Here is a 57,671-nt window from a genome sequence, read left to right on the forward strand (position 1 = left end):
AAACGAGTATCTTTCATCAGTCTTTCAAAAAAGGCATTGCCTATGTATCCTTGACCAATGCTGTCGTGGCGGTCCACTCGGCTTCCTACTTCTTTCTTAGAATCATTCAGATGGATTCCCCGTAAGAAAGAAAAACCGACTTCTTGCTCAAAAGCATTGAACACCTGATCGTAATCTTGCAAGAAATTGTATCCGGCAGTAAAGGTGTGACAGGTATCCAGGCAAACACCAACCCGGCTTTTATCTTCTACTTTGTCGATAATGTACCTTAGGTGCCAAAATTCATTGCCCAGGTTACTACCCTGACCGGCTGTATTCTCAATAACAGCAGTCACGCCTTTTGTTTTATCGAGCGCTATGTTGATACTCTCCGCAATGCGACTGAGGCAGGCTTCGGTATCTATCTTATTAAGATGGCTGCCGGGGTGGAAGTTCAACAGTTTAAGTCCAAGTTGTTCGCAACGTTGCATCTCATCTAAGAAAGCTGCCCGGCTTTTGGTTAAGCCTTCCTCTTCCGGATGGCCTAGGTTGATAAGGTAACTGTCATGCGGTAAGATGTATTCCGGAAGAAAACCGTATTTCTCACAGTTTTGCTGAAACAAATCAATACTTTCTGCGGTAAGCGGCTTGCTGACCCACTGACGTTGATTCTTTGTGAAAAGGGCAAAGGCATTGGCCCCTATTTCGTGTGCATTAACCGGTGCGTATTCAACGCCTCCTGATGCACTGACATGTGCTCCTATGTACTTCATCTGATTATTTTTTCTATTCAACGCCCGCTATGAGGCTTTTGTTTTCTAAATTTTCAGTGAAGATAAAAAAAAGCGGAATAAAGCGTAGGGTTTTTCTTTGCTAACCTATCATATTAGTGAACCGGTTATTCAAGTTATGTTTAATGTCTAAAATCATACAATTATGAAAACCTTGCATTTTATTACAGTAGCAATCATCCTTACCCTTTTACTTCTGGGCGGAACAGCTGTTACAGCCTCTGCAAAAGACGGATCGGGATACACTGAAATCAGCGGTGTGGTGAAGGATAGACAAACAAAGAAAAAGCTGGGCTATGTGAATGTATCTGTTCCCGGGACGAGTATAGGTACCATTACTAATGCAGACGGCGGCTTTTCTATTAAAGTAACGGACAGTATCCAGGCAGAAGCATTGGAGCTTTCTCATGTAGGCTATTTCAATCAACGTTTACCAATAAAGAGACATGACATGCACGATGTAACTGTATTCTTGATGCCCAATGCGGTAAATCTTCAGGAAGTGGTTATTCGCGGGGCCAATCCCATTAAACTGGTAACCGAAGCCATTCAAAAAATAAAGGTGAATAATAGTGCCAACCCCAATATGTTGACCGGATTTTATCGTGAAACAATTAAGAAAAGAAGGAGTTATATTAATATATCAGAAGCAGTCATCAACATCTATAAAACCCCCTATACAGAAAATATTAATCTGGATCGGATACAGATTCATAAAGGCAGACAACTATTAAGTCCCAAAGCGGGTGATACACTGGTTGTGAAGCTGGCCGGCGGTCCCAACCTGTCTATCTTTCTCGATTTTGTGAAGAACCGTGACATAATGCTGGATATAGAAACGCTTCATTATTACCGTTTTTGGATGGACAAATCGGTCATGATCAATGAACGCCCTCACTTTGTAGTAGGCTTTGAACCACAGGTAACTATGCCGTACCCTTTATTTAACGGTAAGCTCTATATTGATCAGGAAAGTCTGGCCTTTTCACAAGCTGAATTCAGCTTTAGCATGGAAGACCGAAACAAAGTAACACAGGCTGTGTTAAAGAAAAAACCGTTTAACCTGCGCTTTAAACCCGAGGAGATAACCTACTTGGTAACGTATAAACAACATAACGGACGAAGTTACCTGAATTACATCCGGTCGGAATTTAATTTCAAGTGTGATTGGAAGCGCCGTTTATTCTCTACCAACTATTCGGTTTTGTCAGAGATGGTTGTTACCAATATAAAAGAGAAGGGTGTTGCTGTTATTCCTTACAAATTGGCGTTCCACGAAAGAAATTCACTTTCCGATAAAGTCTCTAACTTCTACGATGAGAATTTCTGGGAAGACTATAACATTATAGAACCCACCGAATCATTAGAAAATGCGGTCAATAAATTGAAAAAGAAATGGTAGCAGATAATTTAATCCTTTTCGAACATACATTGAAAAGTTTTATATATATTTGATATTCAATTGGTTAACTCATAATGGTTATGCTGGAAGATTTACTTATTCTACGAAAAATAAAAGAGGGGGATATCAAGACATTCGAATCTGTCTTTCGACTCTATTATTCCCCTCTTTGTCTGTATGCATTCAGCATAACCGGTCGTAAAGATATTGCAGAAGAAATTGTTCAGGAACTGTTTTATGTTCTTTGGAAAGATCGTGATAAATTGCAGATTCTTCATTCGGTTAAATCTTATCTGTATGGTGCCATCAGGAACCAATCACTTCAGTACTGCGAACACGTCAATGTGCGCGAACGATATAAAGAACACCAGCTGAATGCAGAAGAACAGGTGCCGGACTCAACCCCCGAAGAAATGTTGGAATACAAAGAACTGGAGGAAGTGATAAACCGCACGTTAAAGAAGTTACCCCAAAGAAGGCAGGCCATATTCAGGATGCATCGCTTGGAAGGGTTGAAATATAAAGAAATAGCCGACACGCTATCTTTGTCAGTGAAAACCATTGAGGCAGAAATGACAAAGACCTATCAGGAATTACGACGTGAAATTGAAAAATATACCTATGTTTTATGAAAAGCAGAGAAGAAAAACAGCAGAAAACAGACAAAGCATGGAATGAGCTCTATGCACGTTTGGAACAAGACGGTTTGTTGCCACAAGCAGATGCTCCTGTAAAGCAGCATTTTATGCAGTCTGTTCCGTTGCGGTGGGCGGCTTGTATCGCTTTGCTTTTAGCAGGCACAGTGGCGGCATGGTTTATTAAAACGAATTTCTATGCGGGAGAAGATAAGCTTTTGTTGGCTAACGAGAAAGGAAAACCTACGTTGGTTACCACTTTCGAGGACGGATCCATTGCTTATTTAAGTGAGCAGGCCTCTGTGGAATACCCCCGGCATTTTGCTGAAGACAGCAGGGAGATCTATCTCAAAGGAGATGCTTTCTTTGAAGTGAGCAGTAATAAGCAAAGGCCGTTTGTTATAGAAACTCAACAAGCACGGATTGAAGTTGTAGGTACTACTTTCAATGTGCGAAGCAAAGATAATGAGTCATTTTCTCTGTCTGTGCGTACCGGCAAGGTGAAGGTTACGTCTAAAAAAAGCGGGGAAAGCGTTTTTGTTACGGCCGGACAAACTGCTTTATTAAGAGATGATCAGCTACGCGCATTGCAAACAAGAGATTTTGACCAGTTCAACCGTTACTTGAAATTCATTCATTTTAAAGATCAGCGTTTGTCGAATGTGGTACGTATAATCAATGAGAATACAGATTCTATACAGCTAAAAATATCTCCCGAATTGGGCGACCGGTTGTTAACAGTGACATTCCACAATGATTCACCGCAAACCATGGCTCAGCTTATCTGCTTGGCTTTAAATTTGGAACTGACTGTACAACAGAATATTATTAACATCAACCAACCGAAGTAAACATCGTGACAAAAGAAAGACGACATATTGTTCATTTGTTCTCCGCGCTGCTTGTGCTACTCTTTGTTTCAGTAGCCATTCAAGCCGGAGGTACAGAGGATGTACTTAGTCGTCTGGTGAAGATAACGACGACGAAAGGCAGCCGTTATCAGTTGCTTAGGCAGGTGTCAGATCAAACAGGTTATTATTTTATTTACGATAGTCAGGTAATCAATAATGATGAAGAGGTCAAAATCCGCAAAGGAGAATATACAGTCAGAAACGCCATACATCTTATAACGGGAAACGAACAAATCAAAATAGGTATTTTAGGTAATCATATATTATTAAGCCTTCCCGTGCCCGAAAAGGCGCCTGTAACACCACTCACTTCCCCTGAAAAAACACCTTATGTTATCAAAGGCATGGCGTATGATCGGGTATCCAAAGAAGTCATATCCTATGCTTCGGTGGGGGTGAGTGGTACTTCTATCGGAACGGTAACAAACCAAAACGGTCAATTTCAATTGATAGTGCCCGATTCACTGAGTCATTTATCAGTCAAGTTATCACATGTAGGTTATGAAAGTTCCGAATATAAGATTTCCGCTTTGAATGGTAAACACATTGATTTTTACCTGGAGCCCAAGGTGATACCGCTTCAGGAAGTCATTGTGCGGGCTGTAAATCCCGTGCAGGTACTTAACCGCATGATTGAAAACCGCAAGCTGAACTATTCATCCCGTCCGGTTTACCTGACCACTTTTTACCGTGAAGCAATTGAACACAAAAATAAGAAGTTGGATATTACGGAATCTGTCTTGAAAATCTATAAACAGTCTTACCGGACTACAGTCATGACTGATCAGGTCAAGCTGATTAAAATGCGTAGGGTTTTTAAAAAAGAAGCCACAGATACCATTTTTACCAAGATGAAATCGGGTATCAATACCTGTCTCGTTCTGGATGTTATGCGAAGTATGCCCGATTTCCTTGAGACTCGCGGAGTAGAGTCAAACTTCACCTACACCTATACGGATATAACCGAGATAGATGGTAGAAGGGTGTATGTCATCTCTTTCGAGCAGAAAAAAGAGATTAAAGAGCCTCTTTATAAAGGGCAACTTTATATTGATACCGACAATTATGCGTTGGTGGAGATTCGTTTTGAAATCAATCCCTTGTATGCCGAGAAAGCAACCAATATGTTTCTGGAAAAGCGAAGCCGTGATTATAAGTTAACCCTTCGTTCGGCCACCTATAAAATTTCGTATAAACCCTCCAGCGATCATATCTATTATTTAAATCACATCAGGGGGGATTTGGAATTCAAAGTAAAACGCAATAGACATTTCTTCAGCTCACCGTTGCATATTTGGTTTGAGATGGTAAATTGCAGAACAGATACAGAGAATGTGAACAGCTTTCCACGGGAAGAACGGCTACCAACGCGCAATGTTTTTTCGGAGACGAAACACGAATACGATGCTGACTTTTGGGAGCACTTCAATGTTATATTACCTGAAGATGAGTTGAGACAACTCATTATGAACAACTTGAGTGAGGTGAGTGAATAATACCTCCTGCATTTAACTTATCGGCTTTGCACCGGATTAGATAAGTGCAGGAAGCTGGTAATTTACACTAAATCACCAATTTCATTCAAATTCTTCTCAATGTCCTCATCAGAGAGAGAGAAGTTAGTCAGGTTGCCCGACAAATATTGATCGTAAGAAGCCATATCAATCAGTCCGTGACCCGATAAGTTAAACAGGATCACTTTCTCTTCGCCGGTTTCTTTGCATTTATTGGCTTCGTTGATGGCAGCAGCAATGGCATGACAAGATTCGGGTGCAGGAATGATGCCTTCGGCACGAGCAAACAGACAACCTGCTTCGAATGATTCCAGTTGTTTGATGTCAACTGCCTCCATAAGTCCGTCTTTCAGCAACTGCGAAACGATAACACCTGCTCCGTGGTAACGCAAACCACCCGCATGAATGTTGGCCGGTGCAAAGTTATGACCCAACGTAAACATAGGAAGTAGGGGAGTATAACCTGCTTCATCGCCAAAGTCATATTGGAATTTACCACGGGTAAGTTTAGGGCAAGATGCCGGCTCAGCGGCTATGTAGCGAGTTTTCTTTCCTTCTAAAATTGTATGCCTCATAAACGGAAACGCAATACCTCCGAAGTTGGAACCGCCTCCGAAACAGCCAATGATCATGTCGGGGTATTCACCCGCCATCTTCATCTGCTTTTCTGCTTCCAAACCGATAATGGTTTGATGCAAAGTGACGTGACTCAGTACAGAACCCAATGTATATTTGCAGTTCGGAGTTGTTTGAGCCAACTCAATAGCTTCCGAAATGGCTGTACCCAAAGAACCCTGATAGTTAGGATGAGCCGTCAGAATGTTTTTGCCGGCTCGGGTCGACATAGACGGAGATGCAGTAACCTGAGCACCGAACGTTTGCATAATGCTTCTGCGATAAGGCTTTTGCTCGTAACTGATCTTTACCTGATAAACAGCAGCTTCCAACCCGAAGACTTTAGCTGCGTATGCTAGTGCTGCTCCCCATTGGCCTGCGCCGGTTTCAGTGGTAATATTGGTAACCCCTTCCTCCTTGCAATAGTAAGCCTGCGCCAAGGCAGAGTTCAGCTTATGAGAACCAATGGGACTTACACTTTCATTCTTGAAATAAATATGAGCGGGAGTATTCAGTTCCTTTTCCAAACCGTAAGCTCTCACTAGTGGAGTGCTTCGATAGTACTTATACATCTCCCTGACTGCTTCGGGAATTTCAATCCACTGATCAGTTTGGTTGAGCTCCTGACGGCTAAGTTCTTCTGCAAAGATCGGATAAAGATCTTCTGCACTTAAAGGTTGTTTGGTGCCCGGATGAAGCGGAGGCATGGGCTTGTTTACCATGTCGGCTTGTATGTTGTACCAATAATGTGGAATTTCCTCTTCGGGAAGTATAAATCTCTTTGTTTTATTGCTCATAATATTATAAATTAAATGAATGTGAGGTCAAAAATAGCAGTTTTTTTTCTGATAACGACTAAAATGCAGCAGAGAATAGTTTTTCAACCGTATTTTCATTATGTTTGTGTAGCCTAAAAACTGTTGTACGAATGAAACTTTATCATAAATACTTCTTATACCAGAATAAATTACTGCAACCCTATATCCGTTCTTTTTTGGCGGCAACCGCAGTGATAACCTACGTTGCGTCCATTGCTTTTTTGTGTGCATTAATTTATCAGTACGGATTTGAACTAACCCCTGAAACCGCCGACAAACTAAATACTTTGTATAAGGCAGTATGGATTGTGTTTCTTGCAGATATGAGTCTGCATTGGCTATTGGAGTATGCCGATACCCGAAAAAAATACCGTAAACTGGCGTGGGTGCTAAGCATATTGCTTTACCTGACCCTTGTTCCGGTCATTTTTCATCGTCCGGAGGATAATGGTAGTATATTAATGTTTTGGGAAATACTGCACAGCAAGCTTTATCACGTAGTTGTATTGTCTGTTTTGTCTTTGTTGCAGTTATCCAACGGATTAGTTCGTTTGTTGGGCAAGCGTACCAACCCTTCTCTGATTTTGGCCGTTAGTTTTTTTATTATCATCCTTGTTGGCACCGGGCTGCTTATGCTTCCACGTTGTACCATCAGCGGCATATCATGGGTTGATTCGCTCTTTATTTCAACCAGCGCTGTCTGTGTAACCGGATTAACGTCCGTCGATTTAACGACCACATTCACCACCGAAGGTTTTGTCGTTATTTTACTTTTAATACAAATTGGTGGTTTGGGTGTTATGACATTAACCAGTTTCTTTGCGTTGTTTTTTATGGGAAATACCTCTTTGTATAACCAATTGGTGGTAAGAGATATGGTTAATTCAAAGTCGTTAGGTTCTTTACTCTCCACATTGCTTTATACGCTGGGATTTACCCTTGTTATTGAAACCATGGGAATGATAACCATTTGGTTGAGCATACATGGAACCATGGATATGAACTTGGAAGAAGAACTCGCCTTTGCAGTCTTTCATTCTATTTCGGCCTTTTGTAACGCCGGATTCTCCACGCTTCCGGGCAATTTAGGCAATCCGTTAATGATGAATAACCACAACCTGTTCTATGTATTGATTTCTATTTTAGTGATATTGGGTGGTATTGGTTTTCCTATTTTGGTGAATTTGAAAGAGATTATTTTCTATCGCCTGAAACGTATGACTCAGTTCCTGCTGCGGAAAAATAAAGTTTCTGCCAAGTCGGTTCAACTCTATAATTTGAATACGCGTATTGTAGTAACTATGACCTTTCTGTTATTGGCGGCGGGAACCCTTATTCTATTGGCATTTGAGTGGAACCATGCATTTGTCGGAATGAGCATTGCCGAGAAATGTACCCATGCCTTTTTCAATGCTGCCTGTCCGCGTACAGCCGGATTTTCCAGTGTTGATTTCTCCTTGTTCGGCATTCAGTCTATTTTAATATACATCTTGCTGATGTGGATTGGAGGAGGAGCCCAATCAACCGCCGGTGGTATTAAAGTCAATGCTTTTGCAGTTGTGATATTGAATCTGGCAGCTGTAATCAGAGGCAGTCAACGCGTGGAAGTGCACGGTAGAGAGCTGGCGCATGACTCCATCAGAAGATCCAATGGAACGGTAGTTATGTCGTTGATTATACTTTTTGTGTCCATTTTCCTTTTGTCGTGGCTGGAACCTACTTTACCATTATTATCACTTACCTTCGAGGCTGTTTCTGCATTGAGTACCGTAGGCTCCAGTCTGAATTTAACTCCGCTTTTGCAAGAAAGCAGCAAATTGGTTATAGTCGTACTGATGTTTGTGGGACGTGTGGGACTTATCACCATGATGCTAGGTATTGTGAAACAGAAGAAAAATACGAAGTATAAATACCCCAGTGATAATATCATTATTAACTAGCGAATGGATAATGACGCAACTTTATGGAAAAACATTTTATTTATAATATGATTTGACTATTTTTGCAATGCATAGCAATTTTAGCCTTAAATGTAAGCCGATTATGTACTTGTGAGATTCGAATGATGAGAATAATATTGAAATGTTTTATAGCTTTAACATTATGGATAGCAGGCGCTACTGTCAGGGCCGCCTTAACCAATAACATGTTCAATATTAGGCATATTGGTTATGCCGAAGGCCTTAGCAGTCAACGGGTCTTTTCTATTGTAGAAGACATCCACGGTGCTATGTGGATTGCTACCAAAACAGGAATAGATCGCTACAATGGGCACATTATAAAAAGCTATACATTGCCTGGCAACTTTTACTATGGTGATTTGGCGGGGCGTAAACTAGGCCTCCTCTACCATGAAAAGTACGGCCTTTGGGCGTATGACCACACCGGAAGAGTTTATCATTATTCCATCGAGAACGATTGTTTTGAACAATATCTTTATTTAGGTGAGTTTATTACCGGCGAAATCATTCTCAATAAACTCTATCTTGATCACGAAGGAACTTTTTGGTTCGGGCTCAACAAAGGACTTTATAAGAATGATGCGGACAATCGTGTTATTCCTGTTGTGCAGCAAAAGTACGTTAACGACATTGTGGTAGTTGAGAAAACACTTTTTATAGGTACTTCTACAGGGGTTTTACAACTTTCATATTCTAACTTAGACAAACCGCGTCAGTTGCTGGGCGGACATGATGTGCAAACACTGTTCTGTGATACGACTAAAAAAGAACTTTGGATAGGCACTTTCAATAGCGGTTTGCTAGTCATGAATTTGAATACAAACACTCTACTTCCTTTGAAGGAACAGTCTCCTAGCTTTCTTAATCCGGTGCGTGCCATCACCAACTATGACTCACACACCCTGCTCATAGGAATAGACGGCGGTGGTGTATATGTTGTTGATCGGGAACTGAAAAGAGCGCATCTGCTTATGAATACAGAAGATAGTACGGATACCTTTTTACGGGGCAATGGCATCTATGCAGTAACGAGAGATCAACAGGGGAATATCTGGATTGGAAGTTACACCGGAGGGGTATCTATTGCTATCTTATTGAAATATCCTATTACGACTTTGACACACGAAAGAGGGAATCCGCAATCCCTGGCAAACAACAATGTGAATGACATAGAAGAAAATGCCAATGGAGAATGGTGGTTTGCTACTGATCTCGGTATCAGCATTTGGAATAGATCTTCCCGCCAATGGAATCATTGTTTGAAAGGTGCCGTAGCGGTTACGTTGTGCAAAGCCGAGAAGGGTTCAGTATGGGTTGGCACTTATGGAGACGGAGTCTATTTGTTAGATGCTCAAGGGCGTGTCATCCAGCATCTCAGCAAACAACAGGGAGGGCTCACTACCAACCATATTTTCTCCATCAAGCAAGACAGAGATGGAGATTTATGGATTGGAGGGTTAGATGGCAGTCTACTCATGATGAAAAAAGGAGGAAAAGGCAAACAACTTTATGATATAAAATGGATTCAATCCATTGAAGTGGTTGACCATGACCACATAGCAGTGGCTACCGTAAATGGTTTTTGTTTGGTGAACAAGCGCACAGGAAAGATACGGCGCTATGCCACTGCTCAAGAGTACCACAAACAAAATACGAGCGCCTATATTGTTGCTATGCTTTTCAATGATGACAACACAGTTTGGCTAGGCACCGAAGGCGGTGGACTGAACCTATATGATATGCAAACGCGCCAGCTGAAAACGTTCACCACGAGTGAAGGCTTGCCGTCAAACGATGTGTATAGTTTGCAACGCGACCCAAAGGGCCGTTTATGGGTGAGCACCGGAAAAGGGCTTGCGCTGATTGATCGCTCTCATGTTGCCAACCTTAATTACGTGGGCGACATAGATAAAGAATACAATAAGTCGTCGTTTGCCCGGCTAGCCAATGGAAAATTTGCCTATGGAAGCACCAATGGCGTTGTGTTTATTACCCCCAATGCAATAACCGGAACCGACTATCAGGCTCCGCTACGATTTACGGGACTCACGGTTGATTACCTTAGTGCCGACGAGGAAAGTAGGTTGCGGCCTGTGATTCACAACATGTTGGCACAAGGCCGAGTTCAACTGGACTATGGTCACAATTCATTTGTTATCACATTCGAGTCTATTAATTACCGCTTCCAGCGTGACATTGCCTATCAGTATATTTTAGACGGATATGATAAATATTGGAGTGATTTGTCGGTCAACGGCATGGCTCAATACACCAATGTATCTCCGGGTACCTACGTTCTCAAGGTGCGTAGCCTGCGTCGCAGCGATGGAAAGATTATATCCGAACGCACGCTGGTGTTGGAAGTCTCTCAGCCTTGGTGGAATTCCATTTGGGCATGGGTGTTTTATATTTGTGTGCTGGGCACCGTCTTTTATTTCATATTGCGATACAAGAGCAATCAACTTCAGAAGAAATATGATGAAGATAAGATTCGATTCTTCATCAATACGGCACACGATATCAGAACCCCGGTGACACTCGTCATGGCGCCTTTGGAAGACTTATACAAAGAAAAAGGACTTTCGGATAAGGCTCTTTATCTATTAAATCTGGCACGTAGTAATACCCGTAAGCTTAATTCGCTTATTACCCAATTGCTGGAATTCGAGAAGGTCGATACCCGCAAACAACAACTCACGCTAACTCCGTTGAATCTGAATGATATCTTGGCCGAAGAAGTTGCCAGCTTTCAATCTTTCTGCGACAAGAAGCAGTTGCATTTGAGCGTCTCTTTTCCCGATGAGGAGGTATGTGTCATGGCAGATAGGTACCTGGTGGAAATGTTATTGGATAACTTGATTTCCAATGCTTGTAAATACACCAAACCTGAAGGTGCGGTTCAACTGAGCTTAAACTGCACGAAACGTAAAGTCGTGATAGAGGTGAAAGATAACGGTATCGGCATTCCCAAGAAAGCATGGAAACACCTGTTTACAGATGTTTATAGGGCAGACAACGCACTTGATACGCATGAAATAGGTACGGGATTCGGCCTTTTGCAGGTACATCGCATCGTGAAAATGTTACGTGGAAAGATATCTTTTCAATCAGAGGAGGGCAAAGGCAGTGTGTTTACGGTGGTGCTAAAAAGAACGGATTTGATGCCTGTGCCGGCTACCAGCCAACAAACGCTGGCTTCCAGAGAATTGTTACCTGCCGAGGCTATCGACGTTGTAGAATATAAAAGTGAAGAAAAGCAAAGGTCCAGTAAGCAAACGGCTAAAGACACTTTGCTGATTGTGGAAGATCACGAAGCTCTTCGCTATTATCTTCGCAAGACCTTTGAACCGGATTATAGGGTGGTGGAAGTACCCGATGGCAACGAGGCTCTTTCTTTCCTGGCCAACGAGTACCCCGATTTAATTTTGTCTGATGTTATGATGCCGGGAATACAGGGAGATGAACTCTGTAAATTAGTCAAAGACAATCCCGATACGTCAGGCATCCCATTTATTCTGCTAACGGCAAAAGTCAACCATGATGCAGTGATTGAGGGACTAAAGAAAGGAGCCGACGATTACATACCCAAACCTTTTAGTACGGAGATTCTGAAAATGAAGGTACAGGGCCTGATTGAAAATAGAAAGAGGCAAAGAGATTTCTTTATGCGACAGGCTATAACGCAGGTTGAAGCACACAGAAATCAGTTCACTAGTCAAGAGAGCATGGAGGAAACTGAAATAACAGAGACTCGTAGTGACAAGGAAGAGCCCATGCAGGTGAATTCCATGTCTGAAAGCGATCGTCAGTTTGTGATACGCGCCACTCAACTGGTTATAAACAACATAGATGTAACGGACTTTAATATAAACATGTTATGCCAGGAAATGGCTATGAGCAGAACGCTCTTTTATAGCCGGCTTAAATCATTGACAGGTAAAGCACCGCAAGAATTCATCCGCATCATCCGACTGCAAAAGGCTGCTGAGTTATTGAAAGAAGGTAAAAACGTAACTGAAGTTGCAGTTGAAACAGGATTTGTAAACACTAAATATTTTAGTTCTTTATTTAAAAAGCAGTTTGGTACCCAACCAAGCAAGTACCAACAAAATGATTCTTCTCAGTAATACTTTGAGGCCCTTATTTCTGTCACCCTTAGTTAAAAGCTGTTTTTAAGAGGTTTGAAGGCAAAATTGTCTGCAATCAAACCTTAAATGTCAGCTATCAATCCATTGATTTTATCCACTCTTACCAACTTTGTACCCGGCTTTAAGACAAAGTGGTTCTTAAAGGATAAGTTTAACTAAAATACTATTATTATGAAAAAGGTAACAGCCTTATTGTTATTGTCAGTGTGTTCCATACAGCAATCCTGCTCATCGAACGATATTGATTTAAACCCCAACGAACAACAAGAAAAGACTGTTTTCAAAGAAGAATTCGACTCCTTTAATACTAACGTATGGACGAAAGAAGTGCATGAAGCCGGGTGGACAAACCAGGAGCTGCAGGCATACGATGAGGCGCATGTGTCAGTTGGCAAAGACGATGGTAAATCGGTGTTAATTCTAACAGCCGAACGTAAAGGCAACAAAATCATTTCCGGACGGGTAAATTCCAAAGGGAAAAAGAGCTTTAAATACGGAAGGATTGAAGCCAGCATCAAAATTCCCAAAACAGCCAACGGCTTATGGCCGGCATTTTGGATGATGGGAGACAATAATAAACCTTGGCCGCAATGTGGCGAAATTGACATCATGGAGATGGGTGAACACGGAGGTATTGCTTCGGGAACTACCGAAACTCAGGTGAACACTGCAATTCATTATGGAACCGATGCCGGCACCGGGCATAGGCAAGAATACCATTTAGCAAATGTGGCAAGCAGTTTGCAAGATGGCAAGTATCATACCTATTCATTAGACTGGAACGAAAATACTCTCACTATAGCCATAGATAACATGACACTGCATTCTTTCGATATCAGCAAAGATAGCGGACGCTATGATTATTTCCATGACAATTTCTATGTGTTGTTTAATCTCGCTGTGGGCGGTTCTTTCACCGGAATCACCAACATCAATGATATTACAGCATTGAAAGATGGAGAGAAGGTGAACATGTATATTGACTGGGTGAAAATCTTTTATTAATCTTTATTATACATTCTATGAAAGTAAGAATTTGTAAGTACACGTTGTTTTGTGGTACACTATCTCTCTGTCTGTTGGGAGTTGTTCCGCAAATGAAAGCAACAACCAAACTTAATGATTTAGCAGTTGTACAACAAGCCAACAAAGTAACGGGAACTGTGAAAGATGCCCTTGGCCCGATTATCGGGGCATCTGTTATGGAGAAAGGAACCAGCAACGGAACCATAACGGATATGGACGGTAAGTTTAGTCTGAACGTTCGGTCCGGCGCTACACTTGTTATCAGTTATGTAGGATACAAACCCAAAGAAGTGAAGGCTTCTCAAAGTTCTTTGAACATTGTACTCGAAGAAGATAGTAAGATGCTTAGCGAGGTGGTGGTTACCGCATTGGGTATCAAGAGAGAGCGTAAGGCGTTGGGTTATGGAATCGATGAAGTGAAAGGTGATGCTTTCACGAAAGCAAAAGAAACCAACGTGATTAACTCCATGGCAGGTCGCGTACCGGGACTGGTTGTGAGCCAGACTGCGGGTGGACCGGCCGGATCAACTCGTGTTATTCTGCGTGGTAGCACTGAGATGACAGGTAATAACCAACCTCTGTATGTGATTGATGGTGTGCCGCTTGATAACACCAACTACGGAAGCGCCGGCACATCGGGAGGATTCGACTTAGGTGATGGCATTTCGAGCATTAACCCCGATGACATTGAGAACATGTCGGTCCTTAAAGGACCTGCAGCAGCTGCTCTTTACGGTAGCCGTGCCAGTCACGGTGTTATCTTGATTACCACCAAGAAAGCCAATGGCAAAGAGAAACTGACTGTAGAGTATAACGGTACGCTGACTTTTGACACACAGCTGGCCAAGTGGAACGACGTACAAGATGTTTATGGTATGGGTAGTAACGGTACTTATAGCATTGATGCGGTGTCGAACACTAATAAGAGCTGGGGCCCTAAGGCCGACGGAAGCAACATGCTGAAGTATTTTGATGGAGTTGAACGTCCTTATCTTATCATACCCGATAATGCCTCGGAGTTCTTCCGTACAGGACTTACCGCAAGTAACACCGCTATTATCGGTGCAACCAATGGCAACACAGGTGTGCGATTTACTTATACTGACATGCGCAACAAAGATATTGTACCAAAGACTCACATGAGTCGTGATATTTTTAACCTGCGTGCCAATACTTCTTTGGCTAATGTTGACTTTGACTTCAGTGCTAACTACACGCGCGAGAATGTGAAAAATCGTCCGGCATTGGGTGATAGCAAGTCGAATATAGGTAAAAACCTCATGACACTGGCCACTACGTATGACCAAGAGTGGTTGAAAACTTATCAGGATGAAAGAGGTGAATATGCCAACTGGAATGGTATGGATCCTTATAACGTGAATCCTTACTGGGACATCTACAAGAATTCAAATGACTCTAAAAAAGACCAATTCCGCTTTAACGGAAAAGCAGTTTGGAATATCAACAAACACTTGAAAGTACAGGGAACTGTTGGTACTGAACTCAATTGGTTCATCTTCGAAGATTATAAAGCACCTACTACACCGGGGTTTGAAGCAGGACGCTTACAAAATAGTAACTTCCGAAATCGGATGTACAATTTTGAAGTGCTTGGTCTTTACAACAACAGCTGGGGCGATTTTGATTTTAATGGTACCTTGGGTGGAAGTGTGTATAAGGTGAACAACCTGACAACTTTGACTACTGCCAAAGACATGCAAATTCGTGATGTGGTGGCTCTGATGAGTTTCAACGAAATCAGTATGGAACAGAATAGCTATCGCAAGCAAATTAATTCTGTTTATGGAGCGGTCAACGTAGGATGGAAACACATGCTTTATCTGGATGCAACTTTGCGCGGCGACCAGTCATCTACTTTGTCTGTTGACAATAACGTGTATGTGTATCCTTCTTTTTCGGGTAGCTTTGTGTTCTCTGAATTAACGAAATTAGGCGATTTAATGCCTTACGGAAAACTACGTATGTCATGGGCGCAAGTAGGTAGTGATACGGATCCTTATCAGTTAGGGCTTGTTTACACCAAATCGAAGTTCGCGTATCCGGGGTATACCATCGGGTCTATTTACAACAATACAATTCCCAACAAAGACCTGAAGCCAACCAAAACCAACTCGTTTGAAATGGGTCTGGAAATGAAATTCCTGAAAAATCGCATCGGACTTGACGTTACTTACTATACACAAAGCAGTAAGAATCAAATTATGGGTATGGCCAGTTCATGGACATCCGGTTACACTTACCGTTTGATTAATGCAGGTGAGATTCAAAATAAGGGTATAGAAATTGCGCTTAATACGCGCCCCATTCAGGTTAAAGATTTCTCTTGGGATTTGAATCTGAACTTCTCGAAAAACAGTAACAAGGTAAAGAAACTTGTTGATGGTATGGATATGTTTGAATTAGAAAAAGCTCCTTGGCTTGATGTGCAGGTTGCTGCGAAAGTGGGTGAGAACTTCGGCTCAATTGTAGGACCCGATTTTAAACGAAGCCCTAACGGCGACGTGCTTATTAGTGCTCAAACCGGTTTGCCCGAATATGATAAAAGCAACCATGTGCTAGGTAATGCTTCGTGGGACTGGACAGGAGGTGCTTCTACTACCTTGACTTACAAAAATCTTTCTCTTTCGGCTATTTTTGATGTGAAAGTAGGTGCCGATCTCTACTCCATGTCGGCTCGTGCTGCCTATGAATCGGGTAAGAGCAAAGAAACACTTGCCGGTCGTGAAGAATGGTATATGTCCGAAGAACAACGCCAGGCTGCCGGTATTGCCAAAGGTTCTGCCGCATGGAAACCAACTGCGGGCTTCGTAGCTCCCGGTGTTATCGATAATGGTGATGGTACTTATCGTGCCAACGATATTCGCATCAATCCCGAAGATTATTGGATGAGTGTATCTCGTAATGCTCCTTCTATGTTTATTTATGACAATTCTTATGTGAAATGTCGTGAGCTCACATTGAGCTATAACGTGCCCAAACTATGGCTGAAAGACGTGGTGAAAGGTTTGACCCTCTCATTTGTTGCGCGTAATCCATTCATTGTCTGGAAGAACATTCCTAACATAGATCCGGATTCTAATTATAATAATACAACCGGTATGGGTATGGAATATGGTTCGTTGCCATCGCGTAAAAGTTACGGTTTCAACGTTAACGTGAAATTTTAAGGAGACCTCAAATTTAATTCACATATAAAGAAAATATACAATGAAACATTATCAATCATATATTATAATGATATGGGTGGCATGTGCTGTGTTCTTCTCTGCGTGTAGTGATGAATACATGGAAAAGATGAATACCGATCCGTCAAAAGCAGCCACCATTGATCCGAATGCACAGCTTACTACGGCACAGTTGCAGACTTACGGTGATCTCGGTATGGTAGAAATTTACCGTAACTATCTTTATGCATTCAATCAACATCTGATGGGATGTTGGAATACTACGAACTATGGTGGTAGGCACACTGTGGATAATAGTGAGATGAGTCGCATTTGGACCTCCTTTTATCCCATGGCCATTAAAAACATTACAGATGCACAGCATCGTACTGCCGATGATGCTAAAAAGGTAAATATCAACTCGGTTTTACGCGTGTACAGAGTCTATCTGATGTCAATTATTACGGATATTTATGGTGATGTGCCTTACAGCGAGGCCGGAAAAGGTTTTATCGAAGGCAAATACAATCCTAAATACGATAAACAAGAAGATATATATAATGATTTCTTCTTGGAGTTGACTGCTGCTGTTGCCAATCTGGATGCTAGCAAGGATCCAATTACGGGGGATGTGATATTCAACGGTGATGTTGCCAAGTGGAAGAAGTTAGCCAACTCTCTTCGCCTGCGTTTTGCCATGCGAATTTCGAATGCCGCTCCTCAAAAGGCTCAAGAGGAATTCGAAAAAGCCATTCAGGCTGATGGCGGTATCTTTGAGAATGCCGACGATGATGCGCTTATAAAATACATGGACATATCGTTCAGTTTCGGGCAAGAGGCGTATTCTGATTATCGTGGGAATGCGTTGTCGCAATTGCTTTTTGGTAATGATCCCGCTAACAATCCCAGTTATTTATGCTCTACCTTGTTTAACCAGCTCAACAACACCGGCGACCCGCGTACTTTCAGAATGGCACGCTTCTATTATGATGGACTTATGAGTTCAACAAGTCCTGCTAACCGTGTTGACCTTACGGATGAGATGATAACCAAAAATATCAAGTTTCAGCCACGCGACCCGGGTGCTTACTCTTGGGAACCATGGCCTACTGGATATGACAGCGATGTTTTAAAAGAACTCGCCAAGAATAATGCGGCTGTAAATCCGAGTGTAGCCCGTGAAACGGAGCCTAAGCTGGCCAATAATTTCCTTAAAGGAAGTAATCCGGGTGTGGTAATGACTTCTGCAGAGGTGAAATTCTTGTTGGCTGAGGCTAAGTTGAAAGGATGGAATGTGGGTAGCGCATCTGTAAATGATCTCTATAAACAAGGCGTGCGTGCTTCAATGGACTTTCTGACCAAAAGTTATGGTTGCCCCGCAGTATCCGACGAAGATTTTAATGAGTTTATGCAAAAGAACGGAATCGGTTATACCAATGAACAAAAGAAAGAGGCTATCAATACACAAGCTTGGATTCTTCACTTTACTAATCCTGCTGAGTGCTGGGCCAACGTGCGTCGTTCGGGTTATCCTAAATTGAAATCGCCCGAAGCTTACGGATTCGGACAATTCCTGACCGGAGGTGCCGAAATCCCTGTGCGTCTTTGCTATCCCGTACTCGAATCGTCATACAACAAGGAGAGTTATAATGAAGCATTGAGCCGTATGGGTGGAACCGATAGCTGGTACACACATGTATGGTGGGATAAAGATATTACGGAATAACGATAACAATAAATAAGAGCAAATATGAAAAAGATATATTTTATGCTGCTTGCCATGCTTGCTATGAATTTTGTATTCACAGCTTGTAGTGACGAAGCGCCCTTCTCAACGGCTACGCCAAATGATGAACCACGAATACTCGATCCGGTGTTTCCGGATCGTGTAAACGGAAATTTACCCACCGTTGCCAATATCAGTCGGGATGCCAATTTTACAATGAAGCTGACAGTTACACCGGCCGACTATTGCACGGTCGCGTGGCAGCTTGACGGTACTGTAGTTCATACCGGTACAGCACTTGATATGAATCTCAAAGCCGGAACATATAACCTGAAGGTTGTTGTTTCAACAGAAGCTGGTAAATCAACCTATCGCGAGGGTATTGTACAGGTTAATCCGCTGACGGATGATCCGTGGGCTACGGAAGTCGGATTCGAGCGCATGATTGCTCCGGGGGCTAAAGCACGTCTTTATGGTACCAACCTGGACAAAGTAAAAAACCTCGTGATTGGTGGTAAAACCATACCTGTTGATGCTTTTGTTGCCGCTGAAGATCAAAGTTATATTGAATATGTTGTGCCTGCTGATTTGGCAGAAGCCGACCATCGCGTGGTTTTGGTTGATGCCGCTGGTAATGAATATGGTGGCAATGTAGTGAAAGCAACTAAGGTTGCACTGATTACCTCGGGAGCTAGTAGAACGAATGCTAACAGAGAGTGGGCCATGACCGGTATCAATCTGGATCAGATTGCTTCATTTACATTTGACGGTAAGGTGATTACAGAGTTTACGAAACAATCTGCAACGGAAATAGCACTGATATGCCCTGCTTTGTCAGACGGAGATTATAAGCTGGTAGGCAAGACAAAGGGTGGAGAAGATGTACAGTTCTATAGTGCCCAAGGAACAGGCGTTGAACAGGTGGTTACTGTTTCTTCCAAAGTCGTTCTTTGGCAAGGACACCACTATGTTTCATGGGATCTTCCGGATGAAAGTCCGAATAAGACTTTTAATTTGATCGGAGCAAATGTGTTTGATCAGATAAAAGCAGGTGCTGTTATGAGCATACATTATTCTGTGGCACCTGAAGCCGAATATCATCAGTTGCGCACAACAAGTGGTTGGTGGAATGATTTGGTTGGTACTTCGGTGATAGAGTTTTCTACAGATGGTGTAAAGGAGATACAATTAACGCAAGACATTCTGAATCAAATTAAAGAACAGGCCGGATTCCTTTGTGTGGGACATGGATATTACGTTGATATGGTGACTTTACAGTAATAATCGCCTGAAATATAAATAACTTCAATTATGACAGTAAAAAGAATAATAAACATTTTAATATTAGTTACAACGGCTACCTGCTCTATGCAGGCAGCCGCTCCTGTCCGTAAAAAAGATATCCGAACAGAACAAAAGATTGAAAAAGTTCTTTCAAAGATGACGTTGGATGAGAAAATTGGTCAAATGACAGAGCTTTCCATCGATGTATTGGGAAGTGTTGTCAATGGCGAATTCCAACTGAATAAGGATAAACTGCATGAAGCCATCGGGAAATTCAAAGTAGGATCTGTACTGAATGCTCCGGGACCTGTTGCACAAAGCAGAGAGAAGTGGCAAGAGATTATTGGCGAGATACAGTCTGTGTCAATGAAAGAAATAGGTATTCCGTGCATTTACGGACTGGATCAGAATCACGGTACTACTTATACGCTTGATGGTACTTTTTTCCCTCAAAACATCAATGTAGGCGCTTCGTTTAACCCTCAATTAGCTTACGAAGCTGCACGTATTACCGCGTATGAAACACGTGCCAGTAATTGTCCGTGGACTTATTCACCGACGGTAGACATGGCACGAGACCCGCGTTGGCCTCGCGTGTGGGAGAATTATGGTGAAGACTGCCTGGTAAACTCAATAATGGGTAGTTTTGCGGTGCGTGGTTTTCAGGGAGATGATCCTAATAACATTCCGGCCGACCGTATTGCTACGTCGGTGAAACACTACATGGGTTATAGCATGGCGCGCACAGGTAAGGATCGTACACCGGCTTACATTCCCATCTCTGAACTACGTGAAAAATGCTTCGCACCTTTTAAAGAGTGCGTTGAGGCAGGAGCCTTGACTATTATGGTGAATAGCGGTTCAATAAACGGAGTACCGGTACATGCCAATTATGATTTGCTTACTCAATGGCTGAAAGAAGATTTAAAATGGGACGGTATGTTGGTAACCGATTGGGCCGATATCAATAACCTTTATACGCGTGAGCACATTGCTGCCGATAAAAAAGAGGCTATTCAAATAGCTATTAATGCAGGAATAGACATGGCAATGGAACCGTATGATCTTAATTTCTGCACCTTACTAAAAGAACTTGTACAGGAAGGCAAAGTGCCCATGAGTCGTATTGATGATGCTGTTCGTAGGGTTCTCCGCTTGAAATTTCGCTTAGGACTTTTCGATCGACCTAATACTCAATCTGCTGATTATCCGCTTTTTGGAGGTCGCGAACATGCTGAGGTAGCCCTTCGCACCGCAGAAGAATCACAGATTTTGTTGAAAAATAAAGATAACATATTGCCGCTTGCATCTGGTAAAAAAATCTTGGTGACAGGTCCTAACGCTAATTCCATGCGTTGTTTGAATGGCGGGTGGAGTTACACGTGGCAGGGACATCTGGCCGATAGGTTTGCCGGTAAATACAATACTATTTATGAAGCATTATGCCATAAATTCGGTTCAGGAAATGTTTCTTTAGAACAAGGCGTTACTTATAAACCTGAAGGCAGCTACACAGAAGAAAATGAGCCCGAAATAGAGAAAGCTGTTGAGGCTGCCCGTAACGTGGATGTTATCATTGCTTGCATTGGCGAGAATTCGTATTGTGAAACACCCGGTAATCTTTCGGATCTTGCTATTTCTGCTAATCAGCGTGAGTTGGTAAAAGCGCTGGCTACCACAGGTAAGCCTATTATTCTCATACTAAATGAGGGAAGACCTCGTATCATCAGTGATATTGAACCTTTGGCTAAGGGCATCATCAATATTTTGTTGCCCGGAAATTACGGTGGCGATGCATTGGCTAACATAATAGCCGGTGATGTAAATCCCAGTGCTAAGATGCCTTATACCTATCCTCGCAATCAAGCGGAACTAACTACCTATGATTATAGGGTGAGTGAAGAAATGGATAAGATGGAAGGTGTTTATGATTATGATGCGGTTGTCTCGGTACAATGGCCGTTTGGATTTGGCCTGAGTTATACCTCTTTTGAATATCATAATTTCCGAGTTAATGCAACTTCATTCACGGCGGATGACGAATTACACTTCTCTGTAGATGTGACCAACCGTGGCGACCGTGCAGGAAAAGAAGCTGTGATGCTATTTAGTCGGGACCTGGTGGCATCGCTGACTCCCGAGAATCGCAGGTTGAGAGCTTTTGATAAAGTGGAGTTGCAACCCGGTGAAACAAAAACTGTTACACTATCTATTAAGGGCAGCGATCTGGCTTTTGTCGGTGCAGATGGTAAATGGGTGTTGGAAAAAGGAGATTTCCGTATGCAGAGCGGTAATCAGACACTGAATGTGACGTGCAGTCAGACTAAGAAATGGATGACACCTAATAGATAAGTAGCGAAAAAAGAATACTCAATGATGGAATTTAGCTAAGCTTTTAATCATCTTAGGTATTTGGATACTAATATTATATCCTTTTTTATCTTGTTCATCAGGATAAAAAAGGATATATTTGTTTTATCAACAGCCTTAAGGATGATTACCGGAGCGGTAAAACAGAAAATGAATATCATTAATTAGTAAGTATGAAATACATAGTTTTGGGTTTAGGAGACTACGGACGAGTATTGTCTGAAGAGTTAGCTTCGTTGGGGCATGAAGTCATTGGCGCTGATATAAGCGAGAGTCGTGTTGATGCCATCAAAGACAAGATTGCGACAGCTTTTGTGATGGATGTCACCGATGAAATGTCACTTTCTGTTCTTCCTTTAAATAACGTTGATGTTGTTATTGTTGCTATCGGTGAGAATTTTGGTGCGTCGGTGCGTGTTGTTGCTTTGTTGAAACAGCGAAACGTGCAACACATCTATGCGCGTGCCATCGATGACGTGCACAAGGCTGTTTTGGAAGCTTTCGGATTGGAACAGATCCTTACTCCTGAAGTTGATGCGGCTCATAGTTTAGTGGAAAGGCTCGATTTCAGCACGCATGTGGAGACTTTCAGGATTGATAGTGAGTATTGTGTAATGATGTTTCGGGTACCACCAAAAATGGTTGGCTTCTTGGTTAGCGAGTTGAACCTGACTCAAGAATTCGGTCTGAGACCCATTTCCCTGAAGCGAGCAGGGAAGGTGACTAATTTCCTCGGTATTTCATTAACCGAATGCCATGTGGTGACTGAATTAGCAGAAGATACCCGTATTCAGGAAAACGACGAATTGGTATGCTATGGAAAATATCGAGATTTTCGAAGTTTTTGGAAAGCACTCTGATTATTAAGCTGAAATGAATTGTTTCTAACCAAATCTAATACGAAATTCAATGACTGTGACAAAGGATGATTTAGCTCTTTTTAATCAGTTTTTTGCTGATTACCAGCAAAGGTACATTCGTTTTGCGGTAAGCTACATTCGCGAAGTCACAATAGCGGAAGATATTGTGATCGACTCTATGATGTATTACTGGGAAAACAGAGCGAAACTGCCTCCTGATGCAAATATCCCTGCGTACGTATTGACCATTGTGAAAAATAAATGCCTCAATTACTTAAAGCATGTTCAAGTACAACAAGATGCTTTTGCTGAGATGACTGAACAGGCTCAATGGGAATTAAACACACGCATATCAACGTTGGAAGCATGTGAACCCGATGAGCTATTCAATCAGGAGGTACAAAACATTGTGGGTGCAGTTCTCTCCAAACTACCCAAAAATACACGTAAGGTCTTTATGCTGAGTCGTTACGAAAATAAGTCTCACAAGGAAATTGCCGCTGAGCTTAACATCTCTACCAAAGGAGTGGAATTTCATATTACCAAAGTTAATAGGTTGTTGAGACAGGCATTGAAAGATTATCTGCTCTATTTTCTATATTGGTTTTTTCTTGGCTGAAAAATAAATCACATTTCTTACTAGGGATATTTATTAATGAATTGCTATTATAATATATGGGTATGATAGGTATAGATAAAGAAGTATTATATCGTTTCTTCAATGGGCAGACGATGCCGGAGGAAGAGGTTGAAATAAGGGAGTGGATGGATGAGTCAGATGAAAATCGAAGAGAATTCTTTCATGAAAGAAAGCTGTTTGATCTGATGATTTTGAATGGACAGACACCAGACAGGCCGACTCTAAAAATAAGTTTCTTCAAAAAAAGATTTTTTATTGAAACGTTAAAAATGGCATCGGTTATAACAATCGCTTTTGTTTTGGGATTTTTGTATTTCAAATCAACACATACTGCGAATGAAAAAGTAGCGATGCAAACGGTGCAGGTTCCATACGGTCAGCGTGTTAACCTGATTTTATCGGATGGAACAGTAGTTTGGTTGAATTCCGGTTCACGTATGACGTATCCGGAGTCTTTTAGTACAGGAAAAAGAGAAATCAACTTAGACGGTGAGGCTTATTTTGAAGTTGCACACAACAAAGAAAAGCCTTTTGTGGTTAAGACGCATTTATATGACATTGAGGTGCTTGGTACAAAATTCAATGTAGATGCATATTCTAAAGAGGGTAGCTTTGAAGGTGCTTTGCTCGAGGGGAAAATAAAAATTACGCGTGAAGGAGAAAATAGAACGTTGATTTTAAATCCGTCCTACAAGGCTGTGATGGAAAATAACCATTTGATAGTGAAAGAAATAGAAGACTATGATGTGTTTCGGTGGAAAGAGGGTTTAATCTGCTTTAAGCAAGAAACATTTATCGAGATACTCAAAAGTTTTCAAAAATATTATGACTTGAAAATTGTTATTGAAAACAGCAAGCTCTCTAATCCGGTAATAACAGGGAAGTTCAGACTCTCTGATGGGGTTGAGTATGCCTTACGGGTATTGCAGAAGGATGTCAAATTTAAATATAAAAGAGATGTAGATAATAATATTATATATATTCAATAGAATTAATTTATTTGTTAACCTTTAATGTTTTGGCCTATGTAAAATACAGATCGTAAAAAAAATGTCGGCAGTACTGCAATACCACCGACACCAGACTAAAATCATTCCCGTAAGGGATAATATTAATCACACTTAAATGCAAAGATATGAAAAACATTCATTTCATGGATTTTTTTACCATAAAAAATCCATCTCTTATCCATTTATTTAAAGTCATGAAAATTACACTTTTTTTGCTTTTCCTTTGTACTTTCTCTGCATTTGCAGTAGATGCACATTCTCAAAATGCAAGAGTCACAATTCATAAGGTTCAGGTTCCTCTCGAAGACATCCTGAATGAGATTGAAAGCCAAACTGACTATCTTTTTCTTTACACCAATGAAATTGATGTGGATAAAAAAGCTACTGTAAAGGTGAAGAGTCAACCTGTTTCTCAACTGTTGAACGGTTTGCTTGCCAAATCGGGTATCACTTATCAAATGGAAGGCACTCACATCATACTTTCCGAGAAGAAAGTTGAAGAACACCAGGCTCTTCCCGATAAAATTAAAGTAACTGGAACAGTCAAAGATGCAAATGGCGAGGTTATTATTGGCGCAAGTGTCGTGGAAGAGAATACGACAAACGGTACCATAACAGATATCTCAGGAAATTTCGTATTAACGGTGTCGGATAACGCTGTTGTAAAAGTATCTTATATTGGATATGTAGCTCAGCAAGTAAAAGCGGTGCAAGGTAAACCTTTAAACATTGTACTGCGTGAAGATACTAAAACGCTTGATGAGGTGGTTGTTATTGGTTATGACATTCAACGCAAAGGAGATGTCACAAGTTCTGTTGCCAGTATTAAATCGGAGGACTTTAGTAAGGGAGCCGTTAAAGACGTTGGACAACTAATTCAGGGTAAGGTAGCCGGTTTGGCTATAACAAACCCAAGTGGTGACCCGACTTCGGGTACCCAGATAAAATTACGTGGTACAAATACTATTGGAGGTGCTAATACCGATCCTCTTGTTTTGATAGACGGAGTACCTGGTTCACTAAGCACCGTTGCACCCGAAGATGTTGAAAGTGTTGATGTGTTGAAAGATGGTTCGGCAGCAGCTATTTATGGTACCCGGGGCACTAATGGGGTGATTCTGATTACCACGAAACAGGCCAAAGGCGCTCAGATCAATTCTGTTGAATATAACGCCTACGTCAGTACTTCGCAAATAGTCAAGAAGCTAGATATGCTTACTGCCGATGAGTTTAGAGCTATGTATCCTACTGAAGATCATGGTGCAAATACAGATTGGCTGGAAGAGATAACGCGTACACCACTTACGCATGTGCACAATTTATCCTTGCAGGGCGGAAATTCATCTACTAGTTACATTGCCAATTTGAATTACAAATCCGGTCAAGGTATTATGCTGAAGTCAGGTATTGAAAGCTTTCAGGGGCGTATTGAAATTTTGCATAAGATGTTTGATGGTAAGCTACAGCTGAAGTTTGGAATGATAGGGAAAAAGAACCAATTTTCATCAACCAGCAGTGCCGGTAGTTTTAATGGATATACTTATCGACAAGCTATTTTGAGAAATCCAACTGATCCTGTGAAGAATGAAGATGGAACATGGTATGAAAACCTGAATAAGTTTGAATATGAGAATCCTGTTGCCCGATTAGAAGAATCTACAGGAAATGTTAAGAATACTGAGATGAGATATCTAGGCAATATAATATATAATCCGCTCAAAGATCTGAAACTGACTGCCATGATGTCTTATGTCCGTTCGAATAGAAACCACGGATATTCTGAAAGTTTGGAACACATCTCAGCTTTGAGAGATGGTTATTTCGGATGGTCATCTGTTGGAGCCAATACGCGCATGGAGAAACTTTTCGAATTAACGGCACTATACAGTAAATCTATTAATGATCATAAGTTTTCTGTTCTTGGAGGATATAGTTACAATGAAACAGATTACGAAGATATGTATTTTGCCAATTATGGTTTCCAAGATGATTACTTTGGTGGTTGGCATAACATAGGTATCGGTTCTGCTCTGAAATTAGGAAAGGCCGATGCCAGTTCTTCTAAATCAACAACTAATTTGGTTGGTTTCTTTGGCCGTGCAACTTATTCTTATTTAGACAAATATTTATTAATGGCTAGTTTGAGGTATGAGGGAGCCAGCCAATTATGGGGTACTGATAATGAATGGGGAATTTTCCCATCGGTATCTCTGGGATGGAGAATCACGCAAGAGGCCTTTATGAAAGAACAACGTTTGTTTGACGATTTGAAATTGCGCGTAGGTTATGGAGTTACCGGTTCGCAACCTGCCAATCCGTTCCTCGGCATTGCCATGTTGAAATATGATAAGTATGCTTACGTAGATGGGAAGTGGGTACAGACTATTGTTCCTGCTTCTAATGCCAATCCGGATTTGAAATGGGAAGAAAAAAGAGAAACGAATATTGGTCTTGATTTTACCATGCTCAAAGGGCGACTCTCTGGTACAATTGATTTGTATAACCGCGATGTGGAAGGTTTGATTTACAACTATACGGTTCCAACTCCTCCTAACTTTTATCCTACTACGACTGCCAATGGAGGTAAGATGCAGAATAGAGGTATCGAAGTCCTTTTAAATATTGTTCCGGTTATAGCTAAAGATTTTGAATGGAATACTACTTTCACTTTTTCTACAAACTCTAATAAATTAAAGAGTTTGGACGGTAGTGTCTTTAAAACTGATTACGACTATTTTGATACCGGATGGTTGGCCGAACCGGTAAAGACTTCCTCTCACCGCGTACAGGTAGGCGAAAAGATTGGTAACTTCTGGGGATTTAAGGTTGTCGATGTGGATAATAACGGCAAGTGGATTTATGAAGACAAAGACGGTAAATTGGTTCCGTATGATGAGTTTTCCCGTGCTCCGGAAGAAAAGAAAATCATAGGCAATGGTTTGCCGCAGATGTATGCTGGTTGGAATAACTATGTACAGTATAAAAACTTTGATTTAAGTATTTCTATGCGTGGTGCATTCAACTTCGATATTATTAATGAAGCACGTATGTACTATGAAAACTCAAAGAATAGCCGATTGGAGAATCGTCTCAAATCAGTAAATAACAAGATATTTGGAAAAACGATGCTTAGCAAAGAAGTGGATCCCGAATTTAATAGTTATTACGTAGAAAAGGGCGATTATTGGAAAATAGATAACGTAACACTTGGATATACATTGAAAAATGTAGGAAAATATATAAAATCCATACGGTTGTACGGCTCCATATTAAATGCTTTGACTATAACGGGATATGACGGCGTTGACCCGGAAGTAAGTGCTTCTGGTCTGAATCCGGGATATGATAGTCGAGATCAATATCCTAGTATCAGGTCGTTTACCTTTGGTGTTGGATTTAAGTTTTAATTAAAAAAATCAAAGCAATGAAAACAATTATATATAGAGGGCTAATTCTGCTAATTTTGTTTAGCACGGTACAAGCTTGTACAGAATTGAAAGATGATAGTTATGGTAATGTTGTTTCTTCGCAATATAATCCTAAGACAGAAGCTGATGTAAGTTATCTGGTTAATGCTGCCTATGTGCCCTGGCGGGAAACAATGTTGCTATGGAACGGAGTAGTCAGGGGACAAGAGTTGTGTGCGGATCAGGATGTTATTCCTGCTCGTGGTAATGGCTGGGTAGATGGTGGTATTTATAAAAGATGGCATCAACATGCATGGACAACAGATGATGATTCTGTGTTGCAACCGTGGTCCAGAACCTATACCGGTATAAACACTTGCAATAGGTTGCTTTCTCAAATAGAAGACGGAATCATTAATGTTTCCGGTGAAACCAAAGATAAACTTGTTGCCGAATTAAAAGTATTGAGAGCTTCGTATTACTATATTTTGGTCGACTTTTATGGTAATGTTCCTGTGGTAACAGATTTTAAAGATACATCTCTTCCTGTGCAATCATCCAGAAAAGAGGTTTTCGACTTTATCGTAAAAGAAATATCTGACAATATTGAACTCTTGTCAGAAACGCCTAGAGGATATTATTATGGACGCTTAACTAAATGGGGCGCTTATACATTACTTGCGAAGATGTATTTGAATGCTGTTGTGTGGTCGGGCTCAGCTCAGTGGCAAAACTGTATAAACGCTTGTAATAAAGTGATTGAATTTGCAGAAAGAACAGGAGAATATGCACTGGAAGCAAATCAAAAAGATGTTTTTGTTACCAAGAACGAAAACTCTAAAGAAATAATATTTGCTCTTCCTATAGATGAAATTTATGTGAAAGATTGGAATGCCTTTGATTTTCACTTGTATACTTTGGCATCGGAAAGTCAGGCTACCTATAATTTCACAAATACACCTTGGGGAGGAGTTTGTGCCATACCTCAGTTTATTGAGAGCTATGATCCTGATGATGCGCGTTTAAAAGAAAACTTCATCTATGGGCAGCAGTATAAATCATCGGGTGAGATTTTAACCCGAAGTGATAACGACAAACCGTTTGCTTATGTGAAGAATGTGCCTAGCATTGATCAATCGGATGTTGTAGATGGATACAGATGGGGGAAATTTGAGTATGCATTGGGCATCACCAATCGCTTGAGTAATGACTGGCCTTTGTTTAGATATGCTGACGTGCTGCTAATGAAAGCAGAAGCTCTCTTAAGAAGCAATCAGTCTGGCGCAGGTGCGTTAGTGACGAAAGTACGTGAAAGAGCCTTTAAAAATAATCCAGATAAAGCTGTCGTAACTGATGATGAATTAAAGCTGGGTAGCGTGTACGATTATGGAAGGCGTGACACTTACCAAACAACCCATGAAGGAGGTTCTGACATTGTGTACGGAAGGATGCTGGATGAGTTGGGATGGGAATTTACGCAAGAAGGTCGGCGCAGACAGGATATGATTCGTTTTGGCGTATTTACAAAGAAATCATGGTTCTCTCATGAGGTAAGTGTGGAAACCCGAAATTTATATCCTATTCCGAATACAGCGATACTTACAAATTCAAATCTGAAACAAAACACAGGGTATTAGTTACTATATATAAAGAACCAACTGTCAGAGTTAATATCTGATGGTTGGTTCCATTGAGCACTAAAATAAGAAACATCATAACTATGACAACAAAAAGATTTTTTAAGAAATATTTAAATTGTTAATCATGAGAAAAATATATCTGTTATTATGGCTGTTGTGTGTCTTGACTCCTCTTCATGCGCAAAGTTTTGTGCGTACCGATTCAGGAATCAAAACATCTATGCAATCTTTGAATTTAGAAATCCAGTTTTTTACTCCTCAAATTGTGCGGGTTTATCGCACGCCCGACAATACTAATCCCGTTAAAGAAAGTCTGTCAGTTACTAAAAAGCCAGAGTCGGTCAATCTTAATATCACTCAAGATGTCAACGTGGTTGTATTGGCTTCTGACAAAATAAAAGTTTGTGTTCATCTTATAACAGGGAAAGTTTCATTCTTTGATTCAGCCAATACACCCTTGTTTACTGAGAAAGATTTTGGTGCTCAGTTCACTCCGGTCTATGATGTTAGGAAAGCAACTTTTTCGGTTCGTCAGGCGTATATGTTGGATAAAGATGAGGCAATATATGGTTTGGGACAACACCAGGACGGTAAGATGAATCAACGTAACCAAAAGATTTATCTTAGACAGTCTAACATGAACGTATGTATACCTTTGATTGTTTCGACCAAAGGTTATGGCGTTTTTTGGGACAATTATTCACCTACAACTTATGCGGATAATCCTCAGGAAATGTCTTTTGATTCCGAAATAGGTGATAATTCTGACTATTATTTTATGTATGGTGGAACAATGGAAGGAGTGGTGGCTAACATGCGCGATTTATCGGGTGACTCTCCCATGCTTCCTTTATGGGCATACGGTTTTTTCCAATCGCGTGAACGCTATAAAAATCAGCAGGAGCCGGTAGACGTAATATCTAAGTATCGTGAATTAGGAATTCCCATTGATTGTGTTATTCAGGATTGGCAGTATTGGGGTAAAGACAGCTGTTGGAATGCCATGAAATTTGAGCCGGTAAACTATCCGGATCCCCAGAGAATGGTTGATGAGATTCATCGGATGAATGCCAAATTAATGATTGTAGCGTGGCCTGGTTTTGGCCCGCAAACAGATCAATATGCTGAGTTCAAATCAAAGAACATGTTAATTAACTTTGATACTTGGCCTCCCAACTCAGGAACCAAGCCTTATGACCCCTATAATCCGGAAGCTAGAAGCATTTATTGGAAGTACTTGAGTAAAGGTGTTTTCTCTAAAGGGATTGATGGTTGGTGGCTTGATTCTACCGAACCCGATCACATAAACATGAAGGATCAGGATTTTGATCAACCTACTCATTTAGGAAGTTTCCGCAGTGTACGGAATGCATTTCCCTTAATGACGGTAGGAGGTGTTTATGCGAATCAGCGACAGACGTCTGCCGATAAAAGAGTCTGCATACTTACTCGCTCAGCTTTTTTCGGACAACAAAGATATGCTGCCAATACGTGGAGTGGTGATGTTGTGTCTTCATGGGAAGCCTTTAAGAATCAGATACCAGCCGGACAAAATTTCTCTCTCTGCGGTATACCTTATTGGAATACTGATATTGGTGGCTTTTTTGCGGGTAGATGGAATAAAGGAGGCGGTTCAAAAAATCCCGAGTTTCAGGAACTTTACGTACGCTGGTTGCAATTTGGAACGTTCATGCCGATGATGCGTTCTCATGGAACGGATATCCCAAGGGAAATTTACCAATTCGGTGAAAGAGGACATTGGGCGTTTGATGTACAAGAGAAATTTATAAATTTGCGGTACTGTTTACTTCCGTATATTTACAGTACAGCTTGGAATGTCACAAATAGTCGCGGCATGTTTATGAAAGCTTTGGCAGTAGATTTTACGCACGATAAAGCTGTTTACGATATAGCCGATGAATACATGTTTGGACAGGCTTTTTTAGTAGCGCCTGTCGTTGAAAAAAGTGCTAAAAGTAGAACCGTTTATTTGCCAAAGGGAACCAAATGGTTTGACTTCTGGACAAACCAAACTTACGAGGGTGGTTCTCAAATAAACCGTGACACTCCCATTGAGATTATGCCGCTTTATGTCAAAGCCGGCTCAATTGTACCTTGGGGACCACAAGTAAAATATGCAACCGAGAAGAAGTGGGATTTTCTTGAAATCCGTATCTATAAAGGCCAAAACGGTTCTTTTACTTTGTACGAAGATGAGAATGATAATTATAATTACGAGAAAGGCAATCATTCTGAAATAACAATGAACTGGAATGATGCGGAAAATAGTTTCAGCATAGAAAGCCGTAAGGGAGCTTTTAAAGGAATGATAAATAAAAGAAAATTTAAGATAGTACTTATTGATGCGGACCAAGTAAAGGAACGTACTGTTTCGTACAATGGCAATAAGTTAAACGTGAAATTATAAATTTATTACGCATGAAAAAAGTTTGTTTGTTTCTCTTTACTCTATTAACATCTGCCATGGCCAGCAGCCAGATGCAGAAGTCTACCTACCGAATACAACCATTCCCGCTTTCGGATGTACGCTTGCTCGATAGCCCTTTCAGGCATGCTGAAGATTTGGATATTCAATATCTATTGGAATTGAATGCCGACAGGCTACTCGCTCCTTACAGGAAAGAGGCTGGTTTAGCACCCAAGGCGCCCAATTACACCAATTGGGAAAACACCGGACTCGACGGACACATTGGTGGTCATTATCTGGCAGCATTGTCACAAATGTATGCAGCAACAGGAAATGCGCAGATCAAAGGACGTCTTGATTATATGCTGTCGGAGCTGAAAGCATGCCAAGATGCCGCAGGGAATGGATATTTATGTGGCGTACCTGGCGGTAAGGCCATGTGGGAGGAAATAGCAAAGGGAAACATTCGAGCTTCATCTTTTGGATTGAATGACAAATGGGTGCCGCTGTACAATATTCACAAGATTTTTGCCGGACTGCGTGATGCTTATACGTATGCAGGTAGTGAAGAGGCTTATACTATGCTTATAAAGCTGACGGATTGGATGGATCAGTTGGTGGCTCCTTTAACCGATGAACAAATGCAAGATATGTTGCGAAGTGAACACGGTGGTTTGAATGAGATTTTTGCTGATGTGGCTGCCTTTACCGGAAAAGAAAAATATGTGAAGCTGGGCAGACGGTTTTCTCATCAAAGCTTGTTAACCCCTTTGTTGCAGCAGGAAGACAAGCTAACTGGCATGCATGCGAATACTCAGATTCCCAAGGTGATTGGTTTTGAAAGAATAGCCGAAGTAGAGGGTGACGAAGCCTGGCATGGTGCCGCTCGTTTCTTCTGGCAAACCGTTACCACCAACCGTTCCGTCAGCATAGGTGGTAACAGCGTGCGTGAGCACTTTCATCCGGCCAATGATTTTTCGTCGATGATGCATGACGTGCAAGGTCCCGAAACCTGCAATACATATAACATGTTGAGACTGACCAAGTTGTTGTATCAGGTTGATGGAGGCAGTAATTACATGGATTACTACGAAAAAGCGCTTTATAATCACATCTTGTCCACACAAAACAGTAAGACTGGTGGCTTTGTTTATTTTACTCCCATGCGTTCCGGGCATTACCGTGTTTACTCTCAGCCACAAACCAGTTTCTGGTGTTGTGTAGGGTCGGGCCTTGAAAACCACGCTCGCTATGGAGAAATGATTTATGCACATCATGAAAAGGATGTATACGTAAATCTGTTTATACCTTCAAAACTGGATTGGAAAGAGCAAGGCTTAGTCATAGAACAGCATTCGGCTTTTCCGGAACAGAGCTACACGGAGCTAACCGTTATTCCTCGTAGGAAGAGTGAGTTTACTCTTTATGTCCGAAAACCAGAGTGGGCAGATAACTGTCGCATGCTTGTAAACGGTCAGGTTTATAGTGCTCAACCTAATGATCACGGTTATCTGGCAGTTCAGCGTACGTGGAAAAAGAACGACGTGGTACGATTTGAATTTGATATGCCTGTTCGCGTAGAAGCATTGCCCGATAAATCGTCTTATTATTCCATCTTATATGGTCCGGTTGTGCTGGCTGCCCAAATGGGAGAAGACAAAATGAACGGGATGTTTGCAGATGACAGCAGAGGCGGGCACATTGCTTCCGGTCCTCAGTTACCCTTGGCCAAGATGCCCGTTATTGTGGGCACGCCTGACGAGATAATCGGGCGGATCAGAAAAGATGCTGTGAAGCCGTTGACTTTTTATCTGGAAGGTGTGTACCCCGAGAACGAAAGTCCCATGGAGCTAGTCCCGTTTTACCAGTTGCAGGAATGCAGGTACATGGTTTATTGGAACTTGGTTTCTCAATCGGATTTGGCTGAACAACAGAAGAAGTTGGCCGAGCAAGAACAAAAACAAATGGAGCTAGATGCCGTTACGCTCGACAGAGTTATTTGTGGGGAGCAACAACCGGAGTCTGATCATTTTATGGAGATGTTCAACTCAAACACAGGTTCCGATGAGGATCTTCATTGGCGGGAAGCGAGAGATAACGGTTGGTTTAGTTATCTGATGAAAACGCAGACAGATACTGTCGCCCAAATACGTATTGTTTATAAAGGTCTTCCAAACAGGGATGCAACTGTATGGGCCAATGATGTGAAAGTGGGTACCTTGACGTCTGTCGTTTCCAATGAACTCTCCATCAGTGAGTTTGCGTTGCCGCAAGCATTGCAAGGAGAGAAACAATTACGTGTTAAGATTGGTACGGCAACCTCAAAAGGTACGGTGCGTATTTATGAGGTGAGGCTGGTTAAGAACGCTGAACCTACTAAATAGGACTATAATTCTACCTTGCTATTGGGCAAAATAACGTATATTTGCGTCATTGGTTTACTAAAATCTGAGATATGCAAAAACGCTGTTTTGCCCAATATATTACTTGGTTGTTCTTTTTGATCACCGCCATCGTTTCTGTTCATGCTGAAAATCGTGATTTGATCACTCGTTTGAAGTTCAAACAACTCTCTACCATTAACGGTTTGCCTACCAATGAAGTCCGACGCCTCTACCAAGATAAAGACGGATACATCTGGATTGCCACAACAAGCGGACTCTGCTTGTATGATGCGTATCAGGTAAAAATATACAAATCGAATTTATACTCTCCCAATTTGTTTAGCAACAACAACATTCGCTGTGTGTCTGAAGATAATGATCATAACCTGTGGATAGGAACCAATAACGGGGTGAATATACTCAATAAGCGAACAGGAGCTATTCGCCAGATACTCGATAATCGTTTTCACAATAGTGTGGTCAATACCATCAAGACCACCCGTTCGGGAGTCACTTTCATCGGGACAGACCGGGAGTTGTTTCGCTACGATGCCCATTTGGATTCTTGTGTTATATGTGTGTCGGAAACCGATAAAGATCTTAATTCACGCTTGTACAATGTGCAACATTTATATGAAGACTCACAGGATCAGTTATGGATAGCCACTAGCTACGGACTGATTCGATATGATGTAGCACGCAACAAATATCATCTTTACTCGCTTCCTTCCGCACACTTTGTTTTCGAAGACAGTAAACACCGCATCTGGGTTGGAACGTATGGATCCGGATTATATCTGATGGAAAATCCTTACCAGCCGAGTGAGGTTGTGTGGCATTCGTTTAATCATCGTTCGGGTGATGCCAATAGTTTGGGAGATAACGTGGTGTATGCCATGGAAGAAGATCTGAATACGAAAACACTCTGGGTAGGTACCCGCAGTGGTCTCTCAATCCTTGATTACAAACCATCCGGTACACAGTTTATCAATTACCAGCCCGGACGCAATTCTTCCTTTTTCTCCTTTAATGAAGTGAATGCCATTATCCGAGACAACCAGGGAATTATGTGGCTGGGTATGCTTGGAGGAGGCGTGGGGTATGTTTCAACTAACAAACCGATGTTTCAGCTGGATGCTTTGCCCGATGTGAAAGAAACACTGACGTCAAACGCGGTAAGAAGTATTTTAGTTGATCATACCGGTATGCTCTGGATGGGTATCGGTAGCTATGGTTTCATCGTGAAGAATCCGAAGACCGGTGAGTGGAAACACTATAGAGACTACCCCGATTTTGCTGAGTATCCCGATTTACCAACTATCAATACATTTATGCAGTCGCGTTACGATCACAAAATATGGCTTGGAACGTTTAATTCAGGGATTTATATTTTTGATGGGAGTCAAAGACCGGGACACCGCGTGAGTCGCATTGCCCAGTATACGCATGGCTGGCTACCCAGTTCGTGTGTATACGGTATAAAAGAAGATTCAAACCGCAATTACTGGATTGCCACCCGGTCGGGACTTGCCTTATACACGGCTGCCCGTAAAGGGTACAACCTCACGCAGAATGTTTACCCCGGCTTTTTCTATTGTGTGGAGCAAGATAGTAAAGGATATATTTGGGCGGGCAGCGGAAGTTATGGAGTTTTGCGGATTACTTCCTCGGGCTCTGCTCCGGAAGATGTGCGCTTTACCGAATACTCACCTCGAAATGGTAAACTGAACTGTTCTGATGTACAATGTATTTATCAGGATAGTAAGAAGAGGCTTTGGCTGGGAACGGATGGAGGCGGACTCAACCTTTATGATGCTGCTCAGGATAAGTTTGTAGCCGTTAGCTCGTTGCTGAATATTCCCGGTGACGGAGTTTTCTCTATTCAGGAAGATAAATTGGGTAATTTATGGATGGGAACCAATGTCGGATTAATCAAACTCTCCATTCAAAACGGTGTGGACAAGGGAACTTATCGACTTTACACCCGTGAGTTCGGCTTACAGGGAAACATCTTTTTGAGAGGTGCTTCTTTTAAATCAAAATCGGGTGAACTATTCTTCGGTGGTCACAACGGTTACAACTATTTTTATCCCGAATCGGTGAAAGACAATGGCATTCAACTGCCTATTGCTATTACTGATATAAAGATCTACAACCAGTCGTGGGGGGCGCTAGATAAAGAAACAAAAAGCGAAATATCTAAGTATGCGCCCGGTTATACACAAGAAATTGTACTTGATTATAACCAAAATAACTTCAGCATTGAGTTTGCTGCGTTGAATTATGTGGCGCCTATGCAATGCATGTATGCCTATCGCTTGAAGGGTTTCGATAAACAATGGCAATACACCGATGCCTCCCGACGCTTTGCCTATTACAATAACCTGGATGCCGGAACGTATGAATTTGAGCTCAAAGCTTCGAATGAAGGAGGAATCTGGACCGATAAACCATTGTCTATCAAGGTGGTCATTTTACCTCCTCCCTGGAAAACATGGTGGGCTTATACCATCTATTTTATTTTACTGATTGGTATTGCCTATTACTTCTATAAGGTTGCCAAAAACCGTATAGCGCTTAAGAATTTGGTTCATCTCAAAGAAATAGAACGTTCCAAATCTGAAGAATTAAACCATGCCAAATTACAATTCTTTACGAACATAACCCACGAGTTATTAACTCCGCTTACGATTATATCGGCTACGGTTGACGAGTTGAAGATGCAGGCACCTCAACATACTGATTTGTATGGGGTAATGAACAATAACATCAGACGATTGATTCGTTTGCTGCAACAAATATTGGAGTTCCGTAAAGCGGAGACCGGCAATCTGAAATTAAAAGTATCGCCGGGTGACGTAGCTGCCTTTGTGAAGAATGAAGCTGAATGTTTCTTACCTTTAGTTAAGAAGCGTAAGCTGCATTTCTCTGTTATTTGTGATCCGGAGTCCATCATGGGATATTTTGATCCGGATAAACTCGATAAGATATTATATAACTTGTTATCGAATGCAGCTAAATACAATAATGCAGGTGGGTTTGTACAAGTCAACCTGTCGTATGACAGTGATAAAGACTTTATCCTTTTACGAGTACGAGACAACGGCAAGGGCATTTCCGAGGAAGGAAAGAAGAATCTTTTCAAGCGATTTTATGAAGGAGATTACCGTAAATTTAATACCATTGGAACCGGCATTGGTTTGGCGTTGACAAAAGACTTGGTTGAGCTGCACGGCGGAAGCATTTCTGTGGAGAGCGAAATTGATAAAGGAACTACTTTCTTTGTCAGGTTGCCTATAGACAAGTCTTACTTCAAGGATGAAGAGGTAGACGAAGAAACCCTTCCTGTACAGAAAACTATTTCGGGTATGGATGATAACACGAGCCATGTTGTACGGGCAAGTGGGAACAAGCCTCATTCGATCTTATTGCTGGAAGATAACAATGAACTGCTTCAGCTAATGGTTAGGTTGCTGGGGCGCGATTACAATGTGTTTACCGGAGCTAATGGAAAAGAAGGATTAGAAATACTGGAAAACGAAGACATTGATTTGGTCGTTTCTGATATTATGATGCCCGAGATGGACGGAATTGAAGTGTGCCGTTACATAAAAGAACGGTTAGACTACAGCCACATACCCATTATACTGTTGACAGCCAAGAACACTGAAGAAGACAGAGCGGAAGCTTATGAATCGGGTGCAGACGCTTTCATCAGCAAGCCCTTTAACCTGCCTGTGTTGCATGCACGCATTAAGAATTTGCTGAAGTATAAAGAACGTATGGCACGTGATTTCAAGAATCAGCTTGTTTTTGAAGTGAAAGATTTGCATTACACCAGTCTGGATGAAGAGTTTATGCAGCGTGCTATCGAATGTGTGAATAAACATTTGAGCGATCCCGATTTTGACCAGCCCCAGTTTATAGACGAGATGGGAACAAGCAAATCAACGTTATACAAAAAACTCAAATCGCTTACCGGACTTAATACATCAGCCTTTATTCGTAACATTCGTTTAAAAGCTGCTTGTCAGATCATGGAGGAGAAACATTCCATACGTATATCCGAATTGGCTTATGCGGTAGGGTTTAATGATCCTAAATACTTTAGTGCCTGCTTTAAAAAAGAGTTCGGCATGCTCCCCTCAGAGTATATTGAGCGTTTTGTACCCGATAATACCACTTTATAACAATTACCATGAAAAAACACATGCTGAGCATCATGCTTTTATTATCTGCCGGTTGGGTTTGCGCAAACCAGCCCGACTCCGTTTATGTGAAAGGATATACCACGGCTAAAAACAACTACAAAGACGGATTGCACCTTGCTTATAGTATCGATGGGAAACATTGGCAGCCTGTAGCCGATGAGTTTTCATTTCTGAAAAGCGATTACGGTCGCTGGGGAGCAGAGAAGCGAATGATTAACCCGCAGCTGTTACGTGCACAGAATGGTACGTGGCATTGTCTTTTTGACGTGAATGAACGCGATGGAGTAGTAGGTGTGGCTTCGTCCAAGGATTTGATTCTTTGGACGCCGCAAGATTATTATGTAGGCAACTCCGGTGAGGTAGATAAATACCTGCTCTCACAAGGTCTTGATAAGAAATCAAATACTGTGTTTAAAGTTCCTTATCAGGTAGTGCAGCGATTAGTAGATCACAGCATGGTAACCGCATACAAGAATGAAAAAAATGCTGAAACGGCAGAAAGCTTTGCTGCCCGTCATGCTGATTTGAAACCTGTTAGTGCTACGCTTAACATCAACCAAGAAGACAGAAAACCTATTAGCGACAAGCTCATAGGCGTATTCTTTGAAGATATTAATTATGCAGCCGACGGTGGGTTGTACGCCGAGCTGATACAAAACCGTGATTTTGAATACACGAGCAAAGACAAGAAAGAATGGAACAGTCTCACCGCATGGACAAGCAAGGGCTCGGTGCGTGTTGAAACCGCCAACCCTCTGCACGATAACAACAAACATTACGCCTTGCTGGGCAGCGGACAAACTCTGATTAATGAAGGTTTTAACGGCATTGCCATTCAAACGGGCGAGAAATATGATTTCTCTGTGTTTGTTAAGGCTTCTTCTGCATCCTTGTTTTCTGTGAGACTAATCGATGCAGCCGGTAAGTCCCTGTCGAACGAGTTAGTGTTATCTGCGACTTCACGTTCGGCTGCCAATGGCTGGAAGAAAATAGAGAAAGTGCTTACGGCAACAGCTACGGTTCCCGATGCCCGATTGGAGATTAAAGCAGTGAAGGTAGCTTCCGATGAGCAGCTTGCAGTAGATATGGTTTCACTGTTTCCACAAAAAACATTTAGGAACCGCAAGAACGGACTGCGCAAAGATCTGGCACAGATGATAGCCGATATTAAACCGCGTTTTGTACGTTTTCCCGGAGGATGTGTAGCTCACGGAAACGGTATGGACAATATCTATAATTGGAAGCATACCATCGGCAAACTAGAAGAACGCAAGCCCGATTTTAACCTTTGGGGGTACCATCAAACCAAAGGATTGGGATATTTTGAGTATTTTCAATATTGTGAAGACATCGGGGCGGAACCGTTACCTGTTTTGGCTGCCGGCGTACCTTGTCAGAACTCCGCTCACAATCATGCTACCGGTTTGGCGGGACAACAAGGAGGCATTCCGATGGAGCACATGGACGAGTATGTTCAAGATGTGCTGGATTTGATAGAATGGGCTACTGGCGACAAGTCGACCGTTTGGGGACGTAAGCGTGCTGAGGCGGGACATCCCAAACCTTTTCACCTGAAATACCTCGGAATAGGCAATGAAGACTTAATCTCTACAGCCTTCAAAGAACGGTTTGACATGATTTACAAAGCAGTAAAAACCCAGTATCCCGAGATAACGGTCATTGGTACGGTAGGACCTTTCTACGAAGGTTCCGATTATGAGTTTGGGTGGGATTTCGCTTCCAAACTTGAGGTACCTATGGTTGATGAACACTATTACGTAGCCCCAACCTGGATGATTAATAACCAGCGTTATTATGATAAGTATGATCGTAACAAGCCTAAAGTCTACCTGGGCGAATATGCCACTTGGGGCAATACCCTTTACAATGCACTGTCCGAAGCCCTTCATTTGTGCAACGTAGAGCGAAATGCAGACATTGTTTCCATGACCTCGTATGCTCCTTTATTGGCAAAAGAAGGTTTTACGCAGTGGAATCCGGATTTGATTTACTTCAATAACACCGACGTAAATCCTACGATTAATTACGAAGTACAAAAACTGTTTGGAAATTATTCCGGTGAGGAATACATAGCTAGTGATTTAACGGTTGATAACCCGAGTGCCGAGATACAAAAACGGATCGTTCAATCTGTTGTGCGCAACAAAGAAAACGGCAATCTTATCGTTAAGTTGGTGAATTTGCTTCCGGTTGAAACAACCGTTGAGCTGTCAAACCTGAAAATTCAGGGAAGCGTCATAAAGCGGACGGTTTTAAGAGGAAACCCATCCGATAAGAAAGCTGTTCCTGTTTCAGACCGATGGGTACCGAATGAAGATAAGATAATACTTCCGGCTTATTCTTTTGTCGTACTTGAACTCATTCCGCCTTTTGCTACATAAAATGCGTGAAAAAAAGTATCACCAAGTATCACCAACCGCGTAGTAGACTGTCTTACAGGTTACTATGTGTGATACTTGCCTGAAATAAAGCCTCACCAAGTATCACCAAGTATCACCAATATTTGCTGGTGAACAAACCTCATCTCCACCCGGATGTATACACTTTGTACACCCCCATGTATATGGTCTGTAGATCCGGGTGTACAAGTATCCTACACCCCCATGTACACGAGGTTTCTTCACCGGCAATTCATCTTTATAAACCAAGCGTAACACTCATAGCACCTTTCAAATAGGTGGAATTATGGTTTAAAAAGGGTTATGAACCATAATTCTACCTTTTAAGACTCTGTATAAACCTTTATTAAAGTTAACGTACGTAAATTTGTCTCAGTAATTTTTTTGAATCCGAATGTTTAATCTTTAAATTAGAGTGCAATGAAAAAACAGAGACTTTCAGAAAGGCTTATGATTGAGAAAGTGGGTATCGCTTTAGCAATCTGTCTGGTCTTTCTGTTGAATGTTCAATTCCTGAACGCACAAAATTCAACAATTAATGTAAGAGGTGTAGTGACCGATGGATCGGGTGAACCCATTATAGGTGCCAGTGTGGTGCAAAAGGGTAATACCTCTCGCGGTACCATTACCGACCTCGATGGTGCTTTTACCCTTCAGGGTGTGCCTGCTACCGGTACACTCGTAATCACTTACATAGGTTACAAAACTGTGGAGTTGCCCTTGCGTGGCAAAACTCAGGTGAGCGTTAAGCTCGAGGAAGATACTAAAACACTTGAAGAAGTAGTGGTAGTAGGTTATGGTAGCATGCGTAAGAAAGATCTTACGGGGTCGGTCGTGCAGATTAACCCAACTAAAATTGCTGATCAGAACCCCGGTACTGTGCAAGATTTGTTGCGTGGTACACCCGGTTTGCAGATTGGTTACTCGTCTTCGGCCAAGAGTGAACCCTCTATTCAGCTTCGTGGACAGAACTCGCTTTATACTGAAGGTTCGCACAACGCACCTCTTATTATACTTGATGGTATGGCTTTCGGTGGCGAACTGAGTGAAATTAACCCCGATGACATTGCGCAGATTGACGTACTGAAAGATGCTTCTTCGGCAGCCGTTTACGGAGCCAAAGCAGCAAGTGGTGTACTCATTATTACCACTAAGAAAGGTAAGGAAGGCAAGCCAGTTATAAACATTGGTGTCAACATGGCTGCGAATACTAAGGCTGCCTATCGCGATGTGTTCAGTCCTTCGGAGTACATGACTTACCGTGAAGACTGGTTCAAAGCTACTACTTATGGTTATGATGAAAATGGAAATTGGGGTTACTATTCAAAAAGTAGCGGTGTTCCTGCAGGTTACTATGACCATTATAACAACCTCTCAAAGTATGGTACGACTTCTGATCAGTGGTCTACTTCCGGAGCCAAGACTTTGCAAAATGGTGAGAGCCTCGAATCACTCTACGCTCGTCGTATGGGTCTCGATGCCGATGCTGCTTTGGTGATGCAGAATTACCTGGCCGGCAAGACTTACGATTGGAACAAAGCTGTATTCCGTACCGGTATTAATCAGGACTATAACGCCAGCATTTCCGGAGCTACCGACAAAGTGAATTACTATTTGAGCTTCGGCTATCTGAATAATGAGGGGGCCATTCAGGGTGATGACTATCACGCTTTCCGCTCCAACATGAAGATTAATGCCAAAGTTACCAATTGGTTAGAAGTAGGAGCCAACGTAAACTTCCAAGATCGTAGCGACGAATCAAGCGCTGTGCCTCTGGGAAGCAACTATTGGGACAGTAACCAACTTCGTCAATCGCCTTACTCACTTCGTTGGGACGATGAGGGCAACGAATTGCAATATCCTACCAGTGGCAATCCAACGAATGGTGGTTATAACTATCATTTCGAAGATCAGTATAACGAATTGGAAAAGGGCTACACTGTACTTAACACCATCTTCAATGCGAAGTTGACACTGCCGCTAGGTATTACCTATCAGTTCAACATCGCTCCACGCTACCAGTGGTTCTATGATCGCTATTTTATGTCTTCCGAGTTGCCCAACAGCACGCCTGCCGAACGCGGCGTAAACCGTAACACATCGAAGAACTTTGATTGGAACCTAAATAACACCCTGACTTGGGATCAAACTTTTGACAAGCACCACTTTACTGTCACCTTGGTGCAGGAAGCTGAAGAGAAGCGCTACTGGTATGACGAAATACATGCCCGCAACATTACTCCTTCCGACGCGCTTGGATTCCACTACGTTTCTGGGGCCGACAAGGAGCAAAGTTCTTTTTACACCAACGATACACATTCGCAGGCTGCCGCCTATCTGGGTCGTTTGTTCTATGGCTACAACGATCGTTATATGTTTACCGGTACTGTACGTCGTGATGGTTATTCAGCTTTCGGTTCGAATAATCCGTGGGCTACATTCTGGTCTGTGGGAGGTAGCTGGGTGTTCTCAGAAGAAAGTTTCATCAAACAACCTTGGCTGGATTATGGTAAGTTGCGCGTATCTTACGGTACAAACGGTAACCGTTCGCTAAAAGACACTTATCTGGCACTTTCTAATCTTTCCAATGGCGGAGTGATGGGCTATTACAACAGCGACGGTAGTGCGGCTGTTATTCAGGCATTGGAAATCAGTCGCTTGGGTAACCCCAACTTAGAGTGGGAAAAAACTACGGCTTATAATGTAGGTCTCGACTTCTCCGTATTGGACAGCCGCTTCACCGGTAGCGTGGAATGGTACTACAAAAAGACGCATGACATGATTATGAACCAACGCTTGCCTAACTTCACCGGTTTTAGCAGCATCACCACCAACTTGGGTGAGGTAACTAACTCGGGTTTTGAACTGACCCTCAACTCCCGCAACATGGAAATCAAGAACTTTACTTGGAATACCTCTTTCGGATTCTCTTATAATAAAAACCGCATCAATCACCTTTATTATGAGTATGACGAAAACGGAAAGGAAATAAATGATACCAGCAACAAATGGTATATCGGCAAGCCTGTTGGTGAAATCTGGGATTTTGAAGTAGACGGTATCTGGCAGCTCAACGAAGCAGCCGAAGCGGCTAAGGTGAACCAAAAACCTGGTGACCCGAAAGTGGTGAATCACTATACGGCCGACGATAAAGAAGACGGTACTCCCGTGTATAATGACAAAGATAAAGTGTATCAGGGTACCACAGCTCCTCCTATCTATTGGAACTTGCGCAATGATTTCACGTTCCTCAAGGACTTCACATTCTCTTTCTCCATGTATTCTTATATGGGTCACAAGAGCCAGGCTGGTTATTATTTGAACGGTGACAATTCCGGTTCTATGTTCACTCAAACGTCTAACACTTACAAGAAAGAGTACTGGACACCCGAGAATCCTACTAACGACTATGCTCGCCTGAATGCAGTAGGTCCTAGCGGAGCCACTGGTGTTCAGAAAGTTTACAACCGCAACTTTGTACGTTTGGATAACATCACCCTTGGTTACACGTTGCCTGTGAAGTTCACCCGCAAGTATCAGATAGAGAAAATACGCCTAACAGCCGGTGTTAATAACGTTTGCACGTTCGATAGCTGGGATTATGGTGACCCTGAAACAGGTGGCTTCTCAAATCGCCAATTTCAGTTTGGTATCAATGTTACACTCTAAAATCGTAAACCAATATGAAACAGTATATCAATACCTTATTATATAGAAGCAGCAAGTTTGTAGCTCTAGCAGCTACAATGACTGCTTGTACCGACTCGTTCCTTGAGCAAGACCCGCTTTCATTTTACGAGCCCACCGCTACTTACTCTACGGAATCAGGTTTGCAGTCGGCCCTCACCATGTGTGACAAGCAGTTGAAAACCTATATCCTCGATGGTAACTGGAACAACGTGGGACTTGCCACCAACTATTACCTAACCGACGTAGGTATGTATGCCAAGACCGATATGGGTGGTGGTTTCCAAGATAACTTCGATGCTAAACTGACTCCCACTTCGGGTATGTCGGGTGGTGGCGACGGTAACTTCATGCAGCGTTTCTGGGATCAGGGATTCAATGCCGTGAAGTACGCTAACTCTGTACTCTCGTACGTTGACAAAGTACAAGGCCTTGCTGATGACATTCGTGACGCTTACAAGGGTCGCGCTTATTTCCACAGAGCCTATGCTTACTATAACCTGACTTTGCAGTTCGGTGATATCCCCTTAATCACTAAACTGATGACTTCACCCAAACAAGACTACAAGTCTACCAGCAAAGAGGCCATCTTCAAGATGCTGGTGCACGATCTTGAGTTTGCCGTTCAGCACGTCCCTTCACAACAAAACATGTCGTATATAGGTATGGTAAATCAAGAAGCTTGTATGCACCTTTTGGTGAAATGCTATCTCGTGACGGGAGAATACGCTAAGGCAGAGCAGACCGCTACCGAACTTATCACCAATCATGGTTTGCACTTAATGTTGGAACCTTTCGGTACGTGGCAGCCTTCCGGCAACGAGAAGACATGGAAAGTTACCCGCAATGTTGTGTGGGATCTTCACCGCACACCTAACATTTGTCACTCGGCAAACAAAGAACTTATTATGCCTATTATTAACTCCAACGACCAGAACTTTACCACGTATAACATTATGCGTGCAAACTTCGCCCATTGGAGCAACAGTGTAATTCGCGATCCTCATGGTCTGGCTTCTCCGGCTTCCAACTATGCTCGTAATAATAGCAATTACAACGCCGAACTCGACTGGGTTCGTGTGGCTGGTCGAGGCATTGCTTTGAATCGTACTTCCTATCACTATAACAAAACTATCTGGAATTATGACGGTGAAACAGACTGGCAAGATCTTCGCCACAACCGCGAGGTGGGCAACTGGATGGAAATGGAAGATTTCAAATACAACAACCCCAAATCCAGCTGGTACGGCAAGAACTATCAACTTTACGCTACTGAAGACTATGGTAACAACGGTTTAGGAGGTCCTCTTGTTAGGAAAGGTGATATTCTTTGTTCAGATACTATCCGTAGTTGGTATCCTACGCCTCTTTATCAACTTTATATTCTCGATGCGGTAGCCGAGGCTAACCAGGGAGCCAACCAGTTCCAAGGTGCTCAAGGTAAAGGCTGTAACGGTGACATGTATTTGTTCCGCTTGGCAGACACTTACCTGCTGCGTGCTGAGGCTCGCTTCTATCAAGGTAATGCCAGCGGTGCGGCTCAAGACGTGAATGCCGTTCGTCAGCGTGCTAATGCCAAGAAGATGTACACCACTGTTACTATAGGTGACATCATGGACGAACGTGCCCGTGAACTTTATATGGAAGAGTTCCGTCAGGCTGAAATGGCTCGCGTTTCCTGGTGTCTTGCTAAGAGTGGTAAACCCGACGAATGGGGTAACACTTACGATATCAACACGTGGGATAAGCAGGATGGTACTGATCTCACTGGCGGTAGCTATTGGTATAAACGTTGCACCACTTACAACGTCTTCAATCGCCCGTATGGTAAGGGACAACAGGGAAGTCAGGCTTTTGAGTACAAGGTGAACAAACATAACATCTTCTGGCCCGTGCCTAACTCTGCCATTACTGCTAACAATAAGGCCGATCTTCGCCAAAACTTCGGTTATGACGGTTACAGCGACCAGATTCCTATGTGGACAAACTGGGAAGAAGCTGTGGCTGATGAAGGCGGTAGTAATTAATAACCTATTAGTTTGATCTTTTCAATAGGTCTTCTATAAATTTGTTTAACGGGTGGGGCAGGTCTCTCCTGGGTGAAAGCTTGCCCCGCCCTTTTTTCTTTGATGCACAGGTTAATACTATGCTGTATATAGGTTTCGACTAAATCAACAAACAACATAACAGGATGAGAAAGAAAATAATGGTAAAAGTGTTATTTCTGCTGTTTCTACTTGCTCCGGCAAACATGCTTGGGCAAAGCACATACAAACTTGTCTGGAGTGACGAGTTTAACAAACCTGGTAAGCCCGACAGTACCGTATGGAGTTTTGAAGATGGATTTGTGCGTAACGAGGAACTGCAATGGTATCAGCCTGACAATGCTTTTTGCGAAAAGGGCTTATTGATTATTGAAGGTAGAAAAGAGAAAGTAAGGAACACAGAATACAAGAAAGAGGGTAAGAGCTGGAAACAGGCACGTAAGTATGCTTTTTATACATCGTCTTCCCTAAAAACGGCCGGTAAAAAAGAGTTTTTATACGGACGGATAGAGGTTCGTGCCAAGATACCCGTTGGGGGAGGTGCGTGGCCTGCTATATGGACATTAGGCAATAACATGGAATGGCCTTCGTGTGGTGAAATTGATATCATGGAATATTACCGTATTCAGGGAATACCACACATCTTGGCTAATGCTGCCTGGGGCACGGATGCCCGGTATCATGCCATGTGGAACAGTAAAAAGATTCCTTTTGACTACTTCTTGCAAAAGGACAAGGAATGGGCTTCTAAATTTCACATCTGGCGTATGGATTGGGACGAAGAAGCAATCAGACTTTATTTAGATAACGAACTGCTTAACGAAATACCGTTGAGCCAAACCACAAACGGTTCGCTGGGCAATCATCAGAATCCGTTTAAACAACCTCATTATATCTTATTGAATCTGGCCCTTGGCGGGGTGAACGGCGGTGAACCCGATGATAAAGCTTTCCCCATGAGATATGAAATAGATTATGTCAGGGTGTACCGGAAAGAAAAGATGATTCGCTCGGGTGAGTTATGGCCCGATAACGAAGGCAATCATATTAATGCTCACGGCGGTGGCGTACTTCATTTTGGTAATAAATATTATTGGTTTGGAGAGCATAAGAGTGCCACAACCAGTTCGGCGCTGGTTGGAGTGACTTGTTATTCGTCAACTGATTTGTGTAACTGGACCAACGAAGGAGTTGCCTTGTCGGTTTCGGATGATCCTGCCAGTGACATCGTAAAAGGATGTATTATAGAACGTCCTAAAGTTATTTATAACAATAAAACAAAGAAATTTGTCATGTGGTTCCATTTGGAGCTAAAGGACAAAGGCTATGCTGCTGCTCGTGCCGCTGTAGCGGTTAGTGATCAAGCAACAGGGCCTTATCAGTTTATCGGATCTTTCCGTGCCAATCCGGGTGTTTATCCGTTTGATATGCCTCAGGAACTGAAAAATAAGCAGTTGAAATTGGAAGATTATAAGGAATGGTGGACTCCCAAGTGGTATGAAGCGGTGAATAACGGACTTTTCATTCAAAGAGATTTGGCCGGCGGACAGATGTCGAGAGACATGACTTTGTTCGTTGATGAGGATGGTAAGGCGTATCACATTTATTCTTCGGAAGAGAATCTGACGTTACACATTGCCGAGCTGAATGATGACTATCTGGGTTATACAGGAAAATACATGAGAGTGGCTCCTGCCGGACACAACGAGGCGCCTGCCATCTTTAAAAAAGACGGAATGTATTGGATGATTACTTCGGGTTGTACCGGTTGGGCACCCAATGAGGCGCGTATGTTCTCGGCTCCGTCTATCTGGGGACCGTGGACAAAACATCCTAATCCGTGTACGGGGGAAAATGCAAAAATAACATACGGTGGACAAAGTACTTACATATTAACGCTTCAGGGTGAGCCAAATAAGTATATCTTTATGGCTGATATCTGGAGACCGAAGAATCCCATTGATGCGCGTTACATCTGGCTACCTGTTCAGTTTGATGATAAAGGCGTGCCGTTCCTGAAATGGATAGATGAGTGGAGTCCGGCCGAATGGATAAAGTGAATTAATACCAATGTTTAAGATACCATGAAAATGAAACAGAACATTTTTGTATGGCTGCTATTGGCCTGTTTCTTACCTGTTCAGTTTGCACAGGCAAAGAAAAAAGTAGAAAAAGAACCCGACGACCGCACTTATTGGTGTAACCTGATGTATCGCATGGCTGCTCCTGTGTTAAGTAACATGAGTGAAGGCAAGCTGCAACAAAATATGCAGGTGGAAGTAAGTCCCACGTGGGATGGCAGAGACAAGGCAGTAACTTATATGGAATGTTTTGGCCGACTAATGGCGGGCTTGGCCCCTTGGTTAGCTTTACCGGATGACAATACTCCCGAAGGGTTTCAACGCAAGCAACTTCGCCAATGGGCATTGAAGGCATACGCTCAGTCGGTTGACCCTGCCAGTGCTGATTACTTGTTGTGGAGAAAAGAGGGACAGCCTTTGGTGGATGCGGCTTACATTGCCAACAGTTTTCTGCGTGCTTATGATAGCTTGTGGATGCCTTTAGATAGTCTGACCAAAGAACGTTATATCTCCGAATTTAAACAGTTACGTCGTGTGGACCCTCCGTATACAAACTGGTTACTATTCTCCGCTACCATTGAAACGTTTTTGATGAAAGCCGGTGCCGGTTCTGATAATTACCGCATCAATTCGGCTTTGCGCAAGGTGGAAGAATGGTATGTAGGCGATGGATGGTATTCAGACGGTCCGAGCTTTGCCTTTGATTATTATAACAGTTACGTGCTTCATCCCATGTATGTGGAATGCCTGGAAGTGGTAACTGATAAAAAGCAGAATTGGATTGCTCCCCGCAAACGTTTTGAAACAGCCGTGAAACGCATGCAACGTTTTGGCATGATATTGGAACGCTTCATCTCTCCCGAAGGTACTTTCCCTGTTTTTGGCCGTTCCATTACCTATCGCACAGGTGTGTTGCAGCCTCTGGCTTTGCTTGCTTTGCGTGAAGAATTGCCCCAATCTCTGCCCAACGGGCAGGTTCGTGCAGCTATGACTGCTGTCATCAAACGAATGTTTTCTTCGCCGGCTAATTTTAATGAGAAAGGATTTTTGCGTATTGGCTTCAGTTCATATCAGCCTAACATAGCCGATTGGTATTCCAATAACGGAAGCATGTATCTGGCTTCTTTGGCTTTCTTGCCGTTGGGCTTACCGGCCAATCATCCTTTCTGGACGGATGCACCGCAACCGTGGACCTCAAAAAAGGCGTGGGAAGGTGACGATTTTCCTAAAGATCATGCTTATTACGAATAAATAAAACACTGAAATATGAATTATCTTTCTAAACAATTTGTAGGTGGATTGGCTGCTCTGATGCTTGGCACAAATCTTTCCGCCCAGACACCCGACTGGGAAAATCCATCGGTATTTGCCGTGAATAAAGAAGCTCCGCGTGCTACGTCGTTGCCATACAATAACGAGCAGCTGGCTGTGAATGATGTTTATGAGCAATCTCCGTATTATTTATCGTTGAACGGTACGTGGAAGTTTCGCTGGGTAAAGATACCTGCCGAACGCCCTGTCGATTTTTACATGGAGAACTACAATACAAGTGATTGGGATGATATTAAAGTCCCCGGTAACTGGGAGTTGCAGGGGTATGGCATTCCTATTTATACGAATGTGACGTATCCGCATCCCAAGAATCCGCCTTTTATTCCCCACAACGACAACCCCGTGGGAAGTTATAAACGTTCTTTCGATTTGCCGGCTTCTTGGAATGGCCGTAGGATTTATCTTCATTTTGAAGCAGGAACATCGGCGATGTATATTTGGGTGAACGGACAGAAAGTGGGTTACAGTCAGGTAACAAAGAGTCCGGCTGAGTTTGACATTACTGCTTATGTAAAGCCCGGAAAGAATCAGGTTGCTGTAGAAGTTTATCGATGGAGTGACGGTTCTTATCTGGAAGATCAGGATTTCTGGCGCTTATCGGGCATTGACAGAAGTGTTTATTTATATAGTACCGACCAAGTACGCATAAAAGATTATTTTGCACTGGCCGATTTGGATCGGTCTTACAAGAACGGTATGCTGAATGTGACGGTTGACCTGAAGAATTACAAACAACAAATGGAGAGTGGTGTGGTGCATCTTTCTTTGTTGGATCAAAAAGGAAAATCGGTAGTTCAGCTTTCCAAACCCGTACAAGTAGGTGCTGGAGAGGTAACAAAGGTTTCATTCTCACGCAATGTTTCTTCGCCTGCACTATGGAGTAATGAAACTCCGGTGCTTTATACGGTTCTGCTTACACTGAAAGATAAGAGCGGACGGATTATTGAAACAACTTCCTGCAAAACAGGTTTCAGAAAAGTGGAGATAAAAGATGCTCAACTGATGCTCAACGGCAAGCCGCTGTTGGTTCGTGGAGTGAATTTGCACGAACATAATCAATATACAGGTCATTATGTGGATAAAGAAACCATGCTGGAAGACATACGCATGATGAAACGTTTCAATGTGAATGCCGTGCGCATGAGCCATTATCCCCAAAGTCCGCTGTGGTACAAGTTGTGCGATCAGTATGGTTTGTTGATTTGTGATGAAGCCAACATTGAAACCCACGGAATGGGAGCTGAACTTCAGGGTTGGTTCGACAAGAGCGTACATCCGGCTTATCTTCCCCAATGGGCACCTGCTCACAAGGATCGTGTGGAACGATTGGTTGAAAGAGATAAAAACCATCCGTGTGTTATTTTATGGAGTTTAGGTAATGAATGTGGAAACGGTCCCGTGTTCCATGAAATGTATCAATGGGTGAAACAGCGCGATGCTTCTCGTCCGGTGCAATTTGAACAAGCGGGCGAGCAAGAAAATACAGATATTGTGTGCCCCATGTATCCAAGCATGCGTTACATGAAGGAATATGCTGCGCGCACGGATGTAAAACGTCCTTTTATCATGTGCGAATATGCACATGCCATGGGTAATAGTACCGGAAACTTTCAGGAATATTTTGATGTTATCGCCACAAGCAAACACATGCAGGGAGGATTTATATGGGACTGGGTAGACCAGGGTCTTGCAACAAAAGATGAAAACGGCAGATTCTATTGGGCTTATGGTGGTGACTTCGGTTCGGCTCACTACCCGAATGAAGAAAACTTCTGTACGAACGGATTAGTATTCCCCGATCGCACTCCGCATCCGGGTTTATTTGAAGTGAAAAAGGTGTACCAAGACATTCTGTTTAAAGCTAAAGATGTGGAAAACGGAAGCTTGATTATTCAAAATCGCTTCTTATACACGGACCTGAAGAATTATAACTTTAAGTGGAAGCTGTTGAAAAATGGCGATGTTGCAGCTAGCGGTACTTTACAAGTTAGCTTGCCTGCCGGTTCATCCAAAGAGGTAAAATTGCCTTTGCCTGCTCTTCAACAAGAATCGGGAGCTGAATATTTGCTTAACGTGTATGCTTACACCAAATACCCTTCTGAAATGATTCCGGAAGGGCATGAGGTAGCTCGCGAGCAGTTTGTTCTGAACGGAAACTCTTATTTTGCCGGTCAAAAGAGTACGACTGGTGCAATTGATATGAAGGAAGAAAACAATGTGTTATTCTTTACCTGTGGTGATGTACGCATTTCATTTAATAAGAGAAACGGTGAGTTGAACGGTTACCGTTACCAAGATAAAATGTTGCTGGGACATGCACCGCAACCACAATTCTGGCGCGCGCCTACCGATAATGATTTCGGTAACCGCATGGGTATTCTTTGCAATGTTTGGCGTACTGCCGGACAAAACAAGGAGTTCAAAGGCATGAATGTGGAGCGAAAGGATGGGGCTGTAACGCTAACTTCTATTTATTACTTGCGTGATGTGGCTTCGGATTATACGGTAAAATATACGGTTTATGCCGATGGTCGTGTGGAAGTTAACGGTAGCTGGAAAGCTGGGAATATTGCTTTACCTGAGATACCTCGTTTTGGTATGCAGATGACTTTAGCGCAAGAGTTTGATCAGTTTAGCTGGTACGGCAGAGGTCCGTGGGAAAACTATTCGGACAGAAATACGGCTAGCTTTATAGGTAAATACACCAGTACGGTCGACGAGCAATACGTGGCTTACATCCGTCCCCAGGAGAATGGAAATAAAACAGATGTACGCTGGCTTACGCTAACTAACAAAGAAGGTTTTGGCCTACGCATTGACGGTTTGCAACCGCTCAGCGTGAGTGCACTTCGCAACTATCCGGAAGATTTTGATGCAGGACTGACTAAGAGTCAGCGTCACATCAATGATATAAATCCCCGCAAGGCTGTTGTTTTGCATGTTGACTTGGCACAGCGTGGTGTGGGAGGTGATAATAGTTGGGGTATGTATCCGCACGAACCGTATTTGTTGAAAGCAAAAGAATATACGTACGGTTATGTAATTAGTCCGGTTGCAAAGTAATAGTGTAAGGGTAATGGGTACGTTTTTAAGCAAAAGAATACTATCAGGAACTTTTCTGTTGTGCGTGTTGACCTCCTCTTTGTTTGCTCAGAGGTTGGTCGACGCGGGCAAAGGATATAGCCGTACATCGGTGAACACAACTGTTTTCCGCAACAATTCGCTGGTTACCTACCGCAATACGCAATACATTTCTTATTACGATGGCGATGGGTATCTGGTGGTTGGAAAACGCAAATTAAACAGTGATAAATGGCAACTCCGGCGCTCGCAATACAAAGGTAATTGTGCCGATGCTCACAACGTAATCAGTTTGATGGTTGACGGTGATGGCTATCTGCATGTGGCGTTCGACCACCACGGACATCCGTTGAATTACTGCCGCAGCGTAGCTCCGGGCTCTCTTCAGTTGGGTGATAAAGAAGCGATGACCGGTGCCGACGAGCAGAATGTTACTTATCCAGAGTTTTACAAATTAGCCGGCGGTGATTTGATTTTTGTTTATCGCTCGGGCTCTTCGGGAAGAGGTAATCTGGTGATGAATCGTTATAGCCTAGTCTCCCGAAAGTGGGAGCGGGTGCAGGATGTACTGATTGACGGAGAAAACCAGCGCAATGCTTACTGGCAACTCTACGTTGACGAAGCGGGAACCATCCATTTGTCGTGGGTGTGGCGTGAAAATTGGTTGGTGGAAACAAACCATGATTTGTGTTATGCACGCTCACGAGACGGAGGAAAGACTTGGGAAAAATCGAACGGAGAAACGTATGCTTTGCCAATCAACGCAACCAATGCCGAATATGCTTGTCGTATCCCTCAAAACAGTGAATTGATCAACCAAACCAGCATGTCGGCCAATAAGGAAGGACACCCTTTCATTGCCACTTATTGGCGCAGTGCCAACAGCAATGTTCCTCAGTACCGCCTGGTGTGGTTTGATGGTAAGCAGTGGCGCCAACAACAGGTAACACAACGTGTCACTCCTTTTAGTTTGAGCGGAGGGGGAACCAAGATGATTCCCATAGCGCGTCCCCGACTGGTTATCAACGAAAAAGGAGGGAAGTGCAAGGTGGCTTATATTTACAGAGATGAAGAACGGGGCAGTAAAGTCTCAATGGCCGTTACGGATAATGTGGAAAGCGGAAAATGGATGTTTTCTGATCTGACCGATTTTTCCGTTGAGGCTTGGGAACCTTCGCACGATACGGAATTATGGAAAAGCCGTCGCCAGCTTCATCTGTTTGTTCAGAAAACGGCACAGGGAGACGGAGAAAAAACGGTGGAACAGGAGCCGACTTCCGTTTACGTACTCGAGAAAATAAAAATGTAATGGAACTATAAAATTGAATAACATGAAAAGGTATTATTTGACAGCTCTTCTGCTATGGGCTATATTGTCAGTGGCTTATTCCCAGGATTCCTTTACGAAATCCGAAACGCTTCGGGTTATTGATAAAGTGAACGCTTACTGGCAACAAAACAATCCCAAACACGGCAGGTCTTTTTGGGATAATGCAGCTTACCATACCGGCAATATGGAGGTTTATTTCTTAACGGGCAACGAGAATTATCTTCGTTACACGGAAGAATGGGCCAAACATAATGAATGGAAAGGAGCTAAATCAAATAATAAAAACGAATGGAAATATAGTTATGGTGAAACGGATGAGTACGTTCTTTTCGGCGATTATCAGATTTGCTTTCAAAACTACGCCGATCTGTACATGCTTTCTCCTGATCCTAAGAAGATAGCACGTGCACGCGAAGTCATGGAGTATCAGATGAGTACCGACCGGAATGATTACTGGTGGTGGTCGGACGGTTTGTATATGGTGATGCCGGTAATGACCAAACTTTATAAGATAACCGGCAATGATTTGTATCTGAAAAAGTTACATGAATATCTTATGTATTCAGACAGTATTATGTATGATTCAGAGGCTGCTCTGTATTACCGTGACGCTCGTTATGTATATCCGAAACATCAAACGGTGAATGGGAAGAAGGATTTTTGGGCACGTGGTGTGGGCTGGGTTTTTGCCGGCTTTGCTAAAGTGTTAAAAGACTTGCCGCAATCGGCCGTTCATCGCTCGGCTTATGTGAAACGCTTTCAGGACATGGCCAAGGCTATTGCTGCTTCGCAACAACCCGGTGGCTATTGGACTCGTAGTATGCTCGATCCTACTTTTGCTCCCGGACCGGAAACGAGTGGTACGGCTTTCTTTACCTATGGCTTTCTCTGGGGAATCAACAACGGCTTACTCGACAAGGAGACGTATGGTCCCGTTGCGCTCAAAGGATGGGAATACCTTGTCAATACAGCCTTGCAGGAAAACGGAAGAATTGGTTATGTTCAGCCTATCGGCGACAGGGCGATACCCGGTCAGGTGATTGATGCTAACTCAACAGCTAATTTTGGAGTTGGCGCATTCTTACTGGCAGCTTGCGAAATGGTTCGGTATGCACCGGAATCTCCTGTTCTGCAAAACGTATATGCCCGTCATACCTTTTCCTTGAATGGCTCGTGGAGAGCCATTGTAGATCCTTTTGATAATGGCTTTTACGATTATCGGTTGAAAGAAAACCCCAATGGCTTTTTCAAGAATCAGAAGATGCGTGATAAGTCAGACTTGGTGGAGTATAACTTTGATACGGCACAACAATTGATGGTTCCGGGCGACTGGAATACACAAAACGATAAGCTTTTTTTTTATGAAGGCAGTGTGTGGTATAAAAAAGACTTCATGTACAACAAGAAAGCGGATACTAGAGTGTATTTGTATTTCGGTGCGGTTAATTACTTAGCTAATGTTTATTTAAACGGTGAGAAGGTTGGTGTACATGAAGGCGGATTCACTCCTTTCTATTTTGACGTAACCGATAAACTTCGTGAAGGAGATAACTTTGTTGTGCTGCGTGTAAACAATGAGCGCAAGCCCGAAGGCGTACCTACTGTCAATTCAGATTGGTGGAACTACGGTGGCATTACCCGTGATGTGCTGTTAGTGGAAACTCCTGAGGTGTCTGTAGACGATTATCTGGTGCAACTTCCCAAAGGAAAGTACAACGAAATAACGGGTTATGTTAAGCTAAGCAAACCTGTGCCCGGTGTTAAAATACAAATACGCATTCCTGAATTAAAAATAACACAGACACTGACCACCGATGAACAGGGGAAAGCCGCTTTTGCCTGCAAGGCGAAACCCCAATTATGGAGCCCTGAGAATCCTAAACTTTATGCCGTGGAAGTGCGCAACGGATCAGAAGTGTTGGAAGATAAAATTGGTTTCCGTCAGATTGAAACGAAGGGAAAGAGTCTTCTGCTGAACGGAAAGCAAACTTTCCTTCGGGGTATTTCCATTCACGAAGAGGCACCTTACAGACAAGGGCGCGTGTACAGCAAAGAAGAATCGCTTCTTTTATTGAATTGGGCTAAAGAGTTGGGTTGTAACTTTGTGCGTTTGGCTCACTATCCGCACAACGAGCACATGGTTCGTGCAGCGGAAGAAATGGGGTTGATGGTGTGGTCGGAGATACCTGTTTACTGGACCATTCACTGGGACAATCCCGATACGTATCATAATGCATCGGCACAATTGAATGATATGATGGAACGCGATAAGAACAGGTGCTCCGTTATTATATGGTCGGTTGCCAATGAAACTCCTCACAGCGATGCGCGCGATAATTTTTTGGCTCGTTTGGCTAAGCAAGTCAGGAACAAAGACAATACTCGTTTGCTCAGTATGGCAATGGAAGTGACCGGAACCAAGAACAACATCAGTCAGGTGAAAGACTACATGAGTGAATACGTTGACATCATCAGTTTTAATAATTACCTAGGCTGGTATGGAGGCACACCGGAAGACTGCAAAACCAGGCAGTGGGATATACCTTACGACAAACCTTTCTTTATCAGTGAGTTTGGCGGAGGTGCGTTGCAAGGTTTACACGGTGATAAAACGGAACGGTGGACAGAAGAATACCAAGAGGAGTTATACAAGAACACGTTGGATATGTATAACCGTGTAGACGGATTTGCCGGTACATCTCCCTGGATATTGATGGATTTCCGTTCCACCCGTCGCCAGCTTAATGGCA

General features: G+C 42.6%; 29 protein-coding genes and 1 pseudogene (2 of these 30 only partly in view). 28 read left to right on the plus strand and 2 right to left on the minus strand.

Annotation, left to right across the window (positions count from 1 at the left end):
- Window positions 1–752, minus strand: partial view of a deoxyribonuclease IV gene (gene nfo / locus C511_RS0105035; RefSeq protein WP_027317880.1) — the 5' portion only. The gene continues 88 nt to the left of window position 1, outside the view; 752 of the gene's 840 nt are visible here — the first part of the coding sequence; it begins with the start codon at window positions 750–752; its stop codon lies beyond the left edge, outside the window.
- A 163-nt stretch (window positions 753–915) separates the two neighbouring features.
- On the opposite strand from nfo, the gene C511_RS0105040 reads away from it, so the two are divergent.
- The 4 genes from C511_RS0105040 to C511_RS0105055 all read left to right on the plus strand — a co-directional run bounded on the left by C511_RS0105040 (window position 916) and on the right by C511_RS0105055 (window position 5,214).
- Window positions 916–2,172 carry a carboxypeptidase-like regulatory domain-containing protein gene (locus C511_RS0105040; protein WP_024996403.1) on the plus strand — a complete coding sequence of 419 codons (1,257 nt, stop codon included), beginning with the start codon at window positions 916–918 and terminating at the stop codon, window positions 2,170–2,172.
- An 80-nt stretch (window positions 2,173–2,252) separates the two neighbouring features.
- Window positions 2,253–2,804 carry an RNA polymerase sigma-70 factor gene (locus tag C511_RS0105045; protein WP_024996402.1) on the plus strand — a complete coding sequence of 184 codons (552 nt, stop codon included), beginning with the start codon at window positions 2,253–2,255 and terminating at the stop codon, window positions 2,802–2,804.
- Window positions 2,801–3,658, plus strand: coding sequence for a FecR family protein (locus C511_RS0105050; RefSeq protein WP_024996401.1), 858 nt, complete (start codon window positions 2,801–2,803; stop codon window positions 3,656–3,658). The genes C511_RS0105045 and C511_RS0105050 overlap by 4 nt, the downstream gene beginning before the upstream one ends.
- Before the next feature lie 5 nt (window positions 3,659–3,663).
- The gene (locus tag C511_RS0105055; RefSeq protein WP_051260456.1) at window positions 3,664–5,214 is read left to right on the plus strand and encodes a carboxypeptidase-like regulatory domain-containing protein; all 1,551 of its coding nucleotides are present in this window, start codon (window positions 3,664–3,666) and stop codon (window positions 5,212–5,214) included.
- Between the two features lie 62 nt (window positions 5,215–5,276).
- Here the strand turns inward: C511_RS0105055 and C511_RS0105060 are convergent, their stop codons facing one another.
- A complete protein-coding gene (locus tag C511_RS0105060; protein ID WP_024996400.1) occupies window positions 5,277–6,644 on the minus strand; it encodes a TrpB-like pyridoxal phosphate-dependent enzyme in 1,368 nt (455 codons plus the stop codon).
- A 131-nt stretch (window positions 6,645–6,775) separates the two neighbouring features.
- Here C511_RS0105060 and C511_RS0105065 point away from each other — a divergent pair, with 131 nt between their 5' ends.
- The 24 genes and pseudogenes from C511_RS0105065 to C511_RS18285 form a co-directional block, all read left to right on the plus strand.
- Window positions 6,776–8,605, plus strand: coding sequence for a TrkH family potassium uptake protein (locus tag C511_RS0105065; protein ID WP_027317882.1), 1,830 nt, complete (start codon window positions 6,776–6,778; stop codon window positions 8,603–8,605).
- 125 nt (window positions 8,606–8,730) lie between these two features.
- Window positions 8,731–12,753 carry a hybrid sensor histidine kinase/response regulator transcription factor gene (locus C511_RS0105070; protein WP_154657480.1) on the plus strand — a complete coding sequence of 1,341 codons (4,023 nt, stop codon included), beginning with the start codon at window positions 8,731–8,733 and terminating at the stop codon, window positions 12,751–12,753.
- Window positions 12,754–12,945: 192 nt separating this feature from the next.
- Window positions 12,946–13,779 (plus strand): glycoside hydrolase family 16 protein, encoded by an 834-nt coding sequence (locus C511_RS0105075; RefSeq protein WP_027317884.1) that lies wholly within the window; start codon window positions 12,946–12,948, stop codon window positions 13,777–13,779.
- A gap of 17 nt (window positions 13,780–13,796) precedes the next feature.
- Window positions 13,797–16,988: a SusC/RagA family TonB-linked outer membrane protein gene (locus tag C511_RS0105080; RefSeq protein ID WP_024996399.1), complete on the plus strand. Its 3,192-nt coding sequence runs from the start codon at window positions 13,797–13,799 to the stop codon at window positions 16,986–16,988.
- Between the two features lie 40 nt (window positions 16,989–17,028).
- The gene (locus tag C511_RS0105085) at window positions 17,029–18,711 is read left to right on the plus strand and encodes a SusD/RagB family nutrient-binding outer membrane lipoprotein (RefSeq protein ID WP_024996398.1); all 1,683 of its coding nucleotides are present in this window, start codon (window positions 17,029–17,031) and stop codon (window positions 18,709–18,711) included.
- Window positions 18,712–18,735: 24 nt separating this feature from the next.
- Window positions 18,736–19,992 carry a hypothetical protein gene (locus C511_RS0105090; RefSeq protein ID WP_027317885.1) on the plus strand — a complete coding sequence of 419 codons (1,257 nt, stop codon included), beginning with the start codon at window positions 18,736–18,738 and terminating at the stop codon, window positions 19,990–19,992.
- Between the two features lie 87 nt (window positions 19,993–20,079).
- Window positions 20,080–22,347: a glycoside hydrolase family 3 N-terminal domain-containing protein gene (locus tag C511_RS0105095; RefSeq protein ID WP_226992489.1), complete on the plus strand. Its 2,268-nt coding sequence runs from the start codon at window positions 20,080–20,082 to the stop codon at window positions 22,345–22,347.
- Between the two features lie 191 nt (window positions 22,348–22,538).
- The gene (locus tag C511_RS0105100) at window positions 22,539–23,225 is read left to right on the plus strand and encodes a potassium channel family protein (protein ID WP_027317886.1); all 687 of its coding nucleotides are present in this window, start codon (window positions 22,539–22,541) and stop codon (window positions 23,223–23,225) included.
- 49 nt (window positions 23,226–23,274) lie between these two features.
- A complete protein-coding gene (locus tag C511_RS0105105; protein WP_024996396.1) occupies window positions 23,275–23,844 on the plus strand; it encodes an RNA polymerase sigma-70 factor in 570 nt (189 codons plus the stop codon).
- 62 nt (window positions 23,845–23,906) lie between these two features.
- On the plus strand, window positions 23,907–24,854 hold the full coding sequence (locus tag C511_RS0105110) for a FecR family protein (protein WP_316929575.1): 948 nt from the start codon (window positions 23,907–23,909) through the stop codon (window positions 24,852–24,854).
- Between the two features lie 215 nt (window positions 24,855–25,069).
- Window positions 25,070–28,282, plus strand: a complete 3,213-nt coding sequence (locus tag C511_RS0105115; protein ID WP_081698265.1) for a TonB-dependent receptor — start codon at window positions 25,070–25,072, stop codon at window positions 28,280–28,282.
- A gap of 17 nt (window positions 28,283–28,299) precedes the next feature.
- The gene (locus C511_RS0105120) at window positions 28,300–29,919 is read left to right on the plus strand and encodes a RagB/SusD family nutrient uptake outer membrane protein (protein ID WP_027317888.1); all 1,620 of its coding nucleotides are present in this window, start codon (window positions 28,300–28,302) and stop codon (window positions 29,917–29,919) included.
- Between the two features lie 127 nt (window positions 29,920–30,046).
- Window positions 30,047–32,350: a glycoside hydrolase family 31 protein gene (locus C511_RS0105125; RefSeq protein ID WP_027317889.1), complete on the plus strand. Its 2,304-nt coding sequence runs from the start codon at window positions 30,047–30,049 to the stop codon at window positions 32,348–32,350.
- Between the two features lie 11 nt (window positions 32,351–32,361).
- The gene (locus C511_RS0105130; RefSeq protein ID WP_024996393.1) at window positions 32,362–34,734 is read left to right on the plus strand and encodes a glycoside hydrolase family 127 protein; all 2,373 of its coding nucleotides are present in this window, start codon (window positions 32,362–32,364) and stop codon (window positions 34,732–34,734) included.
- Window positions 34,735–34,805: 71 nt separating this feature from the next.
- A complete protein-coding gene (locus C511_RS0105135; RefSeq protein WP_027317890.1) occupies window positions 34,806–38,924 on the plus strand; it encodes a hybrid sensor histidine kinase/response regulator transcription factor in 4,119 nt (1,372 codons plus the stop codon).
- 8 nt (window positions 38,925–38,932) lie between these two features.
- Window positions 38,933–41,347 (plus strand): alpha-L-arabinofuranosidase C-terminal domain-containing protein, encoded by a 2,415-nt coding sequence (locus C511_RS0105140; RefSeq protein WP_024996392.1) that lies wholly within the window; start codon window positions 38,933–38,935, stop codon window positions 41,345–41,347.
- A gap of 438 nt (window positions 41,348–41,785) precedes the next feature.
- On the plus strand, window positions 41,786–45,034 hold the full coding sequence (locus C511_RS0105145; protein WP_024996391.1) for a SusC/RagA family TonB-linked outer membrane protein: 3,249 nt from the start codon (window positions 41,786–41,788) through the stop codon (window positions 45,032–45,034).
- A 14-nt stretch (window positions 45,035–45,048) separates the two neighbouring features.
- Window positions 45,049–47,079 carry a RagB/SusD family nutrient uptake outer membrane protein gene (locus tag C511_RS0105150; protein ID WP_024996390.1) on the plus strand — a complete coding sequence of 677 codons (2,031 nt, stop codon included), beginning with the start codon at window positions 45,049–45,051 and terminating at the stop codon, window positions 47,077–47,079.
- A gap of 164 nt (window positions 47,080–47,243) precedes the next feature.
- Window positions 47,244–49,157 (plus strand): family 43 glycosylhydrolase, encoded by a 1,914-nt coding sequence (locus tag C511_RS0105160; RefSeq protein WP_027317891.1) that lies wholly within the window; start codon window positions 47,244–47,246, stop codon window positions 49,155–49,157.
- 24 nt (window positions 49,158–49,181) lie between these two features.
- Entirely contained in the window at window positions 49,182–50,429 is a 1,248-nt protein-coding gene (locus tag C511_RS0105165) for a DUF2264 domain-containing protein (protein WP_394356830.1), read from the plus strand.
- A gap of 15 nt (window positions 50,430–50,444) precedes the next feature.
- Window positions 50,445–53,573: a glycoside hydrolase family 2 TIM barrel-domain containing protein gene (locus tag C511_RS0105170; protein ID WP_027317893.1), complete on the plus strand. Its 3,129-nt coding sequence runs from the start codon at window positions 50,445–50,447 to the stop codon at window positions 53,571–53,573.
- Window positions 53,574–53,586: 13 nt separating this feature from the next.
- Entirely contained in the window at window positions 53,587–54,900 is a 1,314-nt protein-coding gene (locus C511_RS0105175) for an alpha-l-rhamnosidase (RefSeq protein ID WP_034781670.1), read from the plus strand.
- 22 nt (window positions 54,901–54,922) lie between these two features.
- Window positions 54,923–56,032, plus strand: a pseudogene (locus C511_RS18280) (glycoside hydrolase family 88/105 protein); the annotation flags it as partial.
- 150 nt (window positions 56,033–56,182) lie between these two features.
- A protein-coding gene (locus C511_RS18285; RefSeq protein ID WP_244877223.1) for a glycoside hydrolase family 2 protein crosses the window boundary here: on the plus strand, window positions 56,183–57,671 show its 5' portion. Its footprint extends 125 nt past the window's final position; only the first 1,489 of its 1,614 coding nucleotides appear in the window; it begins with the start codon at window positions 56,183–56,185; its stop codon lies off the right edge, out of view.

This window comes from Bacteroides graminisolvens DSM 19988 = JCM 15093 (assembly GCF_000428125.1).
Classification (GTDB): Bacteria; Bacteroidota; Bacteroidia; order Bacteroidales; family Bacteroidaceae; genus Bacteroides; species Bacteroides graminisolvens.

What these genes read in the sequence shown, in the direction of transcription:
- C511_RS0105040 (WP_024996403.1), top strand. Translation starts at nt 916, where the DNA reads ATGAAAACCTTGCATTTTATTACAGTAGCAATCATCCTTACCCTTTTA.
- C511_RS0105045 (WP_024996402.1), top strand. Translation starts at nt 2,253, where the DNA reads ATGCTGGAAGATTTACTTATTCTACGAAAAATAAAAGAGGGGGATATC.
- C511_RS0105050 (WP_024996401.1), top strand. Translation starts at nt 2,801, where the DNA reads ATGAAAAGCAGAGAAGAAAAACAGCAGAAAACAGACAAAGCATGGAAT.
- C511_RS0105060 (WP_024996400.1), bottom strand. Translation starts at nt 6,644, where the DNA reads ATGAGCAATAAAACAAAGAGATTTATACTTCCCGAAGAGGAAATTCCA.
- C511_RS0105065 (WP_027317882.1), top strand. Translation starts at nt 6,776, where the DNA reads ATGAAACTTTATCATAAATACTTCTTATACCAGAATAAATTACTGCAA.
- C511_RS0105070 (WP_154657480.1), top strand. Translation starts at nt 8,731, where the DNA reads ATGAGAATAATATTGAAATGTTTTATAGCTTTAACATTATGGATAGCA.
- C511_RS0105075 (WP_027317884.1), top strand. Translation starts at nt 12,946, where the DNA reads ATGAAAAAGGTAACAGCCTTATTGTTATTGTCAGTGTGTTCCATACAG.
- C511_RS0105080 (WP_024996399.1), top strand. Translation starts at nt 13,797, where the DNA reads ATGAAAGTAAGAATTTGTAAGTACACGTTGTTTTGTGGTACACTATCT.
- C511_RS0105085 (WP_024996398.1), top strand. Translation starts at nt 17,029, where the DNA reads ATGAAACATTATCAATCATATATTATAATGATATGGGTGGCATGTGCT.
- C511_RS0105090 (WP_027317885.1), top strand. Translation starts at nt 18,736, where the DNA reads ATGAAAAAGATATATTTTATGCTGCTTGCCATGCTTGCTATGAATTTT.
- C511_RS0105095 (WP_226992489.1), top strand. Translation starts at nt 20,080, where the DNA reads ATGCAGGCAGCCGCTCCTGTCCGTAAAAAAGATATCCGAACAGAACAA.
- C511_RS0105100 (WP_027317886.1), top strand. Translation starts at nt 22,539, where the DNA reads ATGAAATACATAGTTTTGGGTTTAGGAGACTACGGACGAGTATTGTCT.
- C511_RS0105105 (WP_024996396.1), top strand. Translation starts at nt 23,275, where the DNA reads ATGACTGTGACAAAGGATGATTTAGCTCTTTTTAATCAGTTTTTTGCT.
- C511_RS0105110 (WP_316929575.1), top strand. Translation starts at nt 23,907, where the DNA reads ATGATAGGTATAGATAAAGAAGTATTATATCGTTTCTTCAATGGGCAG.
- C511_RS0105115 (WP_081698265.1), top strand. Translation starts at nt 25,070, where the DNA reads ATGAAAATTACACTTTTTTTGCTTTTCCTTTGTACTTTCTCTGCATTT.
- C511_RS0105120 (WP_027317888.1), top strand. Translation starts at nt 28,300, where the DNA reads ATGAAAACAATTATATATAGAGGGCTAATTCTGCTAATTTTGTTTAGC.
- C511_RS0105125 (WP_027317889.1), top strand. Translation starts at nt 30,047, where the DNA reads ATGAGAAAAATATATCTGTTATTATGGCTGTTGTGTGTCTTGACTCCT.
- C511_RS0105130 (WP_024996393.1), top strand. Translation starts at nt 32,362, where the DNA reads ATGAAAAAAGTTTGTTTGTTTCTCTTTACTCTATTAACATCTGCCATG.
- C511_RS0105135 (WP_027317890.1), top strand. Translation starts at nt 34,806, where the DNA reads ATGCAAAAACGCTGTTTTGCCCAATATATTACTTGGTTGTTCTTTTTG.
- C511_RS0105140 (WP_024996392.1), top strand. Translation starts at nt 38,933, where the DNA reads ATGAAAAAACACATGCTGAGCATCATGCTTTTATTATCTGCCGGTTGG.
- C511_RS0105145 (WP_024996391.1), top strand. Translation starts at nt 41,786, where the DNA reads ATGAAAAAACAGAGACTTTCAGAAAGGCTTATGATTGAGAAAGTGGGT.
- C511_RS0105150 (WP_024996390.1), top strand. Translation starts at nt 45,049, where the DNA reads ATGAAACAGTATATCAATACCTTATTATATAGAAGCAGCAAGTTTGTA.
- C511_RS0105160 (WP_027317891.1), top strand. Translation starts at nt 47,244, where the DNA reads ATGAGAAAGAAAATAATGGTAAAAGTGTTATTTCTGCTGTTTCTACTT.
- C511_RS0105165 (WP_394356830.1), top strand. Translation starts at nt 49,182, where the DNA reads ATGAAAATGAAACAGAACATTTTTGTATGGCTGCTATTGGCCTGTTTC.
- C511_RS0105170 (WP_027317893.1), top strand. Translation starts at nt 50,445, where the DNA reads ATGAATTATCTTTCTAAACAATTTGTAGGTGGATTGGCTGCTCTGATG.
- C511_RS0105175 (WP_034781670.1), top strand. Translation starts at nt 53,587, where the DNA reads ATGGGTACGTTTTTAAGCAAAAGAATACTATCAGGAACTTTTCTGTTG.